Genomic DNA, 56,902 nt, shown 5'->3' on the forward strand with positions numbered 1-56,902 from the left:
TGGCACTGGCGTTGACCGTACCGGTCGCCGCCCAGCTCGCCTGCCAACCGGTGCTGTTCCTGCTCGCACCGCAGCTCACGCCCTACACGCTGCCCGCCAACCTCCTCGCCGAGCCGGCGGCGGCGCTGGTGAGCGTGCTGGGCCTGATCGTCTGCATCGCCGCCGTGGTCGCTCCGGGCCTCGCCGCCTGGCTGGCCTGGCTGCCGTGGCTTCCCTCCGCCTGGATCGCCGCGGTGGCCCGCTTCTTCGCTGCCGCCCCGGTCGCCGCCATCCCGGTTCCCGACGGCGTCGCCGCAGCCGTCGTGGCGGCGGTGGCCCTGCTCGTCGTGGCGGCCACCGCCTTCTGGGCGCCGGGCCGCCCGGGCCGAGCTCGCATCGGTGCGTTCGTCACCGTGCTGGGATTGGTGGTGACGGCCGGAGCCATTGCCGGCGGGCAGCTCGGCCGGTCCGCATCCGTTCCGCGCGACTGGCAGCTCGCGGCGTGCGACATCGGGCAGGGCGATGCCGTGCTCGTGCGGAGTGCCGACGAGGTCGCGCTGGTCGACGTGGGGCCCGAGCCCGAGGCGCTCGCGGAGTGCCTCGAGCGCCTCGGCATCAGCCGCATCGACCTGCTCGTGCTCACCCACTACGACCGCGACCACGTCGGTGGGCTCGACGCCGTGGTCGGCCGGGTCGACCGCGCCCTGGTCGGACCGCCCGACGGCGCCCGCGACGAACGGATGCTCGCCCGGCTGAGCGAGGCGGGCGCCGCCGTCATCCCGGCCCGCCGGGGGCTCACGGGCTCCCTCGGCCACGACCGCTACGACGTGCTCTGGCCCCGCCCCGACTCCCCGCTCCGGGGAAACGACGCCAGCGTCACCGTGATGTTCACCGGCACGATCCGGATGCTGTTCCTCGGCGACCTGGGCGAGCTCGCCCAGCGCGGGGTCGACGCCATCTCGGCTGTCGCCCCGGTCGACATCGTGAAGGTCGCCCATCACGGCAGCGCCGACCAGAGCGAGGCGCTCTACGCCGAGGCGCGCGCCACCCTCGGCGTGGTGTCGGTGGGGGCGGACAACACGTACGGGCATCCGACCGACGCGCTCCTGGGCATCCTCGGGCGCACGGGCACCCGGGTTTTGCGCACCGACCTCGCGGGGCTCGTCGTGGTGGCGGGCACGCCGGGCGCGCTCACCGTCTGGACGGAGCGCGCGGTGCCGCCGTGATCGCGTGGGCCCGAGGCCCGGCGCCGGGGCCGGGGGACAGGGGTCGGTCGCGGCGCCGGGGTCGGACGTCTTCGTTAGGCTGGAGGCGATCGGGAAGAGGTGGTCATGGCCGTCGCACGCGGAAGCCGCTCGTCGTCAAAGACGGCAGCGAAGCCCAGCGCGAAAGTGGCGATCCCCCAGCTCGAATGGAACCAGATTCGCCCCGCTCCCGTCGTGCTGGTGTCGGGCACCGAGTCGTTCCTGGCCGAGCGGGCCATCCGTCAGCTCCGCGACCTGGTGAAGGCCGAAGATCCGAGCCTGGAGATCTCCGACATCGAGGCGTCGTCGTACGGTCCGGGGGAGCTGCTGTCGCTCGCGAGCCCGTCGCTGTTCGGCGAGCCCCGGCTCATCCGCATCAGTGGGGTCGAGAAGTGCACCGACGCCCTCATCGACGACGTCATCTCGTATCTCGCGTATCCGGCCGACGACACCTACCTCGTGCTTCGGCACGGCGGCGGGGTGCGCGGCAAGAAGCTCCTCGAAGCCGTCCGCGCGGCAGCGGGGGTGGCGATCGAGGTCGTCTGCGTCGAACTCAAACGCGACTCCGACAAGTACGAGTTCGCGTCGGCGGAGTTCCGGGCGGCGGGCAAGAGGGTGTCGCCCGGGGCGATCAGGGCGCTCGTCTCCGCCTTCAGCGACGACCTGGCCGAGCTCTCGGCGGCCTGCGCGCAGCTGGCCTCCGACTCGGCCGAGGAGATCACCGAGGTCACCGTCGAGCGCTACTACGCCGGGCGTGTGGAGACGAACGCCTTCGCCGTCGCCGACTCGGCGATCGGGGGCGCCTACGGCGATTCGCTGGCGCTGCTGCGTCACGCTCTGGCCTCGGGGGCCGATCCGGTCCCGATCGTGGCGGCCTTCGCGATGAAGCTCCGCACCATGGCGAAGGTGCTCGGCACCCGCGGCGGCTCGGGGCAGCTGGCCGGTCAGCTCGGCATGGCGCCCTGGCAGATCGATCGCGCCCGCCGCGACCTCTCGGGCTGGACGGGGGAGGGCCTCGGCCGGAGCATCCAGGTGCTCGCCGAGACCGACGAGAGCATCAAGGGGGCCGGGCGCGACCCGGTCTTCGCCCTCGAGCACATGGTGAGCGTCATCTCGTCCCGCGGCACCCTCTGACCTGCGGCGACGAGGCAGACGCTCACCCCGCCCCCGGCCACACGAGAAAGGGCCCCGCCGAAGCGGGGCCCTACTCAGCGTGAGACGACGCTCGAAGCGAATGGCTCAGAGCGACGCGACCTGCTTGGCGATGGCCGACTTGCGGTTCGCCGCCTGGTTCTTGTGGATGACGCCCTTCGAGGCGGCCTTGTCGAGCTTCTTGGCGGCGGTGACCAGGGCCGAGGCGGCCTTGTCCTTGTCGCCGGCCACGACGGCCTCGCGGGTGGCGCGGATGGCGGTCTTGAGCTCGCTCTTGACGGCCTTGTTGCGCTCCTGGGCCTTCTTGTTGGTGCCGATGCGCTTGATCTGCGACTTGATGTTTGCCACGGAAATAACCTCTGTATCTGTTCGGATGAGTGCGGTGCGATTGGTCCGCTGCGGCCGGGCCGCGGATGGAGCCACTCGCTGTTCGCACCCAACTGATCGCGCGGATGCGTAAGCCAACAGGCAACATTACCAGGTGGATCCCGCCCAGACAATCTGAGCGCACGCGGTACCGTTGAACCCTATGCCACGCCTCGCCGCCCACACCGACACCGTCCCGCAATCGGGCATCCGTCGCCTCTTCGAACTGGCCCACTCGATCGACGACGTGATCTACCTCGTGGTGGGCGAACCCGACGTGGCGGTCGACCCCGCGACCCTCGAGGTGGGGGCCGCCGCCTGGCAGGCCGACGACACCGACTACACCCCCAACGGCGGCATCACCGAGCTGCGCGAGGCCATCGTGGCCACGGTGGCCGAACAGAACGGCATCGTCACCGACCTCGAACGCGTGTGGGTCACCGCCGGCGCCACACAGGGGCTCTACCTCGCCATGTCGTTGCTGCTCGACCCGGGCGACGAGGTGCTGGTGCCCGACCCCGGCTACACCACCTTCACGATGAACGCGCACCTCGTCTCGGCCGTGCCCGTGCCGTACCCGCTCCGCCCCGCGGCGGGCTTCACCCCCGACCTCGACGAGCTCGACCGCCTCGTCACCTCCCGCACCCGCGTGCTCATCGTGAACTCGCCGTCGAACCCCCTTGGCGCCGTGTTCGACCGCGAGACCCTCACGGCCCTGCTCGACTTCGCCGAGCGCCACGACCTCTGGGTGATCAGCGACGAGGTCTACGAGCGCTTCACCTACGGTGTCGAGCACATCAGCCTCGCCGCCCTCGCGCCCTCGGCCACCGACCGCGTGCTCACCGTGTTCTCGGCGTCGAAGACCTTCGCCCTCACCGGTGCCCGCGTGGGCTGGCTGCTCACGCCGCCCGGCTTCGCTCCGCTGCTCCGCGCGGCCCAGGAGGCCATGATCAGCTGCGTCAACACGCCCGCCCAGCGTGCGGTCACGGCGGCCCTCACGGGGTCGCAGCAACCGGTGACGGATGCGGCCGCCCACTACCGCGCCAACCTCGACGCCGCGGTCGCCCTGCTCACCGAGCGCGGCATCCACCACCTCGCACCCACGGGCGCGTTCTACCTCTGGGTCGACGTCTCCCACGCCAGCGCCGGCGACGTCGCCTCCTGGGCCGAGCGATTCCTGATCGAGCAGCGCGTCGCCGTAGCCCCGGGGAGCGCGTTCGGCCGAACCGGCGAGGGCTGGATCCGCCTCTGTGCCGCCGCCTCCACCGCCGACCTCCTCGAGGGCATCCGACGCCTCCCCGCGCCGTCCGAAGCCCCTGGTCCGGTCACAGTCCCCGTCGCCGGGGCCCCCGCGGCCGCCGCCACCGCCGCAGGTTCCTGACGTGCGCCTCGCGGTCATCGGTGCCGGAGCCGTCGGCGGCGTCATAGCCGCCCTGGCCGACCGCGCCGGCCACGACGTCTCGCTCACGGCTCGCGGTGCCCAGCTCGACGCGATCGTCGCCGAGGGGCTGCACCTCTCGGGGCACTGGGGTGAGCATCGGGCCCGGCCCCGCGCATCCGCTCTGCTGGCCGTCGATCGTGGGGCGCCGTACGACCTCGCCCTGCTGACCGTGAAAGCCCAGGATGCCGCGGCGGCACTCTCGGCGAACGCCGCCGCCCTCGAAGGCGTCCCGCTCGTGGTCGTGCAGAACGGACTCGGCGGCGCCGCCGCGGCGGCGGCCCACCTGCCGGCCACCCCGGTCGTGGGTGCGCTGGCCCTGTTCGCCGCGTCGTACCTCTCCCCGGGCGAGGTCTCGATCACGACCCCGGCCACCACCTACCTCGGCCTGCCGACGACTCCCGGCCTCGACCCACGGTCCGGGGCCGCCGCCCGCGCTGCTCTCGACCTCGCCAGCGCCACCCTCGCGCCGCTGCTGCCGATCGCCACCACCGCGAACTTCGAGGGCGCGCAGTGGACGAAGCTGATCGTCAACCAGATCAACGCCCTCCCCGCCATCACCGGCCTGCCGGTGCAGGAGACGATCGCCGATCCGCGGCTGCGCGCCGTGCTCACCTCGAGCATGCGCGAGGCGGTCGCCGTGGCCCGGGCCGCAGGCGTGCGCTTCGAGCCGCTCCTCGGCCTCAGCGACCCGCTCCTGCGCGCCTTCCAGCTCGCCCCGCACCCTCTGGCCCGGCTGCTGCCGCGCCTGATGGCCAGACGGATGGGACCGACCCCGAACCCGGGGTCGACTCTGCAGAGCATCCGCCGGGGTCAGCTCACCGAGATCGACCATCTCAACGGCGCCGTCGTGGCTGCCGCCCGCACCCTCGGCCGCCAGGCCCCCGTGAACGCGTCCCTCGCCGCCCTCGTGCACCGCGTCGAGCGCGAGGGCCACTTCCTCGCCCCCGCCGACGTGGCATCCACCGTGGCCACCCTCCCGCGCTGACCCCCGCGCTGCCGGCCCGCCGAGCCGTCGCAAACCGCCCTCGATCGGCGACGAGAGGGCGATCTGCGACGGTTCGATGACGGGGGTGCCGCAGAGGGAGGGGGGGAGGGGCTAGCGCACGTAGGAGCCTGAGCGCAGTTCCTCCACGAGCGACGGCCCGTTCGGCTCCCAGCCGAGGTCGATGCGCGCCGCCGCTCCCGTGGCCTGCTGGTCGAGCAGCAGTGCGTCCGCGAACGCGTCGCCGAGGCGCTCCCGTGCAGCGGCATCCGTCGTCGCCGTCACCCGGCCGTCGAGCCCGGCCGCCGCTGAGGCCGCCTCGCCCAGCTCGCGCACGGTCGGGTTCTGCCCGCTCGCGCCGATGTAGTACGAGCCGGCCGAGGCCAGGTCGTAGGCGAGAACGTACAGCTCGGCGAGGTCGTCGACGAACACCGTCGTCCAGTGCTGCTCGCCCGAGCCGATGAGCTCGAGCGCCGCGGAGCCGGAGTCCGCGGACGAGCTGCGCGGCGCATCCGCCACCAGGTTCGGGATGCCCTTGCCATGGCCGAACACGATGCCGGGCGCGATGATCGTGGTCTTCACGCCCTGTGCCGAGCGCACCCGGGCCTCGACCGGCAGGCGCCACGAGGTGAGCGCCGGCGGGTCGAACGGCGTCGACTCGGTGAGGTCGGCACCGTTGCCGAAGATCCAGATGCCGCCGGTGTGCACGTACGGCTTGTCGCTGCCCTCGAGGCCGGCGAACACGGCGGTCACGAACGCGTCGTCGGCGGGAGCGCTCGACTCGTCGCCGGGGGAGGCGAGGTGGATGACGCCGTCGCTCTCCAGAGCCAGATGCGTCACCACATCCCGGTCGGTGATCTCGCCGAGCACGGCACGTGCCCCGGCGGCCTCGACCGCGTCGGCCGAGGCGGAGGACCGCACGAGGGCGACGACGTCGCGCCCCTGCTCGCGGAGGGTACGGAGGACTGCGGAACCGATGAAACCGGTCGCGCCGGTGAGAAGAATAGCCATACGACGATTCAACCCAACCGGGCCCCGGGCATTCCACCGTGTTTCGCCGTGAGTCGCCCCCCAGCACGGCATGGCAGAATGGGGCGTCCCGACGATCAAGAGGAATGCGTGAGCCCCAAAGCCCTGAAGGCCCTCCAGCCGGCCTCCACCGACCCCGCATTCATCCGCAACTTCTGCATCATCGCGCACATCGACCACGGCAAGTCCACCCTCGCCGACCGGATGCTGGGCATCACCGGCGTCGTGAGCGACCGCGACATGCGCTCGCAGTACCTCGACCGCATGGACATCGAGCGCGAGCGTGGCATCACCATCAAGAGCCAGGCCGTGCGCATGCCCTGGGAGCTCGACGGCCAGACCTACGCGCTCAATATGATCGACACCCCGGGCCACGTCGACTTCAGCTACGAGGTCAGCCGCTCCCTCGCCGCCTGCGAGGGAGCCATCCTGCTGGTCGACGCCGCGCAGGGCATCGAGGCCCAGACGCTCGCGAACCTCTACCTCGCCCTCGAGAACGACCTCACCATCATCCCGGTGCTGAACAAGATCGACCTGCCGGCCGCCGACCCCGAGAAGTACGCCGCCGAGCTGGCGAGCCTCATCGGCGGCGCCCCGGCCGACGTGCTGCGCGTCTCGGGTAAGACGGGCCTCGGCGTCGAGGCGCTGCTCGACCGCGTCACGCAGCTCATCCCCGCTCCGGTGGGCGATCCGGATGCCGCGGCCCGCGCCATGATCTTCGACTCCGTCTACGACGCCTACCGCGGCGTGGTCACCTACGTGCGCATGATCGACGGAAAGCTCAGCCCGCGCGAGCGCATCCAGATGATGTCCACCCGCGCCACCCACGAGATCCTCGAGATCGGCGTCTCCAGCCCCGAGCCCGCGCCCAGTCAGGGCCTCGGTGTCGGCGAGGTGGGCTACCTCATCACCGGTGTGAAAGACGTGCGCCAGTCGAAGGTGGGCGACACCGTCACCACGGCCCACAAGCCGGCGACGGATGCGCTGCCCGGCTACACCGAGCCCCTCCCGATGGTCTTCAGCGGCCTGTACCCCATCGACGGCAGCGACTACCCGGTGCTCCGGGAGGCGCTCGACAAGCTCAAGCTCAGCGACGCCGCGCTCGTCTACGAGCCCGAGACCTCGGTGGCGCTCGGCTTCGGCTTCCGCTGCGGATTCCTGGGCCTACTGCACCTTGAGATCATCACCGAGCGGCTCGAGCGCGAGTTCAACCTCGACCTCATCGCCACCGCCCCCAGCGTGATCTACGAGGTCACCACCGAAGACAAGAAGACCGTCACGGTCACCAACCCGAGCGAGTTCCCGGGCGGCAAGATCCTGAACGTCAAGGAGCCCGTGGTGAACGCGGCCATCCTGGCGCCGAAGGACTACGTGGGCACCATCATGGAGCTCTGCCAGGGCCGCCGCGGCATCCTGCAGGGCATGGACTACCTCGGCGAGGACCGGGTGGAGATCAAGTACACGATGCCGCTCGGCGAGATCGTGTTCGACTTCTTCGACCAGCTCAAGTCGAAGACGGCGGGCTACGCCAGCCTCGACTACGAGCCCTCTGGCGAGCAGGAGGCCGACCTCGTGAAGGTCGACATCCTGCTGCAGGGCGAGCAGGTCGACGCGTTCAGCGCCATCGTGCATCGCGACAAGGCCTACGCCTACGGCGTGCTGATGACCGGGCGGCTGCGCGAGCTCATCCCGCGCCAGCAGTTCGAGGTGCCCATCCAGGCGGCCATCGGGGCGCGCATCATCGCCCGCGAGTCCATCCGCGCCATGCGCAAAGACGTCCTCGCCAAGTGCTACGGCGGTGACATCAGCCGCAAGCGCAAGCTGCTCGAGAAGCAGAAGGAGGGCAAGAAGCGCATGAAGATGGTGGGCCGCGTCGAGGTGCCGCAGGAGGCCTTCATCGCCGCCCTCTCCGGCGACGTCGAGAAGAAGGAGAAGAAGTAGCCGTGTCGGCCACTCTTCCCTCGCCCGCCGAGGCGGTGTCGGAGCAGCCCCTGAGCTACGCCGCCGTCGGAGCCACGCAGGCGCCCGACCTGATGTACTTCCCGCCGCGCGGCTTCCGGCCCATGCAGGCCAGGGCCCGGCTCGGCAGTGGCGAGGCCCGCTTCGAGAAGGCCTCGGCCCGCCTGATGGCCTGGGGCGTGCAGCGCGGAGCCGGCATCACGGTGGGCGACGTGGCCCTGCCCGCTCCGACGGGCGGCGACTACGCCGGGCTCCGCTACGACGAGACCGGCCGGCCTCTCGGTCCGCGCTCGTCGACCCCTGAGCAGGCCTACGGCGAAGACGGCACGCCGCTCGTCTCCGCCGGCGCCACGGCCGTGCTCACCATCTCCACGTTCGGGCTCAAGGTGCACGCGCCCATCCGCGTGGTGTACCTCGTCGACGAGCCCGGCCGCCGGGGCTTCGCCTACGGCACCCTGCCCGGGCATCCCGAGTCGGGCGAGGAGAGCTTCGTGGTCGAGCACCTCTCCGACGACTCGGTGTGGATCGTCATCCGCGCGTTCTCGCGCCCCAGCACCTGGTTCTACCGGCTCGGGATGCCTGTGCTCCGGTTCATGCAGTGGCGGTACACCAAGCGGTACCTCCGTTCGCTGATGCCGAGCATGTCCGGCTCGGCCCCTCGGTCCGGCTCAGCCGCCCGGCGCTGACGCGTGCCCTCCGCGCTCCCGCTCGGCGACCCGGCGCCCGCCGACGGTCTGCTGCCGCCGCCTGTCTCCCGCGCATCCGGAACCGCCCACCGCGACTTCGGTCTCTACGTGCACGTGCCGTTCTGCCGGGTGCGCTGCGGCTACTGCGACTTCAACACGTACACGTCCACCGAGCTGCGCGGTGTCAAGCAAGCCGATTACTGGCAGCAGGCCATCGCCGAGATGGGCTTCGGAGCGCGGGTGCTCGAGGCCTCGGGGTACGCGGCCCGTCCGGTGTCGACGGTCTTCTTCGGCGGCGGTACCCCCACGCTGCTGCCCGCCGAGCAGCTGGCCGGCATGCTGTCGGCGGCGCGGGACACCTGGGGCTTCGCCCCCGATGCCGAGATCACCACCGAGGCCAATCCCGACTCCGTCGACGCCGCCTACCTGCAGACGCTCGCCGACGCGGGCTTCACCCGGGTGAGCTTCGGCATGCAGTCGGCGGTGCCGAGCGTGCTGGCCACGCTGGAGCGCACCCACGACCCCGCGCGGGTTCCCGAGGTGGTGCGCTGGGCGAAGGATGCGGGGCTGCAGGTGAGCCTCGACCTCATCTACGGCACGCCCGGCGAGACCCTCGACGACTGGCAGCGGTCGCTCGACGCCGTGGTGGCGGAGCGACCCGACCACGTCTCGGCCTACGCGCTGATCGTCGAGGACGGCACGAAGCTCGCGCGCCAGATCCGCTCGGGCGTCGTGGCGCAGCCCTCGGACGATCTGCAGGCCGACATGTACGAGCGAGCGGATGCGGTGCTCGCCTCCGCGGGCTACGACTGGTACGAGGTGAGCAACTTCTCCACCGACCCCGCCACACGCTCGCGTCACAACCTCGGCTACTGGGTGGGGCACGACTGGTGGGGCATCGGCCCCGGGTCGCACAGCTACGTGGGCGACACCCGGTGGTGGAACGTGAAGCACCCGGCGGCGTACGCGCAGCGGATGGCGGCGGGGGAGTCGCCGGCCGCGGGCCGCGAGACCATCGACGAGGCCACGCACGAGCTGGAGCGCATCCTGCTGCTCACCCGGGTGCGCGGAGCACTGCGGGTCGACTCGCTCGCCCCGGAACCCCGGCGTGAGGTGGCCTCGCTCATCGCCGACGGCTTCGTCGACGGCCGCTCGGCCCTCGGGGGCGAGCTCACCCTCACCCTGAAGGGCCGTCTCCTGGCCGACGCCGTGGTGCGCCGCCTCACCTGAGGCCCCCTCCCTCTCGCCGAGTTGTGCCAAATCGCCCCCTCGCGGGCCGCGAAGGGGCGATTTGGCGCAACTCGGCGGGGGCTGTGGAGAACTTCTGCACCCGCGGGCAGGTTCGGGCACCATGTGCGGATGCGTCGTCGAAGTGAACTGCCGCCGGAGCTCGCCTCCGTTCCGTTCAGCGTGGCCGAGGGGCGCGGCGCCGGGCTCGGCGCGAAGCGCCTGCTCGCGGCCGACCTCGAGCGGCCCTTCCACGGCGTGCGGGCCCGCGAGGGCTCGGTCGACTCGGTGCTCGAGCGGTGCCGCGCCTACGCCGTGCGCCTGCGGCCAGGCGACTTCTTCACCCACACCACGGCCGCCGTGCTGTGGGGGTGCCCGCTGCCGAGTCGCTTCGAGCGAACGGATGCCGCCCTGCACGTCTCCACCCTGGCTCCCCGCCGGGCTCCGGCCGGCCGCGGGGTAGTCGGGCACCGTCTCGATCCCGACTCCGTGCGAGTGGTCGAACGGCATGGCTTTCCGGTGTCCGACCCGGCGGGTACCTGGTGCGACCTGGCCGACATCCTGGTGAGCAGTCACCGGGCGAGCGGCGAGTTCCGCGGTCTCGACGACCTGGTCGCGGCCGGAGACCACTTCGTGCTGACTCCGCGACACGTCGCCCAGGCCGACGGGCGCCCCTACGTCGACGTCGACGGCCTGGCCGCCAGGGTGCACGCGGGATTCCGCCGTCGCGGGGTGGCAGCGGCGCGAGTGGCGCTGCCGATGCTTCGCGACGGCGCCGAGTCGCGACCCGAGACGCTCGTGCGCCTGGCGATCGCGCGGCGGCGCCTTCCCGAACCGGTGCTGAACGAACCTGTGTTCGACGCAAGAGGTCGCTTCATCGGCCGGGCCGACCTGCAGTTTCCCGGGTTCAGGGTGATCGTCGAGTACGACGGCGAGCAACACCGTCTGGACGACTCGCAGTACGCTCGCGACGAACGGCGTATCGAGGAGTTCCAGCACGCGGGTCAGCTCGTCGTCCGCATCCGCAAGGAGGCCCTCGCCACCCTTCCCGCTGAGGTGTCGCGGGTGGAGCGCGCCCTGTACTCCCGGGGCTGGCGCCCCCGTTGAGGTACGCCAAAATGCCCCCTCAGGAATTCTGAGGGGGCATTTCGGTGAAACTCGGCGAGGCCGGAGTTACTTGATGAAGCGGAAGTTGAAGGGGTAGCGGTAGGTGCCGCCGCCGTTCACCTTCACGCCCGCGACGATCGCGAACACGACGCCTGCGATCTGAGCGGCCCAGGCGAGGAAGTAGAACAGGAAGCCGATGAAGATGAAGGCAGTGATGGTGCCGACGATGTAGAGGCCCACCACGAAGATCGCCACCGTGATCTGGAAGTTCAGCGACTCCTTGCCCTCCTGGTTGGTGAGGGGGCCGCGGTCTTTGAAGACCAGCCAGATGATCAGCGGCGGAAGGAAGCCGAGGATGCCGCCGAGCTGGGCGAGGAACGCCCACTGCTTGTCGTCGGCCTGCGACAGCGGTGCGCCGGCGACGGGCTGCTGGTAGCCAGCGGGCTGCTGGTAGTTCGAGCCGGGCGGCGGAGCCTGGTAGCCGGGCGGCGGGGCCTGGTACCCGGGCGGGGGAGCCTGGTAGCCGGGCGGCGGCGTGGGCTGACCCGAGGGCGGCGTCGGCTGGCCTGAGGCCGGATCGTTCGGCGTTGCGTTGGGGTCGGTCATGTCTCGCGCCTTTCAGACGGATGTTCTGGGGGTGGTACGCAAGCCAAGATAGCGGCAGGGGTAAGCCCAAGCAATGATTTTCGCTCACTGTGTCACGAACCCGCCTCAGCCCAGGCGCGATATGATTGGCACTCAGGCAGGTTGAGTGCCAACCTGCGGAGCACGCGCAGCGAGAGGTGAGGTGGATCGATGGTCTCCGAACGCAGCCTCGAAGTGCTCCGCGTGATCGTGCAGGACTACGTGGCCTCCCGCGAGCCGGTGGGCTCGAAGAGCATCGCCGAACGCCACTCCTTCGGTGTCTCCGCCGCCACCATCCGCAACGACATGGCGTTGCTGGAGGAGGAGGAGCTGATCGCGGCACCGCACACCTCGAGCGGTCGCATCCCCACCGACAAGGGCTACCGCCTGTTCGTCGACCATCTCTCCGAGATGCGTCCGCTCACCTCGGCCCAGCGTCACGCGATCGAGGCCTTCCTCGACTCCTCGGTCGACGTCGACGACGTGCTCGCGCGCACCGTGCGGCTGCTCTCGCAGCTCACCCATCAGGTCGCGCTCGTGCAGTACCCGCTGCGCTCGCAGGCGCGCGTGCGTCACATCGAGGTGGTGGCGCTCGCACCGCGCAAGCTCATGACGGTGATCATCACCGACAGCGGCCACGTGGAGCAGCGCATCGTCGATGTGCCGGGCGATGTCGACGACGAGTTGATCGGGCAGTTGCGCCAGCGCTTCAACGAGGCCGCGGGGGGCCGCGGGCTGATCGAGGCGGCGGGCGTGCTCGACGCGGTGGCCGACCGCTTCCCGGCCGCGCAGGCGGCGACGGCATCCGTGGTGGCCGCCACGCTGAAGGAGCAGGTCTCCGCCAACCGGCAGGAGAAACTCCTCATCGCCGGTGCGGCCAACCTCGTGCGTACCGAGGGCGACTTCCACGGCAGCATCCTCCCCGTGCTCGAGGCGGTGGAGGAGCAGGTGGTGCTGCTGCGTCTGTTCAGCGAGCTCGAGGCCGACCAGCGCGGCCTCGTGGTCTCGATCGGCCGCGAGAACGAATCGTTCGGGCTGGGCGAGACGTCGATTCTCGCGAGCGGCTACACGGGCATCGGCAGCGCCGTGTCGCGGCTCGGGGTTCTCGGCCCCACCCGCATGGACTACTCCAGCAACATCTCCGCGGTGCGGGCGGTGGCGCGCTACCTCTCCCGCACGCTGGGCGAGACCGGCAGCGCGAGCTGACCCGCGGCCGGCCGCGGCATCCGATTTTCATCTTTTCGATTCGAAGCGACAGAAGCGACAACGAAGGAGAAGCCCCTGGTGGCTGACCACTACGACGTGCTGGGCGTCTCGCGTGAGGCGACGCCCGAAGAGATCAAGAAGGCCTATCGCCGGCTCGCGCGCGAGCTGCACCCCGACGTGAACCCGAGCCCGGAGGCCCAGGAGACGTTCAAGCAGGTCACCCACGCCTACGACGTGCTGAGCGACCCTGGCCAGCGCCGCGACTACGACCGTGGCCCGCAGCAGGGCTTCGGTGGCGGAGGCGGACAGAACTTCGGCGGCTTCGGCGACATCTTCGAGACCTTCTTCGGCGGGCAGGGCGGCGGCAGCCGCGGCCCGAAGTCGCGCGCCGAGCGGGGCCAGGATGCTTTGCTGCGCGTGGAGGTCGACCTCGGCGAGGTGATCTTCGGCACGCACCGCGACATCGAGGTCGACACCGCCGTGCTCTGCGAGACCTGCACCGGGTCGTGCTGCGCGCCGGGAACCGCTCCCGTCACGTGCGACATCTGCCACGGCTCGGGGTCGATCCAGCGCACCGTCCGGTCGCTGCTCGGCAACGTCGTGACCAGCGCACCCTGCGGCACCTGCCGCGGCTACGGCACCGTCATGCCGAACCCGTGCCCCACCTGCCAGGGTCAGGGCCGCGTGCGCGCCCGCCGCACCCTGCCGGTCGACATCCCCGCGGGTGTCGACACCGGGCTGCGCCTGCAGCTGCCCGGCCAGGGCGAGGTCGGCCCCGCCGGCGGCCCGCAGGGCGACGTGTACCTCGAGATGAAGGTGCGTCACCACGACGTGTTCTCGCGCAACGACGACGATCTGCTCTGCACCCTCGAGGTGCAGATGTGGGATGCGGTGCTCGGCACCACCACCACGGTCAAGGCGCTCGACGGAGACATCGAGCTCGAGCTCAAGCCCGGCATCCAGAGCGCCGAGGTGCTCACGGTGAAGGGCCGGGGCGTGACGCACCTGCGGGGCAACGGCCGGGGCGACCTGCGGGTCGGCATCCAGGTGGTCACCCCCACGAAGCTCGACCACAAGCAGAAGGAGCTGATGAAGCAGCTCGCCGCCGCCCACAAGTATCCGGAGCCCTCGCTGGGGCAGTTCCAGCAGGGGCTGTTCGCGAAGCTCCGCGACCGCTTCCTGAACGTCTGAGCCGACGATGAGCTCCCTCTTCCTGCTCGAGGAACTGTCGGTGGTGCCGCACGAGATCGGCGACGTGGTCACCATCACGGGCGACGAGGCGCGGCATGCCGCGACGGTGAATCGGATGCGCGTCGGCGAGCACACCGCGATCGGCGACGGGCGGGGCCTGGTCGTGCAGGGCGTGGTGGTGCGGGCGGAGGCCAAGGAGCTCGAGCTCGCCGTGGAGCGCGTGCAGCGGCATCCGGAACCGTCTCCCCGTATCGTGCTGGTGCAGGCGCTCGCGAAGGGCGACCGCGACGAGCTCGCGGTGCAGTCGGCCACCGAGCTCGGGGTGTCGGGCGTCGTGCCGTGGCAGGCCGAGCGCTCGGTGTCGCGCTGGGTGGGCCCGAAGGCGGTCAAGGGCCGGGACCGGTGGGCCGCCATCGTGCGCGAGGCGGCGAAGCAGTCCATCCGGCCGTTCGTGCCCCACGTCGACGACCTGGTCGAGGTGACCGAGCTCATCCGCGACGGGGTGGCCGGCGGCTGCCGCATCGTCGTGCTCGAGCCGAGTGCCGAGGTGCGGCTGAGCTCGTTGCGGTTCGATGCCGACGACACCCGGGGCGTCCTGCTCGTGGTGGGCCCGGAGGGTGGCATCTCGCCCCGCGAGCTCGAGCAGCTGAGCGAGGCCGGTGCCGAGGTGGTGCGGCTCGGCGACGAGGTGCTCCGCACCTCCACCGCCGGCCCCGCCGCCGTGGCGGTGCTGAACGTGCTGCTCGGACGCTGGTAGCGAAACCCGCTCACGGCCCGTCGTCCCGCCCTCCTCACCGACGGTGGTCGAACCTACAATGGAGCCATGACCACCGAATCCCCGTCGCCGTCGATCTTCTCCCGCATCATCGCGCGCGAGATCCCGGCGAGCATCGTGCGCGAGACCGATCGGGTGATCGCGTTCGACGATGTCGCGCCGAAGGCTCCCGTGCACGTGCTGGTGGTGCCCAAGACCGAGCGGTACCGCGACGTGGTGGAGCTCGCCGCGGGCGACCCCGGCCTTCTGGCCGAGGTGGTCGAGGTGGCGAGGTCGATCGCCGAGGAGCGCGCCGACGGCGAGTTCCGTCTCGTGTTCAACACCGGTGAGAACGCCGGCCAGACCGTCTTCCATGTGCACGCCCACGTTCTCGCGGGCGGGCTGAAAGAGTAATTTGACCCCCACGAACCCTGCTTCCCCGGCCTCCGGCCCTCTCGGCGAGGCGAAGCTGCACGTCGACGGCATCGAGATGGTGCGACTGCTCGGCCCGCAAGACCGCCTGCTCACCACCGTGGAGCGCCAGTTCCCTCTGGTCTCGGTGCTGGTGCGCGGCAACGACATCACCCTCTCGGGCGACGCCACCCAGGTCGAGGCGGCCCGCCGACTCGTCGAGGAGCTGCTGCTGATGGTGCGTCAGGGCCACGACCTCACGCCCACCGAGGTGTCGTCGTCGGCGCGCATCCTCGAGAGCGACCGTGGCTCGAGCCCGGCCGAACTGCTCAGCCAGGCGATCGTCACCGCCCGCGGCAAGAGCGTGCGCCCGAAGACGCTGGGCCAGAAGGAGTACGTCGACTCGATCGACGAGAACACGGTCGTGTTCGGCATCGGTCCTGCCGGCACCGGCAAGACCTACCTCGCCATGGCGAAGGCCGTGCAGGCGCTGCAGCGCAAAGAGGTCGAGCGCATCATCCTCACCCGTCCGGCCGTCGAGGCGGGGGAGCGGCTCGGCTATCTGCCCGGCACGCTCACCGACAAGATCGACCCGTATCTGCGCCCGCTCTACGACGCGCTGAACGAGATGATGGACCCGGAGGTCGTGCCGAAGCTGCTCGCCATGGGCACCATCGAGGTGGCGCCGCTGGCCTACATGCGCGGCCGCACCCTGAACAACTCCTTCATCGTGCTCGACGAGGCGCAGAACACCACTCCCGAGCAGATGAAGATGTTCCTCACCCGCCTGGGCTTCGGCTCGAAGATGGTGGTCACGGGCGACATCACCCAGGTCGACCTGCCCGTGGGCACGAGCGGCCTGCAGGTCGTGAGCCGCATCCTCGACCGCATCGACGACATCCACTTCGCCACGCTCACCAGCGCCGACGTGGTGCGGCACACCCTGGTGGGCCAGATCGTCGACGCCTACACGAAGTACGACCAGGTGCAGCTGGCGCGCCAGCAGGGGCACGAGACGGGCACCGAGCGGGATCGCCGCTACAACAACGGAAAGCGGTAGGGACAGCCGGTGTCGATAGAGGTCAACAACGAGTCGTCGGTCGAGGTCGACGAGACGGCCCTGCTGCGGCTCGCGAGCTTCGCCCTCGACTTCCTGCACGTGCATCCGGATGCGGAGCTCGCGATCGTGCTGGTCGACGAGGCCGCCATGGAGCAACTGCACGTGCAGTGGATGGACGAGCCCGGCCCCACCGACGTGCTCAGCTTCCCGATGGACGAGCTGCGACCCGGTACCGAAGACGCGCCCACCCCGGCGGGCCTCCTCGGCGACGTGGTGCTCTGCCCGCAGGTGGCGGAGTCGCAGGCGCAGACCGCGGGCCACTCGACGCTGGAGGAGCTGCTGCTGCTCACCGCCCACGGCATCCTGCACCTGCTCGGCTTCGATCACGCCGACGCCGAAGAGGAGCGTGAGATGTTCGGCATCCAGCGCGACATCCTGGTGGGCTACGCGATGAGCGAGCGCCGCCGCCGGGTATGACGATCACCCTCTTCCTCCTGGCCGCCGTGGTGCTGGTCGCCCTGGGCGGCCTGTTCGCGTCGATCGACTCGGCGATGACGTCGCTCTCCCGCGGCGACCTGCTCGATCTCGCCGAGCGCTACCGGGCGAAGAGGTCGCTGCGGGCCATCGCGAACGACGTGGGCGCCCACCTGAACGCGGCGAACTTCGCCCGCGTGGTGTCGGAGACCACCGCGGCGGTGCTCGTGACGGTGGCGTTCGCGTTCACCATCGACGAGCTCTGGCTCGCTCTCGTGCTCTCGGCGGTGGTGATGATCGTGGTCTCGTTCGTGCTGGTGGGTTCGAGCCCGCGCAGCGTCGGCCGCGTGCATCCGCGCGTGGTGGTGCGGTACGGAGCGGTGCCGGTGCATCTCGTGCGCGTGGTGCTCGGCCCGATCGCGAACCTCCTGGTCGCCATCGGCGACCGCGTCACGCCGGCGCGGGCGCGCTCGGCCGGCTTCGCCTCGGAGGAGCAGCTGCTCAGCATGGTCGACGAGGCCACCGAGCTCGACGTGCTCGAGGAGGACGACCGCGAGCTCATCCACTCCATCCTGGAGTTCAACGACACCGTGGTGCGCGAGGTGATGGTGCCGCGAACCGACATGGTCACCATCGACGACGACGCCACCGTGGGGCACGGCCTCGGGCTCTTCCTCAGCAAGGGCGTCTCCCGCATCCCCGTGGTCGTCGACGACGACGTCGACGAGATCGCCGGCGTGCTGCACCTGCGCGACGTGGCGCGCGTGAGCTACGAGCGTCCCACCCTGGTCGACACGATGCCGGTGCGCGAGCTCGCGCGTCAGCCGCTGTTCATCCCGGAGTCGAAGAAGGTCGACGACACCCTGCGCCAGATGCAGACCGAGTCGAACCACCTCGCCATGGTCGTCGACGAGTACGGCGGCATCGCCGGGCTCGTGACCCTCGAAGACCTGATCGAGGAGCTCGTCGGCGACATCTCCGACGAGTACGACCGCGACGTGGTGGAGGTCGAGCCCACCGACGACGACGGGTACCGCGTGAGCGCCCGCCTGCCGGTCGACGAGCTCGGCGAGCTGTTCGACCTCGAGCTCGACGACGACGACGTCGACTCCGTGGGCGGACTGCTCACCAAGGCCCTCGGCCGCCTGCCCGAGGCGGGGTCCACCGCCGAGGTGCCCGGCCTCGTACTCACCGCCGACCGCATCGACGGCCGCCGCAAGCGCGTGGTGACGGTGCTCGTGCATCGCTCGACCACCGAGGCGCCCCCCACACGATCCACCCCCATCGAGGAGAACGCATGACCGACAACGACGCCGCCGGCCCCGCCGGCACCTCAGGCCCCGACGACTTCCGGGCCGGGTTCGTCACCTTCGTCGGCCGGCCGAACGTGGGCAAGTCGACGCTCACGAACGCCCTGGTGGGCGAGAAGGTCGCCATCACGAGCCCCAAGCCGCAGACCACCCGGCAGACCATCCGGGGCATCGTGCACGACCCGGCCGGCCAGCTCATCCTGGTCGACACCCCCGGGATGCACCGGCCCCGCACCCTGCTGGGCGAGCGCCTGAACTCGTTGGTGCAGTCCACCCTGGGAGACGTCGACGTGATCGGCTTCTGCCTGCCGGCCGACGAGAAGCTCGGCCCGGGCGACCGTTTCATCAACGAGCAGCTCGACCAGTACCCCAAGGCCAAGAAGGTCGCCATCGTCACGAAGATCGACTCGGCGTCGAAGCAGCAGGTGGGCGAGCAGCTGCTGGCCGTCTCGGAGCTGCGCGACTGGGAGACCGTCATCCCCGTGTCGGCGACCAGCCGCATCCAGCTCGACGTGCTGTCGAGCGAGCTCATCCGGTTGCTGCCCCGCTCGGAGCGGCTCTACCCCGACGACCAGTACACCGACGAGGGGCTGGAGAGCCGCATCTCCGAGCTCATCCGCGAGGCGGCCCTGGAGGGTGTGCGCGACGAGCTGCCGCACTCCATCGCGGTGACGATCGACGACATGCAGGAGCGCGACGACCGCGATCTGCTCGAGATCTACGCCAACCTGTTCGTCGAGCGCGACAGCCAGAAGGGCATCATCATCGGCCCGAAGGGGTCGCGGCTCGGCGAGGTGGGCGCCCGCGCCCGTGCCGAGATCGAGCCGCTGGTGGGCAAGCAGGTGTACCTCAACATCCGGGTCAAGGTGGCCAAGGACTGGCAGCGCGACCCGAAGCTCCTCGGTCGGCTCGGCTTCTGAGCCGGCATCCTGAACCCGTGCCTGATCGCCCGAGCGCCGCGAACCGATACCCTGTAGACGTGTCTTTCGCTTCGAACCCGTTCGGCCAGGTGCTGGTCGCCATGGTCACCCCGTTCACCGCCGACGGCGAGGTCGACTGGCCAGGCGTCGAGAAGCTCATCGACGACCTCATCGTGGGCGGGGCCGACGGCATCGTCGTCTCGGGCACCACGGGTGAGACGTCGACCCTCACCGACCCGGAGAAGATCCGGCTCGTCGAGGTGGGCAAAGACGTGGCCGCGGGCCGCGCCAAGATCATCACAGGCGGCGGCTCGAACGAGACCGCGCACGCCATGCAGCTCGCCCGGCAGAGCGAGAAGGCGGGGGCCGACGGCAACCTCGTCGTCACGCCGTACTACAACAAGCCCACCCAGGCGGGCATCCTCACGCACTTCCGCATGATCGCGGATGCGACGGACCTACCGGTCATCCTGTACGACATCCCCGGCCGCACCGGTGTGCCCATCACGTACGACACCATCCTGCGCCTGGCGAAGCACCCGAACATCCTGGCCGTCAAAGACGCCAAGGGCGACTTCAGCGAGGTGAGCCGCGTGCTCAACCAGACCGGGCTGCTCTACTTCTCGGGCGACGACGCGAACGTGCTGCCGCACATGGCGATCGGCGCCGCGGGCCTCATCGGGGTCACGGCCAACATCGCGCCTGCCCCTTACCGCGTGATCGTCGACGCCGTGAACGCGGGCGACCTCGCCACCGCCACGAGGGCGCACCAGGCGCTCGAGCCGCTCGTGCGTGCCGTGATGACGCACGTTCCCGGCACGGTCGCCGCCAAATACATCCTGCACGGGCTCGGCCGAATCTCCAGCCCGCGCGTCCGCCTGCCCCTCGTGGGGCCCGAGGAATGGGAGGCCGCGCAGATCGAGAGCGAGATCGATCTCGTGCGCGACATCCCGGGCCTGGACCTCGGCAACTTCCGCCCCGACCGCAACGCGGCCGCCGGCGGAGCCCTGCCGAAGGTGGCGGGCACCACCCGCTGACGCGGGCCTCATCCGCTCCGGCGGGTGCACAAGCCACTAGGCGCGCACGAAGCGCGAACCTCATTGAGAAGAAGAACAAGGAGGGCCCATGCAGAGCCCCATCACCACTCCTCCCATCCTGCCCGCCGGCACGCTGCGCGTCACCCCCGTGGGCGGCCTCGGCGAGATCGGCCGCAACATGACGGTCTACGAGTTCGAGGGCAAGCTCCTCGTCGTCGACTGCGGCGTGCTGTTCCCGGAAGAGAACCAGCCGGGCGTCGACCTGATCCTGCCCGACTTCAGCATCGTGCGCGACCGTCTCGCCGACGTGATCGGCATCGTGCTCACGCACGGCCACGAAGACCACATCGGCGCCGTGCCCTACCTGCTGAAGCTGCGCGAAGACATCCCGCTGATCGGCTCGGCCCTCACGCTCGCCCTCGTCGAGGCGAAGCTCAAGGAGCACCGCATCAAGCCCTACACGCTCGACGTGGCCGAGGGCCAGATCGAGAACCTCGGGCCGTTCGAGTGCGAGTTCGTGGCCGTGAACCACTCGATCCCGGATGCGCTGGCCGTCGCCATCAAGACCCCCGCCGGCGTCGTGCTGCACACGGGCGACTTCAAGATGGACCAGCTGCCGCTTGACGGCCGCCTCACCGACCTGCGCGCCTTCGCCCGCCTCGGCGAGCAGGGCGTCGACCTCTTCCTCCCCGACTCCACCAACGCCGACGTGCCGGGATTCACGCCCACCGAGCGCGAGATCGGCCCGGTGCTCGAGTCGATCATCGAGCGCGCTCCCCGTCGCGTGATCGTGGCCAGCTTCTCCAGCCACGTGCACCGCGTGCAGCAGGTCCTGGATGCGGCAGCCGCGAACGGCCGCCGGGTCGCGCTGCTGGGTCGCTCGATGGTACGCAACATGACCATCGCCGCCGAACTCGGCTACCTCAAGGTGCCCGAGGGCGTCCTGGTCGACTTCAAGAAGGCCGGAGACATCCCCGACGACAAGATCGTCTACATGTCCACCGGGTCGCAGGGCGAGCCGATGGCCGTCCTCTCGCGCATGGTCAACAACGAGCACCAGATCGAGGTGGGCCCTGGTGACACCGTCATCCTCGCCTCGAGCCTCATCCCCGGCAACGAGAACGCCGTGTACCGCATCATCAACGGCCTCACCAAGCTCGGCGCCAACGTCGTGCACAAGGCCAACGCCAAGGTGCACGTCTCGGGTCACGCGGCCGCGGGCGAGCTGCTCTACTGCTACAACATCCTGAAGCCGAAGAACGTGCTCCCCGTGCACGGCGAGTACCGTCACCTGGTGGCGAACCAGAAGCTCGCCATCGAGTCGGGCGTGCCCCGCGAGAACACGATCATCGCGGAGGACGGCACGGTCATCGACCTGAAGGACGGCGTGGCCACGGTTGTCGGCCAGCACGACCTCGGCTTCGTCTACGTCGACGGCTCGTCGGTGGGCGAGATCACCGACGCCGATCTGAAAGACCGCCGCATCCTGGGCGAGGAGGGCTTCATCTCCATCGTCGTGGTGGTGGAGGCCCAGACCGGCCGCATCGTGGTGGGCCCCGACATCCACGCGAAGGGCTTCGCCGAAGACGCGAGCGTGTTCGACGCCGTCAAGCCCAAGATCAGCGCCGCCCTCGCGGAGGCCGCGCAGAACGGCGTGCGCGATTCGCACGCCCTGCAGCAGGTCGTGCGCCGCACGGTCGGCCGCTGGGTGAACTCGAGCCTGCGCCGCCGCCCGATGATCGTGCCGCTCGTCATCGAGGCGTAACCGGCGTCGATTTCACAACACCCGTGGCCGGTGACCGGCCGATGCCATCGGCCACGGGTAGCGTGAAACCATGGCCACCAGTAGTAAGTCGACGCCGCGCAAACCGGCGTCCACCACGCGCGGGTCGGCCGCGACGCCTCGCAAGACGCCCACCCGTGCGGCCGCGTCGAAGACCGCCGCGCAGAAGACCGTGAAGTACCCGGTCATGCAGGAGGAGCAGGGGCCGAACCCGCTCACCCGGCTGTGGCTCGCTCTCGCGCACGTCACCGGCGGCGCGGCCCGGGCTTTCGGGCCCGAGAAGCTGGCCAAGGAGGAGCGCCGAGACGGCCTTCCGTTCTTCTTCTTCGTGCTCGCCGTGTCGGGTGCGATCGTGGAGTGGTTCCTCGCCTCCAACGCGGTGGCGGTGTCGATCAACGCGTGGACGTTCGGCGGCCTGTTCGGCCGTGTCTCCTACGCGCTGCCCGTCATCCTGCTGCTGTTGGCTCTGTGGCTGTTCCGGCATCCGAACTCGGTGCACGACAACGGCCGCATCGGCATCGGCCTCGCCGTGTTCCTGGTGTCGGTGTCGGGCCTCTGCCACATCTTCAGTCAGGCGCCCGACCCGTCGCAGGGCATGGACGTGCTGGCCCTCGCCGGTGGCGTGATCGGCTGGATCGCCGCCGCCCCGCTCGCGGCCCTGATCACGCCCGCGGGCTCGGCAGCCGTGCTCATCGTGTTCCTGGCGCTGTCGCTGTTCATCATCACCAAGACGCCCCCGAACCGCATCGGCCGGCGCCTGCGCGAGCTCTACGCCTACCTCTTCGGCGAGCCCGCACCCGAGGAGCAGGCACAGGCCGGTGAGACCGCACCCGTGGCCGCCAAGCGCAACCGCCGAGGCAAAGCGGCCGACGACGATGTGAACATGCTCGACCTCGACGCGACGCCCGAGGAGTCGGGAGCCCTGCCCTGGTGGCGCCGCAACTCCAGCGGTCGCGAGGAAGACCCGGAGTCGGCCGCTCCGCCGCTCTCGCCGCGCATCGAAGACCGCACCCCGGCGCCCGAGGAGCCGTTCGCGATCGCGGCCGAGTTCGACAGTGCGCGGTTCGACGGCACGAATTCGGACAGCACCGAGAACTTCGGCAACGATCTGCTGCACGACATCGAGGCGGCCGAGCAGGCCATCAAGCGCGTGACGGGCGAGGTGCTGCCGGGCCGCCTGCAGACCACGGGTCTCCTCGACGACGAATCCACCGAGGCGCTGCCCGCCTTCGCCACCCCGATCCCGGATGCCCCGGTCGACATCACCGGCACCGGCGAGGTCGAGGGGCTCACCCCTGCCCCCGCCTCCGACCCGGCGAACTACCGTCTGCCGTCGGTGTCGAACCTCTCCGTGGGCGAGCCGTCGAAGGCCCGCTCGGCCGTGAACGACGACATCGTGCGGGCGATCACGGATGTCCTGAGCCAGTTCTCGGTCGACGCGTCGGTGACGGGCTTCTCCCGTGGCCCCACCGTCACCCGGTACGAGATCGAGCTGGGACCGGGCGTCAAGGTCGAGCGGGTCACCGCGCTGTCGAAGAACCTGTCGTACGCGGTCGCCTCGAACGAGGTGCGCATCCTGTCGCCCATCCCGGGCCGAAGCGCCATCGGCATCGAGATCCCGAACACCGACCGCGAGGTGGTGTCGCTCGGCGACGTGCTGCGGTCGCAGAAGGCCATGACCGACCCGCACCCGATGACCATCGGCGTGGGCAAAGACGTCGAGGGCAAGTTCGTGCTCGCCAACCTCGCGAAGATGCCCCACCTCCTGGTGGCCGGTTCGACCGGCTCGGGCAAGTCGAGCTTCATCAACTCGATGGTCACGAGTGTGCTCATGCGCGCCAAGCCCAGCGAGGTGCGGATGGTGCTGATCGACCCGAAGCGCGTCGAGCTCACGGCCTACCAGGGCGTGCCCCACCTGATCACCCCCATCATCACCAACCCCAAGAAGGCGGCCGAGGCGCTGTCGTGGGTGGTGAAGGAGATGGACATGCGGTACGACGACCTCGAGAGCTTCGGGTTCCGTCACATCGACGACTTCAACCGCGCCGTCATCGCCGGCGAGATCCAGCTGCCGCCGGCCTCGCAGCGCGTGCTGAAGCCCTACCCCTACCTCCTCGTCGTGGTCGATGAGCTCGCCGACCTCATGATGGTCGCTCCCCGCGACGTCGAGGACTCGATCGTGCGCATCACCCAGCTCGCCCGCGCCTCCGGCATCCACCTGGTGCTCGCCACGCAGCGGCCCTCGGTCGACGTGGTGACCGGCCTGATCAAAGCCAACGTGCCCTCGCGGCTCGCCTTCGCGGTGACGAGCGTCACCGACTCCCGCGTCATCCTCGACCAGCCGGGCGCCGACAAGCTGATCGGCGGCGGAGACGCGCTCTTCCTGCCGATGGGGTCGTCGAAGTCCATCCGGGTGCAGGGCGCCTGGGTCACGGAGAACGAGATCGCCAAGGTGGTCGAGCACGTCACCCGACAGGCGCGCCCCGAGTACCGCGACGACGTCGCCGTGGTGGCCGAGAAGAAGCAGATCGACGCCGACATCGGAGACGATCTCGAGCTGCTGCTCGCGGCCGCCGAACTCGTCGTGAACACCCAGTTCGGCTCCACCTCGATGCTCCAGCGCAAGCTCAAGGTGGGCTTCGCCAAGGCGGGCCGCCTGATGGACCTGCTGGAGTCGCGTGAGATCGTGGGCCCTTCCGAGGGCTCGAAGGCGCGAGACGTGCTCGTCACGGCCGAGCAGCTGCCCGAGGTGCTGGCCATGATCCGCGGCGGCTCGTCGGCGGGGGCATCGGCGGCGTCGGCTGCCGCGGCCGCCACGACCTCTGCGGCGGCATCGTCGGCGCCCGGACTGGTGGGCGACCGCTACGGCTCCGATGCGGTGTCGGCGTCGCTCGACCAGTACCCTGAGGTCGAGGGCGACACCGACGAAGACGCCTGGGGACTGACCGGCAGGGAGTAACACGTGAGCAGCACCGAGCACACGAACGGCGCGGTGTCGAAGCCGAGCAACTGGAACCTGCCGAACGCGATCACGATCGTGCGCATCCTGCTCGCCCCGGTGTTCTTCGTGATGCTGCTGGCGGATGGCGGCGCCGACGGGTGGTTGCGCTGGGCGGCCGCCGTGCTGTTCATCCTCGCCATCGCCACCGACGGCATCGACGGCCACATCGCGCGCAGCCGCAACCTCGTCACCGACCTGGGCAAGCTGCTCGACCCGATCGCCGACAAGGTGCTCACCGGGGCCGCGCTGGTCGGATTGTCCATCCTGAACGAGCTGCCGTGGTGGGTCACGATCGTCATCCTCGTGCGCGAGGTGGGCATCACGGTCTGGCGCTTCGTGCAACTCTCCGACCGCGTCATCCCGGCATCGCGGGGCGGCAAACTGAAGACCCTGGTGCAGTCGGTGGCCATCTCGCTCGCCCTGCTGCCGTTCCCGACCCTGTTCGGCGACTGGGTGAACTGGGTGAACGCGGTGCTCATGGCACTCGCGGTCATCCTCACCGTGGTGACCGGAATCGACTACCTGGTCCAGGCCTGGCGGCTCAACCGGGCGCCCAAGAGCACAGCGTGACCGGTTCGACCTTCGAGGCCGCGGAGCGGATCGTGTCCGTGCTGTCGGCGCGTCAGCTCACCATCGGTGTCGCCGAGTCGCTCACCGGCGGGCTTCTGACCGCGGCGCTGGTGGAGGTTCCCGGCGCATCCGCGGTGCTCCGCGGGGGAGTGGTGGCCTACGACACCGCCGTCAAGCACAGCCTGCTGCAGGTCGACGCCGAGGTGCTCGCGGCCCACGGCCCCGTGCATCCGGATGTCGCGATGCAGATGGCGGTGGGGGTGCGCCGAGCGCTGGCCGTCGACGGCGTGGAACCCGGGGTCGGCATCGCCACCACCGGCGTCGCGGGTCCCGGGCCGCAGGACGGGCACCCGGCCGGAACGGCCTTCATCGGGCTGGCCGTTGGCCGCGACGTGCGGAGCATCGAGCTCGCCGTCGAGGGCGATCGAGCCGCCGTCCGGGCCGCTGTGACCGCCCGCGCACTCGCCCTCCTGGAGGAGTTCCTGTGAGCTTGCCGGGCCGGTGGGCACCGGGAATGCACCGCGTTTCGATCTCGTTACATCTGAAGTCATTCACAAGATATGTCCAGTCCCCGTCGTCTAGAGTTTCTGCTACGAACCACCGAAAAGGGCGGTTCGAGTGCCACTCGACAACACCGTGACTGAACGCAAGGAGGGTCCAGTGATTCTAGTTCGTCAAGAAATCGGCGACGTGCTTCGGGACTTCCGCCTGCAGAAGGGCCGCACCCTTCGTCAAGTGGCAAGTAAGGCGAGCGTCGCGCTCGGCTACCTGAGCGAGGTCGAGCGTGGTCAGAAAGAGGCCTCGAGCGAGATCCTCGCCTCGGTGGCCGACGCACTCGACACGCCCATCTCGGTGATCATGCGCGAAGTCGGAGACCGGCTCGCCATCGTCGAGGGCATCGATCCCATTCCCGACACGGTTCCCGACGAGTTCGTCGCCGGCTTCGACGCCGACCTCGTCGCCCGCTGAGGGTGCGCCTGAGCGAGTTCCGTCAGGCTGTCGCCGACGAGTTCGGAGACGCCTACGGCCAGGTGGTCACACGTGACCTCAACCTGGTCGACCTGGGTGATCGCACGCCCGAACAGGCCCTGAGGGCCGGCATCGCCCCGCGAGAGGTGTGGATCGCGGTCTGCCGGGCGGCCGACGTGCCCGAGTCGCGTCGCCACGGTGCCGGGTTGCCGGCCCAGCCCAGGAACTGACGCCGGCCCCGGCGCTGAAGCCGGCTGTGAAGAGCCCCGGATCCGTCCGGGGCTCTTCGTCGTTCCCACCCCGATTCCGGATGCCGAAGTCGTCGACACGCCGACTTCGGGTCTCGAACATATCTTCGGGAGTGCGTAGTGTTCTGCACAGCGGGAGCATCGAAGACGTTCTCCACAGATGAGCACCGGCCACGACTGATGTCGGGGGTGGTGCCTACCGTGGGAACTGTTCGATGAACTCCTGAACGCCTTGTCGTTGCCCGGCCGGAAGATCGGACACACGACAGCCTGTGGGCACACCATCGCGAGCACGGAGCACCGCTCCGGCCGCACGACCGAAAGAAGCCGAAATGCCGTCAGACGCCAACCGCGAAAAAGCACTCGAGACCGCTCTCGCCCAGATCGACCGGCAATTCGGCAAGGGGTCGGTGATGCGCCTCGGCAGCGACGACCGGGCCCCGGTCGAGGTCGTCCCCACCGGCTCAATCGCCTTGGATGTCGCGCTCGGCATCGGCGGACTTCCGCGCGGCCGCATCGTCGAGATCTACGGGCCGGAGTCGTCGGGTAAGACCACGCTCACCCTGCACGCCATCGCCAACGCCCAGCGGGCCGGCGGTATCGCGGCCTTCATCGACGCCGAGCACGCGCTCGACCCGGAGTACGCCAAGAAGCTCGGGGTCGACATCGACTCGCTGCTGGTCTCCCAGCCCGACACGGGGGAGCAGGCGCTCGAGATCGCCGACATGCTCGTGCGCTCGGGCTCGATCGACCTCATCGTCATCGACTCCGTGGCGGCCCTGGTGCCCCGCGCCGAGATCGAGGGCGAGATGGGTGACTCCCACGTGGGTCTGCAGGCCCGCCTCATGTCTCAGGCGCTGCGAAAGCTCACGGGTGGCCTGAACCAGACGAACACCACCATGATCTTCATCAACCAGCTGCGTGAGAAGATCGGCGTCTTCTTCGGCAGCCCGGAGACCACGGCCGGCGGTAAGGCGCTCAAGTTCTACGCCTCCGTGCGGCTCGACATCCGCCGCATCGAGACCTTGAAAGAGGGCACCGAAGCCGTCGGCAACCGCACCCGTGTGAAGGTCGTGAAGAACAAGATGGCGCCGCCGTTCAAGCAGGCCGAGTTCGACATCCTGTACGGCGTCGGCATCTCCCGCGAGGGCAGCCTGATCGACTTCGGAGTGGAGCACGAGATCGTGCGCAAGTCGGGGGCGTGGTACACCTACGACGGAGATCAGCTCGGGCAGGGCAAGGAGAACTCGCGTCGCTTCCTGAAGGAGAACCCCGACATCGCACTCGAGATCGAGAACAAGATCCTGGCGAAGCTGGGCGTCGGCGAAGTCGGTGCTGCTGCGGCAGCGGCTGCCGCCGCCGCGGCGCCCAACGTCGAGCCCATCGCCCCGAAGCTGGCCGCCGGCCGCAAGGGTGCGTAGTCGCGCGATGAACGACATCATCAGCCTCGATGCCGCGCGACGGGAGCGCTCGAGCCGCTCGAGCCATCCCTCGCGCGGCTCGAGGGCTGGTGCGGCTGCGTCTGGTGTCGACGACGACGACTTCGACGACGAGCCCGAACTCAGCGATGAGGAGCGGCTCGCGCGCGTCAGCGACACGGTAGTGCGTGCGCTCGGCCGCCGGCAGCTGTCGGCGGGCGAGACGCGGGAGCTGCTGATGGCGCAGGGTGCAGCGCCGGAGGAAGCCGACGAGCTCGTAGCCCGCTACGAAGAACTCGGCTACCTCGACGACGCAGCCCTCGCCGAGGCTTTGGTCGAGAAGCTGTCGGAGCGCAACCACAAGAGCCGCGGAGTCATCTCCCGGGAGCTCTCGGCCCGCAAGATCCCGGCCGAGCTCATCTCGGTCGCGCTCGAGAACCTCGACGACGATCACGAGTTCTCCCTCGCGCTGGAGGCGGCTACCAAGCGGGTCAGTCAGCTCTCGGCCTACGACGAGCAGACTGTCGAGCGTCGGCTGATGGGCTTCCTGAGCCGGCGTGGTTTCAGCTCCGGGGTGGTGCGCGAGGCGACGCGGCGGGCCATGAGTACCCGCAAGACCTTCGGCGGCCCGCGCTTCCGCTGAGCGCGATGAGGAGCGGTGCCGCGTTCGTTCGTAGACTGGAGCGATCATGAGCACCGTCAGTGAAGCCCCCACCCTCATCGCGACGTCGCCCGCGGCGCGCACCCTCGAGGGGCGAGCCCGCACCTACGAGGTGCGCACGTTCGGCTGCCAGATGAACGTGCACGACTCGGAGCGCCTGAGCGGGTCGCTGGAGGCGGCGGGCTACGTGAAGGCCGACGGCTCCGAGCCCGACATCGTGGTCATCAACACCTGCGCCGTGCGCGAGAACGCCGACAACAAGCTCTACGGCAACCTCGGTCAGCTCGCCTCGGTGAAGCGGCGCCACGAAGGTATGCAGATCGCCGTGGGCGGCTGCCTGGCCCAGAAAGACAAGAACGTCATCCTGGAGAAGGCACCGTGGGTCGACGTGGTGTTCGGCACCCACAACATGGGGGCGTTGCCGAAGCTCCTTGAGCGCGCCCGTCACAACGATGCGGCCGAGATCGAGATCCTCGAGTCGCTCGAGACGTTCCCCTCCACGCTGCCCACCAAGCGAGACTCCACCTACAGCGGTTGGGTGTCGATCTCGGTCGGCTGCAACAACACCTGCACCTTCTGCATCGTGCCGGCACTCCGCGGCAAGGAGCGCGACCGGCGGCCCGGCGAGGTGCTCGCCGAGATCCAAGCGTTGGTCGACGACGGGGCCATCGAGGTGACCCTGCTCGGCCAGAACGTCAATTCCTACGGGGTGGAGTTCGGCGACCGCCTCGCGTTCGGAAAGCTGCTGCGCGCGGCAGGCACCATCCCGGGGCTTGAGCGCATCCGGTTCACCAGCCCGCACCCGGCCGCGTTCACCGACGACGTGATCGATGCCATGGCCGAGACGCCCGCGGTGATGCCGCAGCTGCACATGCCGCTGCAGTCGGGCTCGGATCGCATCCTGCGCGCGATGCGCCGCTCCTACCGCTCGTCGAAATTCCTCGGCATCCTCGACCGGGTGCGCGCGAAGATGCCGGATGCGGCCATCTCGACCGACATCATCGTGGGCTTCCCCGGCGAGACGGAAGAGGACTTCCTCGAGACGATGCGCGTGGTCGAGGAGGCCCGCTTCGCGTCGGCGTTCACGTTCCAGTACTCCATCCGGCCCGGTACTCCGGCGGCCACGATGCCCGACCAGGTGCCGCACGCGGTCGTGCAGGAGCGCTACGAGCGGCTCGCCGCCCTGCAGGACCGCATCTCGCTGGAGGAGAACCAGAAGATGGTCGGCCGCCGGGTGGATCTCATCGTGGCGAACGGCGAGGGCCGTAAAGACACCGCCACGAACCGGCTCAGCGGTCGGGCGGAAGACAGCCGCCTCGTGCACTTCGAGGTGCCGGCCGGATCCGCTCGTCCGCGGCCGGGTGACGTGGTCTCGGTCACCGTCACGCAGGCCGCTCCCTTCCACCTCATCGCCGACACCGACGGTGCGCCGCTCGAGGTGCGCCGCACCCGGGCGGGGGATGCCTGGGATCGGGCGGAGGCCGAGTCGTGCGGTGTGCCCACGGGTGCCTCCGCGACATCCGGAGCCGCCAGCGGCTCGCCCCGGCCGGTCTCGTTGGGTCTGCCGAGCCTGCGCATCGGTAGCCCGGCTGCGCCGAGGGCTCAGGACCACGGTGTCGCCGCGGTTCCGATCTACAGCGCCACCGACGATCTGCGCGGGTAGCGGCGCATGGACGACGCGTCGCCCTCGCTGATCGCGGTGGTCGGGGCGACCGGTACCGGCAAGTCCGACCTGTCGCTCACCCTGGCCGAACGCATCGAGCGCGCCGGCGGGTTCGCCGAGGTGGTCAACGCCGACGCCATGCAGCTCTACCGCGGGATGGACATCGGCACGGCCAAGCTCGCGCCCGCCGAGCGCCGCGGGGTGCCGCACCACCTGTTCGACGTGCTGGCCGTCACCGACGAGGCCTCCGTCGCCGCCTATCAGCGCGACGCCCGGGCTGCGGTGGACGACATCCTGGCCCGCGGCGGCACCGCCCTGCTGGTGGGAGGGTCGGGCCTGTATGTGTCGTCGGTTCTGTTCGACTTCCAGTTCCCGGCGCGCGACGAAGCCGTGCGGGCCCGCCTGGAGGGCGAGCTCGAGTCGACCGGAGTCCGTTCGCTGTACGACCGGCTGAAGGCCATCGATCCCGCGGCGGCCGAGTCGATCGGCCAGTTCAACGGCCGCCGGCTCGTGCGCGCGCTCGAAGTGGTGGAGCTCACCGGCGAGCCGGTCTCCGGCACCCTGCCCGACGAGCCGGTGCGCTGGCGACCGTCGGCGGTGGTGCGGCTCGGTGTCGACCGGGCGCGGCTCGTCGAGCGTCTCGACGCTCGGGTCGAGCGCATGTGGGCTGCCGGCCTGGTTCAGGAGGTGGCGTCGCTCGTGCCGCTCGGGCTCCGCGACGGGGTCACGGCCTCGCGGGCCATCGGCTACGCGCAAGCGCTCGCGCAGCTCGACGGCACCGCCGACGAGGGTCAGGCTGTGGCCGAGGCCCAAGCCCTCACCCGCCGCTACGCCCGACGGCAGGTGAGCTGGTTCAAGCGGTACCCGGGGGCGCTCGACGTCGACGCCCTGGATTCCGAGGCCCTCGACGCCGTGGCGTCATCCGTTCTCCGTCAGCGAGACCTCGACGGAGCGGGGGCCTAGATGGTGCAGACTGGAGCGATGCCGGCCGAGTTGCACTTCACCAAGGGTCAGGGCACCGGGAACGACTTCGTGCTGTTCTCCGATCCCGACGGCGAGATCGACCTCGCACCCGCCCAGATCGCCGCCATCTGCGATCGCCGCTTCGGCGTGGGAGCAGACGGGGTCATCCGCGCGGTGCGCTCGGCGAGCCTGCCCGCCGGGGCGGCCGCACTCGCCGAAGACCCGGCGGCCGAGTGGTTCATGGACTACCACAACGCCGACGGGTCGCTCTCCGAGATGTGCGGCAACGGCATCCGCGTCTATGCCCGCTACCTCATGGCCAACGGCCTGGCCGAGCTCGCCCCTGGCGAGACCCTCGTCATCGGTACCCGGGCCGGGGTGCGCGACGTGCAGCTGAACGCCCTGGGGTTCCAGGTCGACCTCGGCCGTTGGCAGCTCGATGGCGGCGAGCCCCTCGTGCGGGCGAAGAACCTGCAGGTGGCCCGCCCCGGGCTCGGCATCAACGTGGGCAACCCGCACGTGGTGGTGGCCCTCGCCGACGACGCCGAACTCGAACAGGCCGACCTCGGCTTCATCCCGCACCTCGAACCCGCTCCGGTCGATGGCGCGAACGTTGAGTTCGTGGTGCCGAGCGACCCGCTGGTGCGCGACGCCGTCGGCCACATCCGGATGCGGGTCCACGAGCGCGGCAGCGGTGAGACGCTCTCCTGCGGCACCGGTGCAGCCGCCGCCGCCCTCGCCACCCGGCACTGGGCCGGTCGCGGGGCACCGAACGCGTGGCGCGTCACCGTGCCCGGGGGAGTGGTGGGCGTACGGATGTTCCCCACCGAGGACGGCGAGCACGTGTCGCTGTCGGGGCCCGCAGAGCTCGTGTACGAGGGCGATCTGTCGATCGCCTGAGCCTCAGCCCCGCTTGTGCGCCCGCAGCACCCGGAAGGCCTTGCTGGTGGTGGCCCGCTGCACGGAGAGGTCGTCGAACTCGGCGTCCATCCACCGCTGCAGGGAGTCGGAGCCGAGGTTCTTCTGCACCACCATCCACGCGTCGGTGTCGGGCTCGAGTCGCGGCAGCCACTGCTGGAGCATCGAGTGCAGCTCGGCCTTGCCCACCCGGATGGGCGGATTCGACCACATGGTCATGAATGTCACGTCGTCGGGAACATCCTCCGGTCGACAGGCGTTGATATTATCGAGACCCATCATGTGACTATTCCGACGAACCAGATCCAGAGCACGCTCGTTCACGTCGACGGCCCAGACCGTCGCGCGAGGTGACTCCAGCGCCAGCGTGAGCGCGATCGGCCCCCAACCGCACCCGAGATCCAAGAGATTCCCGCCGGGTGGAGGAGTGGGCACGTTCGCCAGCAGCACCTGAGTGCCCACGTCGATGCGATCGGGGCTGAAGATGCCCGACGCCGTCACGAGACGGTGTTCCGCCCCGGCCAGGGTCACCGTCAGCTCGCGGAGCGAGAGCTCCCCCGCGGGCTGCGCAGAGAAGTAATGCTCGCCATCCATAGAGGGAATCTAGCAAACAAGGAGACTAGTCTTGACGCCAATGTCAGACCACCAGAACGCAGAGCCCACCACCGAGCCCACCTCCACGAGCGACGACGCCGTGGCCCGGGTGCTGGCGCGAGCCGAGCAGCGTTCGAGCGGCTACCGGTTGTTCGAACAGGGTGCCGCGCAGGCCATCCAGCGGTCCGAGACCACCGGTGAACGGTCGGATGCGGGCTACGACGGCGACCAGTTCGATCGTGAAGACCGGCAGTCGCTCCGGCGCGTGGCCGGGCTCTCCACCGAGCTCGAAGACGTCACCGAGGTCGAGTACCGGCAGTTGCGGCTCGAGAACGTCGTGATCATCGGCGTCTACTCGCAGGGAACGCTCGCCGACGCCGAGAACTCGTTGCACGAGCTCGCGGCGCTGGCCGAGACCGCGGGAGCCGTCGTGCTCGACGGCCTTCTGCAGCGACGGCCGCATCCCGACCCCAGCACCTACTTCGGCAAGGGCAAGGCCGAAGAACTGCGCGCCATCGTGCAGTCGCTCGGCGCCGACACGGTCATCGCCGACACCGAGCTCGCCCCGAGCCAGCGCCGCGCCCTGGAAGACGTGGTGAAGGTGAAGGTCATCGACCGCACCGCCGTCATCCTCGACATCTTCAGCCAGCACGCCAAGAGCCGGGAGGGCAAGGCCCAGGTCGAGCTCGCGCAGCTGGAATACCTGCTGCCGCGACTGCGCGGCTGGGGTGACTCCATGTCGCGTCAGGCCGGTGGCCAGGTGGGCGGCGCGGGTGCCGGAATGGGCTCGCGCGGGCCGGGTGAGACGAAGATCGAGCTCGATCGTCGCCGCATCCACACCCGCATGGCGAAGCTGCGCAAGCAGATCAAGGAGATGAAGCCGGCCCGCGACGCCAAGCGCGCCAACCGCAAGCGCAACGCGGTGCCGAGCGTCGCGATCGCGGGCTACACCAACGCGGGCAAGTCGTCGCTGCTGAACCGCATCACGAGTGCCGGCGTGCTGGTGGAGAACTCGCTGTTCGCCACGCTCGACGCCACCGTGCGCAAGAACGTCACGGCCGACGGCCGCCCCTACACCCTCGCCGACACGGTGGGCTTCGTTCGGGCGCTGCCGCATCAGCTGGTCGAGGCTTTCCGCTCGACGCTCGAAGAGGTCGCCGATTCGGATGTCGTGGTGCACGTGGTCGACGGTTCCCACCCCGACCCCGCGTCGCAGATCACCACGGTGCGCGATGTCATGGGCGAGGCGGGTGCGCGCGGCATCCCCGAGATCGTCGTGTTCAACAAGTCCGATCTCGTGGCCGACGACGACCGTCTGGTGCTGCGCGGCCTCGAGCCGAACGCGGTGTTCGTGTCGGCGCGAACCGGTGAGGGCATCCCCGAGCTGCTCGCGAAGATCGACGCCATCATCCCGCAGCCGAGCGTGCAGGTCGACCTGCTCGTGCCGTACGAAAGGGGCGACGTGGTCACCATGCTGCACGAGAAGAACACCGTGCTGAGCACGGAGTACGAAGAGGGCGGCACGCACGTGAAGGCCCTCGTGAACCCCGAGTTCGAAGAGCGCCTCACCGAGTTCTCGCGGTAACGCGCCCGCACCACAGACGTCGGAGCCCGTCCGGATGGCATAGCCACCGGGCGGGCTCCGACGTTCTGCCGTCACATACCGTCACGCACCCGGCGTGCACGACGTTCGCTGAATAGAGTCATCCCATCAGTGGCCGCACCGCGCGGCTCATGGTGCGACAGCCGAGCCCGGCACCCGCCCCGCGAATCGCCCATGCGCGCGATCGAACGGAGGGAGTGACGGTGACCGGGTTCTCATTCGAGCTGTTCCCACCGAGGTCGGAGGCGGCCTCTCTCGCCGTGCGCGACACCGTGCGCGAGCTCGCGGCCGTGGGCCCGGAGTTCATCTCGGTCACCTACGGGGCCAACGGCTCCAGCCGCGACTCCTCGCTCGAACTGCTGCGGCACATCCACCGCACGACACCCGTGCGGGCGCTGGCGCATCTCACCTGCGTCGGCTCGTCGCACGCGGAGGCGACCGTCGTAATCCGGGAGTTCATCGAGGCCGGCGTGACGAGCTTCCTCGCGTTGCGCGGCGACCCGCCGCTCGGCGTGCCCGAAGACGAGATCGTGCTCGGCGACCTCGGCAGTGCGAGCGAGCTGGTGCAGCTCATCCACCGGGTGCAGGCCGAACGGATGCCCTACACCGAGGCCGCGTTGCCGGGACTGCCGGGGGCCCGCCGCGTCGACGAAGGGCGGCAGAGGCTCCAGGTGTCGGTGGCCGCCTTCCCGAACGGGCATCCCCGCAACCGCGCCGGCTTCGACGACGTCGACGCCCTGCTGGCGAAGCAGGTCGCCGGGGCCGACTTCGCCATCACCCAGCTCTTCTTCGACGCCGACGACTACCTCGGCTTCGTGGCGCGTGCGCGCGACGCCGGCGTGACGATGCCCATCATCCCGGGCATCATGCCGGTCACCAGCGCGGCCCGCCTGCGCCGGGTGGCCGAGCTCTCGGGCGAGCGCATCCCCACCGATCTGCTCGACTCCCTCGACCGCGCCACGAACGACGCCGACCGGCTGCGGGTGGGAGTCGAGCACGCCTCGCGTCTCGCCCGGGCCGTGCTGGCCGGCGGTGCCCCGTCGCTTCACCTCTACACGTTCAACCGCCATGAGGCCGCCCTCGGCGTGCTCCGCGAGTGCGGCCTCGTCTCACCCTCGATCAAGGAATACGCATGACGAATCAGTCCTCCTTCCCCGCCGGAACGATCCTCGGCTACCCGCGCATCGGCCGACGCCGTCAACTCAAGAAGGCCGTCGAGGCGTTCTGGGCCGGCTCGATCAGCGCCGAAGAGCTCGAGCAGGCGGCCGCCGGGCTGCGCTCGGCCACCCGCGCCCGGCTGGTCGAGCTGGGGCTCGGCCAGAGCGACTCCTCCATTCCGGAGAGCTTCTCGTTCTACGACCAGGTGCTCGACGCCGCGGTGACCGTGGGGGCCGTGCCCACCCGCTTCGCCGACCTGGTGGGCGACGACGGCCGGCTCGACCTGGCGGGCTACTTCACCGTCGCGCGCGGCGAGGGGGCGAGGGCACCACTGGAGATGACCAAGTGGTTCGACACCAACTACCACTACCTCGTGCCCGAGATCGGCCCCGAGACCGACTTCTCGCTGGCGAGCGATCGGCTGCTGGAGGAGTTCCTCGAGGCCAAGGCCGAGGGCTACCTCACCCGCCCGGCCATCGTCGGCCCCGTCACGTTCCTGCTGCTCAGCAAGCCGAGTGACGACGCCCCCGAGGGCTTCCGGCCCATCGATCGCCTCGACGACCTGCTCCCCGTCTACGCCGAGCTGCTCGCGAAGCTGGCGGATGCCGGAGCCGAGTGGGTGCAGCTGGACGAGTCGGGTCTCGTCAGCGAGAGCATCGACATCGACCGTGCCGTCTCGCTCGAGGCCACGCGGCGGGCCTACGAGGTGCTGACCGCGGGGGAGCGGCCGGCCATCTTCGTCTCCGCGGCCTACAACAGCCTCGACGACGCCCTGCCGGTGCTCGTCGACTCGGGGGTCGAGGCGATCGGCCTCGACCTCGTGCGCGGTTCGCTGCCCACCCAGGTCGAACACCTCGGCGAGACCGTGCTGGTGGGCGGAGTCGTCGACGGCCACAACATCTGGCGAGGCGACCTGGCGGCGGCGTTCGACAAGCTCGAAGCGCTCGGCGCCCTCACCGTCAACGTGTCGGTGTCGTCGTCGACGTCGCTGTTCCACCTGCCGCACGACGTCGCCGACGAGTCCAAGCTCGACGAGCGCCTGAAGTCGTGGCTCGCCTTCGCCGATCAGAAGGTGCAGCAGATCGCCACGCTGGCACACGGGTTGAGCGGAGGGCGCGTGGCCATCCAGACCGAGCTCGACGCGGCATCCGAGGCCCTCGCCGACCGGCTCGCCGCCCCCGGGGTGCGCGACGGCGACGTGCGACTCCGTGAGGCCGCCCTCACCGGGGACGACTTCGAGCGCGAGGCATATGCCGAACGCCTCGAGGCGCAGGAGGCCGCCCTCGCGCTGCCGTTCCTGCCCACCACGACCATCGGCTCGTTCCCGCAGACCGGTGACATCCGTCGCGCCCGCGCCCGCTTCGTGAAGGGGGAGCTGAGCGCCGAGGACTACACCGAGCAGATGCGGGCCGAGATCCGCCGCGTGGTGGAGCTGCAGGAGGAGATCGGGCTCGACGTGCTCGTGCACGGTGAGCCGGAGCGGAACGACATGGTGCAGTACTTCGCCGAGAACCTCGACGGTTTCGCGGTGACCGAGAACGGCTGGGTGCAGTCGTACGGCAGCCGGTGTACGCGCCCGTCGATCCTCTGGGGCGACGTCTCGCGGCCGGCGCCGATCACGGTGGACTGGTCGGTGTACACGCAGTCGCTCACCGCGAAGCCGGTGAAGGGCATGCTCACGGGCCCGGTCACCATCCTCGCCTGGTCGTTCGTGCGCGACGACCAGCCGCTCGGCGAGACCGCCCGCCAGGTGGCCTTCGCGCTGCGCGACGAGATCGCCGACCTCGAAGCCGCGGGCATCGGCATCGTGCAGGTCGACGAGCCCGCCCTGCGCGAGCTGCTCCCGCTGAAGGCGCGTGACCAGGAGGCCTACCTCGACTGGTCGGTGGGGTCGTTCAAGCTCGCCACCGCCGGGGTGCGTCCGGCCACGCAGATCCACACCCACCTCTGCTACTCCGAGTTCGGGGTGGTGATCGACGCGATCCGCAAGCTCGACGCCGACGTCACGTCGATCGAGGCGGCGCGCTCGCGCATGGACGTCGTGCACGACATCGAGTCCAGCGGTTTCGACCACGGAGTGGGCCCGGGCGTCTACGACATCCACTCGCCGCGCGTGCCGAGTGTCGACGAGGTCACCGAACTGCTCGAGAAGGCGCTCGGCTCCATCCCGGAGCGGCAGGTGTGGGTGAACCCCGACTGCGGTCTCAAGACCCGCGGCTACGACGAGACCGTCGACTCGCTCAAGAATGTGATCGAGGCCACCCGTCGCGTTCGCGCGAAGGTCTCCGCCTAGCCCCGCCCCATGGCCTCGGCCTCCGTCGAGTTGCGCCAAAATGCCCCCATTCCGCGAGGGAGGGGGAAGGTTTGGGACGCAGGGGGAGAAGGACGGCGGCCCGGAGCACCGCCACCACTTTGCCGAGCACGGTGGCGTAGTCGCCGAGGATGGGTTCGAAGTTGCTGTTTCGGGGCAGCAGCCAGGTGTGTCCGTCGCGCTGGCGGAAGACCTTCACCGTGGCCTCCTCGTCGAGCATGGCGGCCACGATGTCGCCGTTCTCGGCAGTGTTCTGCTGCCGGATGACCACCCAGTCGCCGTCGCAGATGGCGGCGTCGATCATCGACTCGCCCACCACCTTGAGCATGAAGAGGTCGCCGTTGCCCACGAGCTGGCGGGGGAGCGGGAACACCTCGTCGACCTGCTGCTCCGCCGTGATCGGGATGCCCGCGGCGATGCGGCCCACCAGCGGCACGAGGGTGGCGTCTCCCACGGGCGGAGCAGAGTCGGCGTCGGGCGACGGTGCGTCGTCGAGCGCCGGCATGTCGATGAGCACCTCCATCGCGCGGGGCCGGTTCGGGTCGCGCCGCAGATAGCCGGAGAGCTCGAGCTGGTTGAGCTGATGGGTGACGCTGGAGAGCGACGCGAGGCCCACGGCGTCGCCGATCTCGCGCATGCTCGGCGGGTAGCCACGGGCGAGCACGGAGCGCTGGATGACGTCGAGGATGGCGAGCTGCTTGTCGCTGAGGCTCTTGCGCCGCCTGGTGCGGCCCGAGTCGTTCGCCACGTCTACCTGCGCTCTCTCACCGATGTCGGTGGTTGGTGATGTGATTCAGCTGTCGATCGAAACTGTATCCGAGAACTGCTCGAAAACGCATCTGTGTTCGAGTGTGTCGGGGTATTCCGTCGAGATCACGACTTGACGGCATCCACATTCGAATATAGATTCGGAACATAACTTCGCACCGGCGGTCCCGGCCGACCGTCGGTGCGAAATCCTCAGGAGGAATCATGAGCATCGCAACCGCGAACGTGAGCACCACCCCCACCACCCGCCTGCGCATCACGGCGCGCGGCCGAAAGGTCCTCGCGGCCCTCGTCGCAGCGCCCATCGTCGCCGCCCTCGGTGTCGCGGCCCTCGCCGCGGGTGGTTCGGCGGTCGCCACGAGCTCCTCGGTCACCACCGAGTTCGATTACCTGACGGTTCAGGCCGGCCAGTCGCTGTGGAGCATCGCGGAGTCGATCGCTCCCCAGTCCGACCCGCGCGACGTCATCGCCGAGATCCGCAGCCTCAACCAGCTGAGCACCTCCTCGGTGCAGCCGGGCCAGCGCATCGCGGTCCCCATCGACCTCGCTGAGTAGGGATCGCCCCGTCGGTAGAATTCGACGGTGACTTCTCTCGACGATCTGCCCATCCGCGATGATCTGCGGGGCCTGGAGCCCTACGGGGCACCGCACCTGCACCTGCCGGTCGAGCTGAACGTCAACGAGAATACCCATCCCATCCCTGAAGACGTGGCTCGCGACATCATCGAGTCCATCGCCCGCGAGCTCATCACGGTCAACCGCTACCCCGACCGCGAGTTCACGGCGCTGCGTGAATCGCTCGCCGCCTACCTCGTGGGCACCGAGCCCTCGGCGTCGCTCACCGCGGCGAACATCTGGGCCGCGAACGGGTCGAACGAGATCCTCCAGCAGATCCTGATGGCCTTCGGCGGCCCGGGCCGCTCCGTGCTGGGGTTCCCGCCCACGTACTCGATGCACTCGATCATCGCCGCCGGCACGGGCACCCGCTGGATCGCGGGGGAGCGCGACGACGCCTTCCTCATCTCGCCCGAGACCGCGGTGAGCTGGATCGAGCGCACCGATCCCGACATCGTGTTCTTCTGTGCCCCCAACAACCCCACCGGAACGCCGCTCGGCCTCGACACCATCGTGGCGGCGTACGACGCCTTCGACGGCATCGTGGTGGTCGACGAGGCCTACGCCGAGTTCGCGCCGGCCGGCGAGCCCACCGCGTTGTCGCTGCTCGAGGGCCGCCCCCGCCTCATCGTCTCCCGCACCATGAGCAAGGCATTCGCCTTCGCCGGCGCGCGCGTGGGCTACCTGGCGGCCGATCCGGCGGTGACGGATGCGCTGCGGCTCGTGCGCCTGCCGTACCACCTCTCCGCCCTCACCCAGGCGGCCGCGGTGGCCGCCCTGTCGCACGCCCCCGCGATGCTCGCCATGGTCGACGACATCAAGGCCCAGCGCGACCGCATGGTCGACGGGTTGACGGAGCTCGGCTACCAGCCCTGGCCCACCACGGCGAACTTCGTGCTCTTCGGGGGCGTCGACGACCCGGAGTGGCTCTGGCAGCAGCTGCTCGACCGGGGCATCATCATCCGCAACCTCAGCATCCCCGGCCACCTCCGGGTGAGCGCGGGCACCGCCGCCGAGACGACGGCGTTCCTCGACGCGATGCGAGAGCTCACCACGGCAAGGGCGTGACCGGCGGCCGGTAGGATCGAGGGCATGACCGCACCCCGCACCGCCCGCCTGCAGCGCGAGACGAGCGAGTCGTCGATCGAGCTCTCGCTCGACCTCGACGGCACCGGCGTCGCCGACATCCAGACGTCGGTGCCGTTCTACGACCACCTGCTCACGGCGTTCGCGAAGCACTCCCTCACCGACCTCACGGTGCGCGCGCGGGGCGACATCGAGATCGACGTGCACCACACGGTCGAAGACATCGGGATCGTGCTCGGTCAGGCCATCCGCCAGGCGCTGGGCGACAAGTCGGGCATCACACGATTCGGCGATGCGCTCGTGCCTCTCGACGAGGCGCTCGTTCAGGCCGTGGTCGACATCTCGGGCCGTCCTTTCCTCGTGCACACCGGCGAGCCGGCCGGCTTCGAGTTCCACCTCATCGGCGGGCACTTCACCGGCTCCATGGTGCGGCACGTCTTCGAGGCCATCGCCTTCAACGCGGGCCTCACCGTGCACGTCACGGTGCTCGGCGGCCGCGATCCGCACCACATCGCCGAGGCCGAGTTCAAAGCCTTCGCGCGCGCCTTCCGTCAGGCGAAGGCCCTCGACCCGCTCGTTTCCGGCATCCCCTCCACCAAGGGTGCACTGTGACCCGTCCGGGCGTGGTGGTGCTCGACTACGGCAGCGGCAACATCCACTCCGCGGCCAAGGCCCTCGAGCGCGCCGGCGCCGACGTCACCGTCACGGCCGATCGCACGGCCGCGATGGAGGCCGACGGTCTCCTCGTTCCCGGGGTCGGCGCCTTCCGCGCCGTGATGGATCAGCTCACCGCGGTTCGCGGGGGAGAGGTGATCGACCGACGGCTCGCCGGAGGCCGGCCGGTGCTCGGCATCTGCGTGGGCATGCAGGTGATGTTCGCCGACGGCATCGAGCGCGGGGTCGACACCGAGGGCCTCGGCGAGTGGCCGGGCGTGATCGAGCCCCTGAAGGCCCCGGTCGTGCCCCACATGGGGTGGAACACGGTCGACGCCCCCCAGGATTCGGTGCTCTTCGACGGCATCCGTGACGAGCGCTTCTACTTCGTGCACTCCTATGCGGCGCAGGACTGGCAGATCGATCCCGACGGCCGGCGCCGCCCCGCGCGGGTCACCTGGGCCGATCACGGCGGCCGGTTCATCGCGGCGGTCGAGAACGGGCCGTTGTCGGCCACCCAGTTCCACCCCGAGAAGTCCGGCGAAGCCGGCATCCGGTTGCTGCAGAACTGGATCGGCTCGCTGCGAGCCTGAGAACGACGGATGCGCGGGCCGGGTTTCGCCCTGCGCCCCGCGAGTCGCTACGATCGCGAGGGGCATCGGCCCCCTCCATCAGCAAGGACAGGTAATGAGCGAGTTCAACAAGGCACCGGCTCTGGTGCTCCTGCCCGCCGTCGACGTGGCCGGCGGCAAGGCCGTGCGGCTCACGCAGGGCGAGGCCGGCACGGAGACCTTCCACGGCGACCCGGTCGACGCGGCCGCCGACTGGATCTCGCAGGGCGCCGAGTGGATCCACCTCGTCGACCTCGACGCCGCCTTCGGGCGCGGCAGCAACCTCGGCGTGATCAAGAAGGTCATCCGCCAGGCCAAGGGCGTGAACGTCGAGGTGTCGGGCGGCATCCGTGACGACGCGAGCCTCGAGACGGCCCTGGAGTCCGGCGCCAAGCGCATCAACCTCGGCACGGCCGCGCTGGAGAACCCCGAGTGGGCCGCCAGCGTGATCGCGCAGTACGGCGACGCGGTGGCGGTGGGCCTCGACGTGCGCGGCACCACGCTCGCGGCCCGCGGCTGGACGCAGGACGGCGGCGACCTCTGGCACGTGATGGAGCGCCTCGAAGAGGCGGGCTGCGCGCGCTACGTGGTCACCGACGTCACGAAAGACGGCACGCTCAAGGGCCCCAACGTCGAACTGCTGCGCCAGGTGATGGAGCGCACCTCCCGCCCGGTGATCGCCTCGGGCGGCATCTCGAGCCTCGACGATCTGATCGAGCTGCGCGAGCTCGTGCCGCTCGGCCTCGAGGGCGCCATCGTGGGCCGCGCGCTCTACTCGGGCGCGTTCACGCTGGCCGAGGCGCTGGACGTGGCTTCTGACTGATCGCGGCCCCGTCGACGACGGCGGCCGTGCGCTGCCGTCGCACCTCGCCGACTCCGCGGGCCAGCCCTGGGAGGGGCGTCACTTCGAGCCGCACGGCCACGAAGACGACGACGGAGCCGCGCCCCCGGCACTGCTGGCCGCCCTCGAGGCGTTCCATGCCGCGGCGGCGGGCGCTGAAGACGGCGGCGGGCCGGCCGATCCCGTCCCGGTGGTCGAGGCGCTCCGCGGCGCGCGCCTCCTCGTGCCGCTCGTGGCCCATGCCGGCGACGAAGGGGTCACTGACGCCGGGCTCCGCGTCGACAAGACGCAGGAGCTCTCCCTGGTCACGGTCGGCGGCCCCGACGGCCGCACCGTGCTGCCGGCCTTCACCTCGGTGGCGGCGCTGTCGGCCTGGAATCCGCGGGCCCGCCCCATCCCCGTCGAGGCCAGGCGCATCGCGCTGGCGGCCGCAGCGGAGGGCACCGAGCTGATCGTGCTCGACCCGGGTTCCCCCACGGAGTTCGTGCTGCGCCGCCCCGCGGTCTGGGCGGTCGCCCGGGACACCACCTGGCTGCCGGCCGTCACCGACCCCGACGTGGTCGCGGCCTTCGAGCACACCGTCGAGGCAGAACCAGCGGTGGCGGCCGTGCGCCTCGTGGCGGGCGACCCCGGCTATCGGATGCGCGGCCACGACGTCGTGGTGCTGCTCGCCCTGCTCCCCGGGCTCGATCAGGCGGCCCTCTCCGCGCTCACCGGCCGGCTTCAGGAACGCTGGGCCGAGCATCCCGTGATCGCGGAGCGCGTGGACTCGCTCGGAGTGCGGGTGACCGCCGTCGGGTGACCGCCGGTGCCAGCGCCGGTGGCGGCCGCCGCCGTCAGTTGACGGGGCCGGTGTACTTCTCGCCCGGACCCTCGCCGATGGCGTCGGGCACGGCCGAGGCTTCGCGGAACGCGAGCTGCAGCGAGCGGAGCCCGTCGCGCAGGCTCCGGGCGTGCTGGTCGCCGAGGAACGGGGCCGAGGCGGTGACGAGCCCGGCGAGGGCGGTGATGAGCTTGCGGGCCTCGTCGAGGTCGAGCTCCACGTCGGGGTCGTCGGCCAGGCCGCACTTCACCGCGGCCGCGCTCATCAGGTGCACGGCGGTGGTGGTGATCACCTCGACGGCGGGCACCTCCGCGATGTCGCGGATGGCATCCGAGTTGTCGTCGAGGTGGTGGGAGTCGCTCATGCCGAGGGGTCCTTACTGGTGAGGGTGGGGCCGCGGATGGCCGGGCTGTCGCAGCAGAGCAGACTCTGCTAGAGTGTCCGAGGCTCTGAGGTCATCGGCCTCAGTACGAAAGTGGAGAATCTCCCACCCGCGCATACCGCTTCATCAGGTTACCGGGTCAGCACACCCCTTCCGCTCCGGCGGGAAGACAGGGTGTGACGTGCCGTGATGCGAATGAGAATTCGCCCGCGCGCGTGGTTCCTCAGCTTTCGTCCACACACGAAACTAAGGAGTAACGCATCAGCGATCCCCGTACCAACGACCGTATCCGAGTCCCCGAGGTGCGCCTCGTGGGCCCCGGTGGCGAGCAGGTCGGCGTCGTCAGCATCGACGTCGCGCTCCGGCTTGCCCAGGAGGCAGACCTCGACCTCGTCGAGGTGGCACCCAACTCCAAGCCCCCGGTCGCGAAGATCATGGACTACGGAAAGTTCAAGTACGAAGCCGCGCAGAAGGCGAAGGAAGCCCGCCGCAACCAGGCGAACACCATCCTCAAGGAGGTGCGCTTCCGTCTGAAGATCGACGTGCACGACTACGAGACCAAGCGCAAGCGCGCCGAGGGCTTCCTGAAGGCCGGCGACAAGGTGAAGGCGATGATCCTCTTCCGCGGTCGCGAGCAGTCGCGCCCCGATCAGGGCGTGCGTCTGCTGCAGCGCTTCGCGGAAGACGTGGCCGAGTTCGGCACCGTCGAGTCGACCCCCACCATCGATGGCCGCAACATGGTCATGGTGATCGGCCCGCTGAAGAACAAGTCCGAGGCCAAGGCCGAGCAGAACGCCAAGCGCGACGCATCCCGGGCCCGCAACCACGACGACGCCCCCACCGACGAGACCTCGTCGGCCGAGGCCCCCGAAACCACTCCCGCCGCACCTGCGGCCGAGTAGCCAGACCGAACACACAAGGAGAACCATGCCCAAGCAGAAGACCCATTCCGGGGCGAAGAAGCGTTTCAAGGTCACCGGCAGCGGCAAGATCATGAAGCAGCAGGCCGGGATGCGCCACAACCTGGAGGTCAAGGCCCCGGGGCGCAAGGCTCGCCTGAACAAAGACCAGGTGCTGTCCAAGGCCGACACCAAGGTCGCCAAGAAGCTTCTCGGCCTGTAGCCCCCGCTACCGCCGAACGAGACCAGAAGGAAGAGAACAATGGCAAGAGTGAAGAGGGCCGTCAACGCCCACAAGAAGCGTCGGGTCATCCTCGAGCGCGCCGAGGGCTACCGCGGTCAGCGGTCGCGCCTGTACCGCAAGGCCAAGGAGCAGGTCACCCACTCCCTGGTCTACTCCTACCGTGACCGCCGTGCGCGCAAGGGTGACTTCCGTCGCCTCTGGATCCAGCGCATCAACGCTGCGTCGCGTGCCAACGGCCTCACCTACAACCGCCTCATCCAGGGCCTGGCCCTGGCCGGCATCGAGGTCGACCGTCGCATCCTGGCCGAGCTCGCCGTGAACGAGCCCGCCACGTTCGCCGCGATCGTGCAGAGCGCCAAGGCTGCTCTTCCCGCCGACACCTCGGCTCCGAAGACCGCCGCCTAGGCCTCACCGCCCCGGCAGCACCCACAACAGAAAAGAGTCCCGCCGCATGCTCGACAATCCGCGATCTCCGCGCGTTCGGGCCGTGGCGAAACTCGCCAAGAAGGGAGCCCGGTCTGAGACCGGGCTCTTCCTCTTGGAGGGTCCGCAGTCGGTGGGCGAGGCGCTCACCTTCGAGCCGGGCCTCATCGCCGACCTCTTCGCCACGCCCACGGCCCTCGAGCGGTACCCCGACCTCGCCCGCCGCGCCTCCGATGCGGGCATCGAGGTCGAGTTCGTCACCGAGCAGGTGCTCGACGCCATGGCCGACACGGTCACCCCGCAGGGGTTCGTGGCGGTCTGCCGCCAGTTCCCCACCGCCGTGAAAGACATCTTCGCGGCAGGTCCCCGTCTCATCGCCGTGCTCGAAGAGGTGCGTGATCCCGGCAACGCCGGCACCATCATCCGGGCGGCGGATGCGGCGGGAGCCGACGCGGTCATCCTCACCGGGCGCTCGGTCGACCTCTACAACCCCAAGGTGGTGCGCTCCACCACCGGGTCGCTCTTCCACCTCCCGGTGGCCGTGGAGGCCACCCTCGACGACGTACTGAGCCGGGCCCGTGAGGCGGGCCTGCAGGCCCTCGCGGCCGACATCAAGGGCGACGACCTGCTCGACGTTCGAACGGCCGGCCTGCTCGCCAAGCCCACCGCGTGGATCTTCGGGAACGAGGCTCGGGGCCTCACCGACGAGACCCTCACGGCAGTCGACCGGGCCGTGTCGCTGCCCATCTACGGGCAGGCCGAGTCGCTGAATCTGGCGACCGCCGCATCCGTCTGTCTCTACGAGAGCGCGTTCGCCCTGCGCTCCTGAGCGTGTTTCGCTTCGGTTACAAAACCTCACTCTTCATTGCACCCCCCTGAACGGGTGTGGTTGGGTGATCCGCATGAGCTCCGCCGATACCCCTGTTCGAGTGTCACCGGAGTCCGGACCTCTCGTCGTCATCGACCACGTCGACAAGCACTTCGGCGAGCTGCACGTTCTGAAAGACATCTCCACCACCGTCGCGCGCGGCGAGGTCGTGGTGGTGATCGGGCCCTCCGGCTCCGGCAAGTCCACGTTCTGCCGGGCGATCAACCGCCTCGAGACCATCGACTCCGGCACCATTACGATCGACGGAACCGTGCTGCCGAGCGAGGGCCGGGAGCTGGCCACGCTCCGCGCCGACGTGGGCATGGTGTTCCAGTCGTTCAACCTCTTCGCCCACAAGACCGTGCTGGAGAACGTGACGCTGGCGCCGATGAAGGTGCGCGGTCTCTCCGGGAAAGACGCCGAGGCGCGCGCCATGCAGCTGCTCGAGCGCGTGGGTGTGGCGAACCAGGCCAAGAAGATGCCCGCCCAGCTCTCCGGCGGCCAGCAGCAGCGCGTGGCCATCGCCCGGTCGCTGGCCATGGAGCCCAAGCTCATCCTGCTCGACGAGCCCACCAGCGCGCTCGATCCCGAGATGATCAACGAGGTGCTCGACGTGATGGTCGGCCTCGCGAAAGAGGGCATGACGATGATCGTCGTGACCCACGAGATGGGCTTCGCCCGCAAGGCGGCCGACCGGGTGCTCTTCATGGCCGACGGTCGCATCGAAGAAGAGGCCGCACCCGAGGAGTTCTTCGGCAACCCGCAGTCCCCGCGGGCCAAGGACTTCCTCTCCAAGATCCTCGCCCACTAGGGCACCATTCCTCGCCCACCAGGCGGGCACCATCCCCGCGCACCTGCCGCGGGGCACACAGCACACGAGAGGTACGACCAATGAAGCACACGAAGCTATCGTTCTTCGCACTCGCCGCAGCGACCGCACTGGTCCTCGCCGGTTGCGCGGGGTCAGACGACTCCGCCGGTTCCGATGACAGCCCGGAGCCGGCCCCCACGTTCGCCGCCGGCTCCACCATGGAGAAGCTGTCGAGCGCCGATTCGATCACCATCGGCACCAAGTTCGACCAGCCGCTGTTCGGCCTCGTCGGCCCCGACGGCACGCCGGAGGGCTTCGACGTCGAGATCGGCAAGATCATCGCCGGCAAGCTCGGCATCGACGACGACAAGATCAAGTGGGTCGAGACGGTCTCGGCGAACCGCGAGCCGTTCATCCAGAACGGCCAGGTCGACATCGTGGTGGCGACCTACACCATCAACGACAAGCGCAAAGAGGTCATCTCGTTCGCGGGGCCGTACTACCAGGCCGGTCAGAGCATCCTGACCCTCGCCGACAACGACGACATCAAGGGTGAAGACGACCTGGTCGGCGCGAAGGTCTGCTCGGTCACCGGCTCGACCCCGGCGGCCAACCTCGAGGCCCTCGGTGCCGACGTGGTGCTCACCGACACCTACACGAACTGCCTCGAGCCGCTGCGCACGGGCCAGGTGGTCGCGGTGTCGACGGACAACGTCATCCTCGCGGGGCTCGCGGCCCAGAACGAGGGCGAGTTCAAGGTGGTCGGCGAACCGTTCACCGAGGAGCCCTACGGCATCGGCCTCGCGAAGGACGACACCGAGTTCCGCACCTTCATCAACGACGTGCTCGAGGAGTCCTACGCCGACGGCTCCTACGAGGAGGCCTGGAACGAGACGGCCGGCGAGATCCTGCCGTTCGTCGCGCCGCCCGCGGTCGACCGCTACTGATCCGGATGCGGGGAGCCGCCACCGCGGCTCCCCGACTCCCGGGTCCCACGCCCTGCCCCAGAACCCCGACCCCGTCCCCGACAGAGAGGAGTGCCCATGAACGTCGTCATCGACAACCTGCCGGCCTACCTCGAGGGCTTCGGCCAGACGCTCTCGCTGCTCGTCATCTCGGGGCTCGCCGCCCTCGTGGTGGGCACCGTGGTCGCGGCCATGCGCATCTCGCCCATCCCGTCGCTGAGCGGGGTCGCCGCCGTGTACACCGAGCTGCTGCGCAACACGCCGCTCACGCTCGTGCTGTTCTTCTGCGCGATCATCCTGCCCTACCTCGGTTCCGAGCTGCCGTACTTCTGGTGCGCCATCATCGGGCTCACCGCCTACACCTCGCCGTTCGTCGCCGAGGCCCTGCGCTCGGGCATCAACGGCGTGCCGGTGGGCCAGGCGGAGGCGGCTCGCAGCCTCGGTCTCGGCTTCGGCCAGACCGTCGGGGTCATCATCTTCCCCCAGGCCTTCCGCATGGTCATCCCACCGCTGATCAACGTGCTGATCGCCCTCACCAAGAACACCTCGGTGGCGGGCGCCTTCTTCGTGGCGGAGCTCTTCGGTGTCGGCCGCACCCTCGCCAACGCGAACGGCAACGCCGTGGTGGCCGTGCTGCTGGCCGTCGCCACCTTCTACCTCGTCATCACCATCCCGCTCGGCATCCTGGCCGGGCGGCTCGAGAAGAGATTCGCGGTGCAGCGATGAGCGCTTCCGTCTTGTTCGACGCGCCGGGGCCCCGCGCCCGGCGCCGGTCCCGGATCGCCTCCGTGGTGGTGGTGCTCATCGTCGCGGCCGGCCTGGCCTGGATCGTGTTCACCCTCGCCCAGCCCAGGGAGTCCGGTGGAATCACCCTTCCTGGCTTCTTCGACTGGAGCCGGTGGGAGAAGCTCGTCACCGACCCCGAATTCTGGGGCGCCCTCGGCCGGGGTGTCCTCGGCACCCTCCAGGCGGCGGCCGTCGCCGCGGTCGGGGCGATCGCGATCGGGGTGCTGTTCGCGCTGCTGCGAACCTCTCCGCTCGCCGTCGTGCGCATCCCGACCACGATCGTGCTCGAGTTCTTCCGCGGCATGCCGGTGCTCCTGATGATGCTCTTCATCCTGCTGGTGGCCTCGACCGGAGCGTTCTGGGCCGTCGTGATCGCGCTCGCCGTCTACAACGGCGCCCTGATCGGCGAGGCGCTGCGGGCCGGGATCGTCTCGCTGCCGAGAGGCCAGCGCGAGGCGGGGCTGAGCCTCGGCCTCACCCGGTTGCAGACCAAGCTGCAGATCGAGTTCCCGCAGGCCTTCCGGCAGATGCTGCCGATCATCGTGGCTCAGCTCGTGGTGCTGCTGAAAGACACCAGCCTCGGGTACATCGTGGGTTACAACGAGCTCATCCGCACCACCATGAACAACCTCTCGAGCTTCTACGGCAACCGGTTCCTGTTCACCCTGTTCCTGATCACCCTCGTGATCTACCTCGCCATCAACCTCACGCTCTCGTGGGTGGCACGTCGCCTCGCACGGCGTCGGGGCGGCAAGGCAGCGGTCGTGCTGCTCACCGGCGCGGAGCAGGGTGGCGCCGCGATGCCCGGCCCGCTGGCCGCCACCGGAGGCAACCCCGAGAACGCGGCGACGGAGTAGCGCCCGGCCGCGTAAACTTGTGACTCGTGTCTGAACCCATCGCCATCACCGAGCAGGCGGTGAGCGACGCGGTCGATGCGGCGCTCGCGGCCCTCGAGTCCGCCACCGATTCCGCCGCCCTCCGCGCCGTGCGCGCTCAGCACGCCGGGGAGGCCTCCACCCTCTCGGCGCTGAACGCCCAGATCAAGTCGCTCCCCGGTGACCAGAAGGCCGCGGCCGGCAAGCTCGTCGGGCAGGCCAGGGCCCGCGTGAACCAGGCGATCGCCGCGCGCGAGACCGAGGTCGTCGCCCTCGAGGAGGAACGTCGGCTGGCCACCGAGACGGTGGACGTCACGGCTTTGCCCGCGCGCCGGCGCATCGGCGCGCGGCATCCGCTCTCTCTTCTGCAGGATCGCATCGCCGACATCTTCGTGGGCATGGGCTGGGAGGTCGCGGAAGGCCCCGAGGTCGAGAGCGAGTGGTTCAACTTCGACGCCCTGAACTTCGACGCCGACCACCCGGCCCGCGCGATGCAGGACACCTTCTTCATCGACCCGCCCGAGTCGCACCTGGTGCTGCGCACCCACACCTCCCCGGTGCAGGTGCGCTCGCTGCTGGAGCGCGAGCTGCCCGTGTACGTCATCGCCCCCGGGCGCGTGTACCGCACCGACGAGCTCGACGCCACGCACACCCCGGTGTTCAGCCAGGTCGAGGGCATCGCCATCGACAAGGGGCTCACCATGGCGCACCTGCGCGGCACCCTCGAGCACTTCGCACGGCAGATGTTCGGCGAGGGCGCGAAGATCCGCCTGCGCCCCAACTACTTCCCGTTCACCGAGCCCAGCGCGGAGATGGACGTCTGGCAGCCCAATGCCAAGGGCGGCGCGCGCTGGGTGGAGTGGGGCGGCTGCGGCATGGTGAACCCGAACGTGCTGCGGTCGGCGGGCATCGACCCCGACGAGTACTCGGGCTTCGCGTTCGGCATGGGTATCGAGCGCACCCTGCAGTTCCGCAACGATCTCAACGACATGCGCGACATGGTGGAGGGCGACATCCGCTTCTCCCAGCAGTTCGGAATGGTGGTCTAGTCATGCGGGTACCTCTTTCCTGGCTGGCCGAGTACGTCGACCTGCCCGCCGGCACGTCGATCGCCGACGTCCACGCCGCCCTCGTGAAGGTCGGGCTCGAAGAGGAGGGGTCGCACGACTTCGACCTCCAGGGCCCGATCGTGGTGGGCGAGGTGCTCTCGTTCGAGCCCGAGCCGCAGTCCAACGGCAAGACCATCCGGTGGTGCCAGGTGCGAGTGGCGCCCGAGGGCCAGGCAGCGGCCGACGGGGGTGCGGATGTGCGCGGCATCGTCTGCGGCGCCGGCAACTTCTTCGCCGGCGACAAGGTGGTCGTCACGCTGCCCGGCGCGGTGCTGCCCGGGGGCTTCGCCATCGCCGCCCGCAAGACCTACGGTCACGTCTCCGACGGCATGATCGCCTCGGCCCGCGAACTCGGCCTGGGCGAGGATCACGACGGCATCCTCCGGCTCTCGACCCTCGGGCTCGACCCCGAGGTGGGTACCGACGCACTGGCTCTGCTGAGCCTCGACGACTCGGCGGTCGAGGTGAACGTCACCCCCGACCGCGGCTACGCCTTCTCCGTGCGCGGCATCGCCCGGGAGTACTCCCACTCGACGGGTGCGGCCTTCCGCGACCCGGTCGACCGCGTCACCGCGGCGGCCACGAGCGGGTTCCCGGTCGCCATCCACGACGAGGCGCCCATCCGCGGCCGCGTGGGCGCCACCGTGTTCGTCACTCGCGTGGTGCGCGGCGTCGACCCGACCCGGCCGAGCCCCGCCTGGCTGGTGTCGCGGCTGAAGCTCGCCGGCATCCGCTCGATCTCACTCGTGGTCGACATCACCAACTACGTCATGCTCGAGTTCGGCCAGCCCATCCACGGCTACGACCTGGATGCGCTGCAGGGCGGTCTCGTGGTGCGCCGGGCGGCCGCGGGCGAGTCCCTCGAGACCCTCGACGGGCAGACCCGCGCGCTGCACCCCGAAGACCTCGTGATCGCCGACGACCGTGGCGCCATCGGCCTGGCCGGGGTGATGGGCGGCGCGTCGACCGAGATCGGCGACGGCACCACGAACGTGCTGATCGAGGCGGCCAACTTCGACCCGGTGTCGATCGCCCGCACGGCCCGCCGGCACAAGCTTCCGAGCGAGGCCTCCCGGCGGTTCGAGCGCGGTGTCGACCCCTCGGTGGCCCAGCCCGCCGCCGCCCGCGTGGTGGAGCTGCTGGAGACCCTCGCCGGTGGCACGGCCGACGGCCTGGGATCGGTGCACGAGGAGCACCCCGCGCCCGGAGCCATCCTGCTTCCGTTCGGCTACGTGCAGCGGCTGGTGGGCGTCGACTTCACCAGCGACGAGACCGCGCGCTCGCTGGCCGAGATCGGGGCCTCGGTCGAGGAGACCTCAGCCGGTTTCGTGGTGACCCCGCCCACCTGGCGGCCCGACATCACCGACAAGGCCTCACTCGCCGAGGAGGTCGCCCGCATCGTCGGGTACGACCGCATCCCGTCGATCCTGCCGGTCGCGCCTCCCGGCCGCGGGCTCACCGTGTCGCAGCTCACGCGCCGGCGCACCGCCGACGTGCTCGCGGCCGGAGGCCTCACCGAGGTGCTCGCCTACCCCTTCATCGGCGAGACCATGAACCGCGCGTTCGGCAGCCCGCTCGACGAGCCGGTCGCGGCCGTGCGGGTGGCCAACCCGCTCGACTCCGAGGCGGCGCTGCTGCGCACCTCGCTCGTGCCCGGCCTTCTCGACATCGCCCGCCGCAACCTCTCGCGCGGTCTCACCGACCTCGCCCTGTTCGAGATCGGCCTCGTGTTCGTGCCCGAGTCCGGCCGCGAGTACGGCCAGGCCGAGTTGCCGGCCGGAGCGCGCCTTCCCGACACCGGTGAACTCGCCACGCTCGAGGCCGGCATCCCGCCGCAGCCCCGGCACGTGGGCGTGCTGGTGCTCGGCAACGCCGTCGACAAGCAGCCGGGGCAGCCGCCCGTGCCCGCCGGCATCGCCGACGTGCTCGACGTGGTGCGCCTGCTCGAGTCGGCGCTCGCGGTCGACCTGCGGGTGGCCGCCGGCACCCACAAATCGATGCACCCGGGCCGCACGGCCGAGCTGTTCGTCAGCGACGGCGGCGGCGAGCGGAGCGTGGGCTTCGCGGGCGAACTGCTGCCCGCGCTCACCCACGAGCTCGACCTGCCGCGTGTGGTGGCGGTGGCCGAGCTCGACCTCGACGCGCTGATGGCGGTCGCCGGATCGACCATCGAGGTGTCGGCCATCTCGGGGTACCCGGCCGCCACCCAGGACCTGTCGCTCGTCGTCGACGCGGCGGTTCCGGCCGACGACGTGCGTCGTGCGGTGGCCGAGGGCGCGGGCGATCTGCTGGAGAGCATCCGGCTGGTCGACGACTACCGCGGCTCGGGACTGCCCGAGGCCGCGAAGTCGCTCACGTTCGCCCTGCGCTTCCGGGCTCCCGATCGCACCCTCACCGCGGGGGAGGCGAGCGAGGCTAAGCTCGCCGGTGCCGCCGTGGCCGGGGAGCGCTTCGGCGCGACCGTGCGGGAGTGAGGGGCTCCGGCGAGCGGCTAGGTTGGATTCATGGTCTATACAGTTGCGATCGCGGGTGCCTCGGGATACGCCGGTGGTGAGCTGCTCCGGCTGCTCGCCGCGCATCCCGAGTTCCAGGTGCGCACGGTCACCGCGAACAAGAACGCCGGCCAGCGCCTGATCGACGTGCAGCCCCACCTCCGCTCCTATGCCGACCTGGTGCTGCAGCCGACCGAGGCCGGCGTGCTCGCAGGCCACGACATCGTCTTCCTCGCCCTGCCGCACGGCCACTCGGGCGCCATCGCGGCCGAACTCGGTGACGGCAGCCTCGTGGTCGACTGCGGTGCCGATCACCGGCTCACCGACGAGAACGCCTGGCTGGAGTTCTACAAGTCCGACTACCACGGCTCCTGGCCCTACGGGCTGCCCGAGCTGGTGCGGGCCGACGGTGGCAAGCAGCGGGCCTTGCTCGTGGGGGCGAAGCGCATCTCGGTGCCCGGCTGCAACGTCACGGCCGTGAGCCTCGCACTCGCTCCGGGCCTGCGCGCAGGGGTCATCCAGCCGGCCGACCTCGGAGCGGTCCTCGCCGTCGGCCCCTCGGGTGCCGGCAAGACCCTGCGCACCGATCTGCTGGCGAGCGAGCTGCTCGGCTCGGCCCACGCCTACGGGGTGGGCGGGGTGCACCGTCATGTGCCCGAGATCGTGCAGAACCTCGAGATCGCGTCGGGCCAGCAGGTCTCCGTCTCGTTCACGCCGATGCTGGTGCCCATGTCGCGCGGCATCATCGCCACCTCCACGGCCCGGCTGCAGCCGGGAGTGAGCCCGAACGACGTGCGTTCGGCCTGGGAGCTGGCCTACAACGACGAGCCGTTCGTGCACCTGCTGCCGGAGGGCTCCTTCCCCCGGGTGTCCGACGTGATCGGCTCCAACTCCGCCCTGATCGGGCTGGCGGTGGATGAGGCGGCCGAGCGCGTGGTCACCGTCACCGTGCTCGACAACCTGGTCAAGGGCACCGCCGGTGCCGCGATCCAGTCCACCAACATCGCCCTGGGCCTGCCCGAGAACATCGGCCTGCCCGTGAACGGAGTCGCGCCGTGAGCGTCACCCGCCCCGCCGGCTTCACCGCCTCAGGCGTCGCCGCCGGCCTCAAGTCCACCGGGGCACGCGACCTGGCGCTCGTCGTGAACCAGGGTCCGCTGCTGAACGCGGCCACGGTGTTCACGTCGAACCGCGCCAAGGCCAACCCGGTCATCTGGTCGGAGCAGGTCATCCGTGACGGCCGGGTGGCCGCCGTGGTGCTCAACTCGGGCGGGGCCAACTGCTTCACGGGGGCGTTCGGGTTCCAGACCACGCACGCCACCGCCGAGGCGGTCGCCGAAGCGCTCCAGGTGTCGGCGGGCGACGTGCTCGTCTGCTCGACCGGCCTCATCGGCGTGGGTGACCAGACGTTCCGCGACGCGATCGTCGACAACGTGCCCGTCGCGGCAGGAGAACTGTCTGACGAGGGCGGCCACGACGCCGCTCTCGCCATCATGACCACCGATTCGAGGGCGAAGGAGGCCGTGGCCGTCTCGCCGGCGGGCTGGTCGCTCGGCGGCATGGCCAAGGGCGCCGGGATGCTCGCGCCGGGCCTCGCCACGATGCTCGTCGTCATCACCACGGATGCGGCGCTCGACCCGGCTCCGCTGGACCGCGCGCTCCGGGCCGCAACCCGGGTCACCTTCGACCGCCTCGACTCCGACGGCTGCATGTCCACCAACGACACCGTCGCGCTGTTGGCCTCCGGAGCCTCCGGTGTCGAGGCCGACGAGGTCGAGTTCACCGCCCTGCTCACCGAGCTCTGCCGAGACCTCGCCCTTCAGCTGCAGGCCGACGCCGAGGGCGCCAGCCATGACATCGCCATCGAGGTGGTGAACGCCGCCAGCGAGGACGACGCGGTCGTGGTGGGCCGCGCCGTCTCGCGCAGCAACCTGCTGAAGGCCGCGATCTTCGGCAACGACCCCAACTGGGGCCGGGTGCTCGCAGCTCTCGGCACCACCGACGCCGTCTTCGACCCCTACGCCATCGACGTGTCGATGAACGGCGTGATGGTGTGCCGCCGCGGCGAGCCGGGCGAGCCCCGGGAGCTCGTCGACCTCACCCCGCGGGCGACCACCATCCTCATCGACCTCAAGTCGGGCGACGCCACGGCCACCATCTTCACCAACGACCTCACGCACGACTACGTGCACGAGAACAGCGCGTACGCCAGCTGATGGCCGAGTACATCGCACCCTCCGCCGCCGACGCCGAGCTGGCCCACGTCAAGGCGAACACGCTGATCGAGTCGCTGCCCTGGCTCAAGCGCTACAACGGTGAGATCATCGTGGTGAAGTTCGGCGGCAACGCCATGGTCGATCCCGACCTGCAGCGCACCTTCGCCGAGGACATGGTCTACCTCCGGTACGCCGGCATCCGGCCGGTGGTGGTGCACGGCGGAGGCCCGCAGATCTCCCGCATGCTCGAACGGCTCGGCATCCGGAGCGAGTTCCGGGGTGGCTACCGGGTCACCAGCCCTGAGGCGATGGACGTGGTGCGCATGGTGCTCACCGGCCAGATCAGCCGCGACATCGTCAGCCACATCAACGAGCACGGTCCGCTCGCGGCGGCACTCTCGGGTGAGGATGCAGGCCTCTTCGAGGGCCGTAAGCGCGGCGTCGAGATCGACGGCGAGATGGTCGACCTCGGGCTCGTGGGCGACGTCATCGGGGTCAACCCCGAGGCTGTGCTCACCCAGCTCGACGCCGGACGCATCCCGGTGGTGTCGTCGATCGCGCCCGACGTCGACGAGCCCGGTCAGGTGCTGAACGTGAACGCCGATGCCGCCGCCTCCGCGCTCGCGGTGGCCCTGGGGGCCGCGAAGCTCGTCATCCTCACCGACGTCGCGGGCCTCTACAGCGACTGGCCCAACCGCGACTCCCTCGTCTCGGCGATCGTTAGCGCCGAACTGCGCGCCCTGCTGCCCGCTCTCGAGTCGGGCATGATCCCGAAGATGTCGGCCTGCCTCGAAGCCGTCGACGGGGGAGTGCCGAAAGCCGCCATCATCGACGGCCGCGCGCCCCACTCCATCCTGCTCGAGGTGTTCACCCGAAGCGGCATCGGCACCCAGGTGGTGTCGTCGCTCGACGACGAGCCGGCTCCCGCGGTCCTCTGACGCCGCGAACTCCGAACCCGAACACCCGTACCCGAACCCGAACCCGGAAGGCCCGCCCCTTGTCCTCCTCCCCGTGGAAGAACCGCTTCGACGCCTCGCTCATGCGCACGATGGGCATGCCGCTCCGCTCCCTGGTGCGTGGCGAGGGCGCCTGGGTGTGGGACGACGAGGGCAACCGCTATCTCGACTTCCTCGCCGGCATCGCGGTGAACTCGCTCGGTCACGCGCATCCGGTGTTCGTCGAGGCCGTCAGTCGGCAAGCAGCCACCCTCGCCCACGTGTCGAACTACTTCTCCACGCCGCCCCAGCTCGAGCTGGCCGAGCGGCTCAAGCGCATCACGGGGGCGGGGGATGCGGGTCGGGCGTACTTCTGCAATTCCGGCGCCGAGGCCAACGAGGCCGCGTTCAAGCTCGCCCGCCTCAACTCGGGCCCCACCCGCCGCCGCATCGTGGCGCTCGAGAACGCCTTCCACGGCC

General features: G+C 70.0%; 56 protein-coding genes and 1 pseudogene (2 of these 57 only partly in view). 51 read left to right on the top strand and 6 right to left on the bottom strand.

Annotated elements, in window-relative coordinates:
* Together ACEXOR_RS05350 and holA are read left to right on the top strand one after the other, a co-directional pair.
* On the top strand, positions 1–1,205 hold the 3' portion of the coding sequence (locus ACEXOR_RS05350; RefSeq protein WP_374848365.1) for a ComEC/Rec2 family competence protein. It extends 1,204 nt beyond the left edge of the window; the window shows 1,205 of its 2,409 coding nt (coding positions 1,205–2,409); its start codon lies off the left edge, out of view; it ends in the stop codon at positions 1,203–1,205.
* A gap of 105 nt (positions 1,206–1,310) precedes the next feature.
* On the top strand, positions 1,311–2,357 hold the full coding sequence (gene holA, locus ACEXOR_RS05355; RefSeq protein WP_374848366.1) for a DNA polymerase III subunit delta: 1,047 nt from the start codon (positions 1,311–1,313) through the stop codon (positions 2,355–2,357).
* A 105-nt stretch (positions 2,358–2,462) separates the two neighbouring features.
* On the opposite strand, the gene rpsT is transcribed toward holA, so the two are convergent.
* The gene (rpsT, locus tag ACEXOR_RS05360) at positions 2,463–2,723 is read right to left on the bottom strand and encodes a 30S ribosomal protein S20 (protein WP_374848367.1); all 261 of its coding nucleotides are present in this window, start codon (positions 2,721–2,723) and stop codon (positions 2,463–2,465) included.
* Positions 2,724–2,904: 181 nt separating this feature from the next.
* Between rpsT and ACEXOR_RS05365 the strand changes: the two genes are divergently transcribed.
* Positions 2,905–4,122, top strand: a complete 1,218-nt coding sequence (locus ACEXOR_RS05365) for a pyridoxal phosphate-dependent aminotransferase (RefSeq protein ID WP_374848369.1) — start codon at positions 2,905–2,907, stop codon at positions 4,120–4,122.
* Between the two features lies 1 nt (position 4,123).
* Positions 4,124–5,167 (top strand): ketopantoate reductase family protein, encoded by a 1,044-nt coding sequence (locus tag ACEXOR_RS05370; protein ID WP_374848370.1) that lies wholly within the window; start codon positions 4,124–4,126, stop codon positions 5,165–5,167.
* A 111-nt stretch (positions 5,168–5,278) separates the two neighbouring features.
* Here ACEXOR_RS05370 and ACEXOR_RS05375 read toward each other — a convergent pair whose 3' ends face one another.
* A complete protein-coding gene (locus tag ACEXOR_RS05375) occupies positions 5,279–6,175 on the bottom strand; it encodes an NAD-dependent epimerase/dehydratase family protein (RefSeq protein WP_374848371.1) in 897 nt (298 codons plus the stop codon).
* A gap of 108 nt (positions 6,176–6,283) precedes the next feature.
* Here ACEXOR_RS05375 and lepA point away from each other — a divergent pair, with 108 nt between their 5' ends.
* The 4 genes from lepA to ACEXOR_RS05395 all read left to right on the top strand — a co-directional run bounded on the left by lepA (position 6,284) and on the right by ACEXOR_RS05395 (position 11,172).
* Positions 6,284–8,134: a translation elongation factor 4 gene (gene lepA, locus ACEXOR_RS05380; protein WP_374848373.1), complete on the top strand. Its 1,851-nt coding sequence runs from the start codon at positions 6,284–6,286 to the stop codon at positions 8,132–8,134.
* Positions 8,135–8,136: 2 nt separating this feature from the next.
* On the top strand, positions 8,137–8,838 hold the full coding sequence (locus tag ACEXOR_RS05385; protein ID WP_374848374.1) for a DUF1990 domain-containing protein: 702 nt from the start codon (positions 8,137–8,139) through the stop codon (positions 8,836–8,838).
* Between the two features lie 3 nt (positions 8,839–8,841).
* On the top strand, positions 8,842–10,068 hold the full coding sequence (gene hemW, locus ACEXOR_RS05390) for a radical SAM family heme chaperone HemW (protein ID WP_374848375.1): 1,227 nt from the start codon (positions 8,842–8,844) through the stop codon (positions 10,066–10,068).
* Between the two features lie 129 nt (positions 10,069–10,197).
* Complete coding sequence (locus tag ACEXOR_RS05395) at positions 10,198–11,172, top strand: putative endonuclease domain-containing protein (protein ID WP_374848376.1); 975 nt, start codon at positions 10,198–10,200, stop codon at positions 11,170–11,172.
* A 66-nt stretch (positions 11,173–11,238) separates the two neighbouring features.
* Here the strand turns inward: ACEXOR_RS05395 and ACEXOR_RS05400 are convergent, their stop codons facing one another.
* The gene (locus tag ACEXOR_RS05400) at positions 11,239–11,778 is read right to left on the bottom strand and encodes a DUF4870 domain-containing protein (protein ID WP_374848377.1); all 540 of its coding nucleotides are present in this window, start codon (positions 11,776–11,778) and stop codon (positions 11,239–11,241) included.
* Between the two features lie 189 nt (positions 11,779–11,967).
* Here ACEXOR_RS05400 and hrcA point away from each other — a divergent pair, with 189 nt between their 5' ends.
* The 20 genes from hrcA to dapF all read left to right on the top strand — a co-directional run bounded on the left by hrcA (position 11,968) and on the right by dapF (position 32,335).
* Positions 11,968–13,002, top strand: a complete 1,035-nt coding sequence (gene hrcA / locus ACEXOR_RS05405) for a heat-inducible transcriptional repressor HrcA (RefSeq protein WP_374848378.1) — start codon at positions 11,968–11,970, stop codon at positions 13,000–13,002.
* Between the two features lie 78 nt (positions 13,003–13,080).
* Positions 13,081–14,193, top strand: a complete 1,113-nt coding sequence (gene dnaJ / locus ACEXOR_RS05410) for a molecular chaperone DnaJ (protein WP_374848380.1) — start codon at positions 13,081–13,083, stop codon at positions 14,191–14,193.
* A gap of 7 nt (positions 14,194–14,200) precedes the next feature.
* The gene (locus ACEXOR_RS05415; protein WP_374848381.1) at positions 14,201–14,950 is read left to right on the top strand and encodes a 16S rRNA (uracil(1498)-N(3))-methyltransferase; all 750 of its coding nucleotides are present in this window, start codon (positions 14,201–14,203) and stop codon (positions 14,948–14,950) included.
* 66 nt (positions 14,951–15,016) lie between these two features.
* Positions 15,017–15,361 (top strand): histidine triad nucleotide-binding protein, encoded by a 345-nt coding sequence (locus tag ACEXOR_RS05420; RefSeq protein ID WP_374848382.1) that lies wholly within the window; start codon positions 15,017–15,019, stop codon positions 15,359–15,361.
* A gap of 76 nt (positions 15,362–15,437) precedes the next feature.
* The gene (locus ACEXOR_RS05425; RefSeq protein ID WP_374848439.1) at positions 15,438–16,418 is read left to right on the top strand and encodes a PhoH family protein; all 981 of its coding nucleotides are present in this window, start codon (positions 15,438–15,440) and stop codon (positions 16,416–16,418) included.
* Between the two features lie 9 nt (positions 16,419–16,427).
* Positions 16,428–16,895 carry an rRNA maturation RNase YbeY gene (gene ybeY / locus ACEXOR_RS05430; protein ID WP_374848383.1) on the top strand — a complete coding sequence of 156 codons (468 nt, stop codon included), beginning with the start codon at positions 16,428–16,430 and terminating at the stop codon, positions 16,893–16,895.
* On the top strand, positions 16,892–18,193 hold the full coding sequence (locus ACEXOR_RS05435; protein WP_374848384.1) for a hemolysin family protein: 1,302 nt from the start codon (positions 16,892–16,894) through the stop codon (positions 18,191–18,193). The genes ybeY and ACEXOR_RS05435 overlap by 4 nt, the downstream gene beginning before the upstream one ends.
* Entirely contained in the window at positions 18,190–19,122 is a 933-nt protein-coding gene (era, locus tag ACEXOR_RS05440; protein ID WP_374848385.1) for a GTPase Era, read from the top strand. The genes ACEXOR_RS05435 and era overlap by 4 nt, the downstream gene beginning before the upstream one ends.
* 59 nt (positions 19,123–19,181) lie before the next feature.
* The gene (dapA, locus tag ACEXOR_RS05445; RefSeq protein WP_374848386.1) at positions 19,182–20,159 is read left to right on the top strand and encodes a 4-hydroxy-tetrahydrodipicolinate synthase; all 978 of its coding nucleotides are present in this window, start codon (positions 19,182–19,184) and stop codon (positions 20,157–20,159) included.
* 88 nt (positions 20,160–20,247) lie between these two features.
* Positions 20,248–21,924: a ribonuclease J gene (locus ACEXOR_RS05450; RefSeq protein WP_374848388.1), complete on the top strand. Its 1,677-nt coding sequence runs from the start codon at positions 20,248–20,250 to the stop codon at positions 21,922–21,924.
* Between the two features lie 70 nt (positions 21,925–21,994).
* Entirely contained in the window at positions 21,995–24,901 is a 2,907-nt protein-coding gene (locus ACEXOR_RS05455) for an FtsK/SpoIIIE family DNA translocase (RefSeq protein WP_374848389.1), read from the top strand.
* A gap of 3 nt (positions 24,902–24,904) precedes the next feature.
* Positions 24,905–25,513, top strand: coding sequence for a CDP-diacylglycerol--glycerol-3-phosphate 3-phosphatidyltransferase (pgsA, locus tag ACEXOR_RS05460; RefSeq protein WP_374848390.1), 609 nt, complete (start codon positions 24,905–24,907; stop codon positions 25,511–25,513).
* On the top strand, positions 25,510–26,001 hold the full coding sequence (locus ACEXOR_RS05465) for a CinA family protein (protein ID WP_374848391.1): 492 nt from the start codon (positions 25,510–25,512) through the stop codon (positions 25,999–26,001). Before pgsA ends, ACEXOR_RS05465 begins: the two co-directional genes overlap by 4 nt.
* Positions 26,002–26,173: 172 nt before the next feature.
* Positions 26,174–26,482 (top strand): helix-turn-helix domain-containing protein, encoded by a 309-nt coding sequence (locus tag ACEXOR_RS05470; RefSeq protein WP_374848440.1) that lies wholly within the window; start codon positions 26,174–26,176, stop codon positions 26,480–26,482.
* Between the two features lie 2 nt (positions 26,483–26,484).
* A complete protein-coding gene (locus tag ACEXOR_RS05475) occupies positions 26,485–26,712 on the top strand; it encodes a DUF3046 domain-containing protein (RefSeq protein ID WP_374848392.1) in 228 nt (75 codons plus the stop codon).
* 350 nt (positions 26,713–27,062) lie between these two features.
* Complete coding sequence (gene recA / locus ACEXOR_RS05480; protein ID WP_374848394.1) at positions 27,063–28,151, top strand: recombinase RecA; 1,089 nt, start codon at positions 27,063–27,065, stop codon at positions 28,149–28,151.
* Positions 28,152–28,158: 7 nt separating this feature from the next.
* Complete coding sequence (locus tag ACEXOR_RS05485) at positions 28,159–28,791, top strand: regulatory protein RecX (protein ID WP_374848395.1); 633 nt, start codon at positions 28,159–28,161, stop codon at positions 28,789–28,791.
* A 46-nt stretch (positions 28,792–28,837) separates the two neighbouring features.
* Positions 28,838–30,472: a tRNA (N6-isopentenyl adenosine(37)-C2)-methylthiotransferase MiaB gene (gene miaB, locus ACEXOR_RS05490; protein ID WP_374848396.1), complete on the top strand. Its 1,635-nt coding sequence runs from the start codon at positions 28,838–28,840 to the stop codon at positions 30,470–30,472.
* Positions 30,473–30,478: 6 nt separating this feature from the next.
* On the top strand, positions 30,479–31,435 hold the full coding sequence (miaA, locus tag ACEXOR_RS05495) for a tRNA (adenosine(37)-N6)-dimethylallyltransferase MiaA (RefSeq protein ID WP_374848397.1): 957 nt from the start codon (positions 30,479–30,481) through the stop codon (positions 31,433–31,435).
* Between the two features lie 18 nt (positions 31,436–31,453).
* A complete protein-coding gene (gene dapF / locus ACEXOR_RS05500; RefSeq protein ID WP_374848398.1) occupies positions 31,454–32,335 on the top strand; it encodes a diaminopimelate epimerase in 882 nt (293 codons plus the stop codon).
* Positions 32,336–32,338: 3 nt separating this feature from the next.
* Here the strand turns inward: dapF and ACEXOR_RS05505 are convergent, their stop codons facing one another.
* Positions 32,339–32,947, bottom strand: a complete 609-nt coding sequence (locus ACEXOR_RS05505; protein WP_374848399.1) for a class I SAM-dependent methyltransferase — start codon at positions 32,945–32,947, stop codon at positions 32,339–32,341.
* A 40-nt stretch (positions 32,948–32,987) separates the two neighbouring features.
* Here ACEXOR_RS05505 and hflX point away from each other — a divergent pair, with 40 nt between their 5' ends.
* From hflX to metE, 3 genes are all read left to right on the top strand, one after another.
* Complete coding sequence (gene hflX, locus ACEXOR_RS05510; RefSeq protein ID WP_374848400.1) at positions 32,988–34,532, top strand: GTPase HflX; 1,545 nt, start codon at positions 32,988–32,990, stop codon at positions 34,530–34,532.
* Positions 34,533–34,753: 221 nt separating this feature from the next.
* Positions 34,754–35,686, top strand: a complete 933-nt coding sequence (locus tag ACEXOR_RS05515) for a methylenetetrahydrofolate reductase (RefSeq protein WP_374848401.1) — start codon at positions 34,754–34,756, stop codon at positions 35,684–35,686.
* Positions 35,683–38,001 carry a 5-methyltetrahydropteroyltriglutamate--homocysteine S-methyltransferase gene (metE, locus tag ACEXOR_RS05520; RefSeq protein ID WP_374848402.1) on the top strand — a complete coding sequence of 773 codons (2,319 nt, stop codon included), beginning with the start codon at positions 35,683–35,685 and terminating at the stop codon, positions 37,999–38,001. The genes ACEXOR_RS05515 and metE overlap by 4 nt, the downstream gene beginning before the upstream one ends.
* 97 nt (positions 38,002–38,098) lie before the next feature.
* Here the strand turns inward: metE and lexA are convergent.
* Positions 38,099–38,767 (bottom strand): annotated as a pseudogene (lexA, locus tag ACEXOR_RS05525) (transcriptional repressor LexA); the annotation flags it as partial.
* Between the two features lie 224 nt (positions 38,768–38,991).
* Between lexA and ACEXOR_RS05530 the strand changes: the two are divergent.
* The 6 genes from ACEXOR_RS05530 (at position 38,992) to ACEXOR_RS05555 (ending at position 43,396) form a co-directional block, all read left to right on the top strand.
* Positions 38,992–39,342, top strand: a complete 351-nt coding sequence (locus ACEXOR_RS05530; protein WP_374848403.1) for a LysM peptidoglycan-binding domain-containing protein — start codon at positions 38,992–38,994, stop codon at positions 39,340–39,342.
* A 27-nt stretch (positions 39,343–39,369) separates the two neighbouring features.
* On the top strand, positions 39,370–40,470 hold the full coding sequence (locus ACEXOR_RS05535; protein WP_374848404.1) for a histidinol-phosphate transaminase: 1,101 nt from the start codon (positions 39,370–39,372) through the stop codon (positions 40,468–40,470).
* Between the two features lie 24 nt (positions 40,471–40,494).
* The gene (hisB, locus tag ACEXOR_RS05540; RefSeq protein ID WP_374848405.1) at positions 40,495–41,100 is read left to right on the top strand and encodes an imidazoleglycerol-phosphate dehydratase HisB; all 606 of its coding nucleotides are present in this window, start codon (positions 40,495–40,497) and stop codon (positions 41,098–41,100) included.
* On the top strand, positions 41,097–41,735 hold the full coding sequence (gene hisH / locus ACEXOR_RS05545; protein WP_374848406.1) for an imidazole glycerol phosphate synthase subunit HisH: 639 nt from the start codon (positions 41,097–41,099) through the stop codon (positions 41,733–41,735). Before hisB ends, hisH begins: the two co-directional genes overlap by 4 nt.
* 94 nt (positions 41,736–41,829) lie before the next feature.
* Complete coding sequence (gene priA, locus ACEXOR_RS05550) at positions 41,830–42,576, top strand: bifunctional 1-(5-phosphoribosyl)-5-((5-phosphoribosylamino)methylideneamino)imidazole-4-carboxamide isomerase/phosphoribosylanthranilate isomerase PriA (RefSeq protein WP_374848407.1); 747 nt, start codon at positions 41,830–41,832, stop codon at positions 42,574–42,576.
* A gap of 133 nt (positions 42,577–42,709) precedes the next feature.
* Entirely contained in the window at positions 42,710–43,396 is a 687-nt protein-coding gene (locus ACEXOR_RS05555; protein ID WP_374848441.1) for an SseB family protein, read from the top strand.
* Positions 43,397–43,430: 34 nt separating this feature from the next.
* On the opposite strand, the gene ACEXOR_RS05560 is transcribed toward ACEXOR_RS05555, so the two are convergent.
* A complete protein-coding gene (locus tag ACEXOR_RS05560) occupies positions 43,431–43,781 on the bottom strand; it encodes a DUF1844 domain-containing protein (protein ID WP_374848409.1) in 351 nt (116 codons plus the stop codon).
* A gap of 329 nt (positions 43,782–44,110) precedes the next feature.
* On the opposite strand from ACEXOR_RS05560, the gene infC reads away from it, so the two are divergent.
* The 14 genes from infC to ACEXOR_RS05630 form a co-directional block, all read left to right on the top strand.
* Entirely contained in the window at positions 44,111–44,701 is a 591-nt protein-coding gene (infC, locus tag ACEXOR_RS05565) for a translation initiation factor IF-3 (protein WP_374848410.1), read from the top strand.
* Between the two features lie 25 nt (positions 44,702–44,726).
* The gene (gene rpmI / locus ACEXOR_RS05570) at positions 44,727–44,921 is read left to right on the top strand and encodes a 50S ribosomal protein L35 (protein WP_173183874.1); all 195 of its coding nucleotides are present in this window, start codon (positions 44,727–44,729) and stop codon (positions 44,919–44,921) included.
* A 39-nt stretch (positions 44,922–44,960) separates the two neighbouring features.
* Positions 44,961–45,347: a 50S ribosomal protein L20 gene (gene rplT / locus ACEXOR_RS05575; protein ID WP_374848411.1), complete on the top strand. Its 387-nt coding sequence runs from the start codon at positions 44,961–44,963 to the stop codon at positions 45,345–45,347.
* Positions 45,348–45,393: 46 nt separating this feature from the next.
* Positions 45,394–46,194: a TrmH family RNA methyltransferase gene (locus ACEXOR_RS05580; protein ID WP_374848412.1), complete on the top strand. Its 801-nt coding sequence runs from the start codon at positions 45,394–45,396 to the stop codon at positions 46,192–46,194.
* A 73-nt stretch (positions 46,195–46,267) separates the two neighbouring features.
* Entirely contained in the window at positions 46,268–47,044 is a 777-nt protein-coding gene (locus ACEXOR_RS05585) for an amino acid ABC transporter ATP-binding protein (protein WP_374848413.1), read from the top strand.
* Positions 47,045–47,124: 80 nt separating this feature from the next.
* A complete protein-coding gene (locus ACEXOR_RS05590) occupies positions 47,125–47,991 on the top strand; it encodes a glutamate ABC transporter substrate-binding protein (RefSeq protein ID WP_374848414.1) in 867 nt (288 codons plus the stop codon).
* 96 nt (positions 47,992–48,087) lie between these two features.
* Entirely contained in the window at positions 48,088–48,735 is a 648-nt protein-coding gene (locus ACEXOR_RS05595) for an amino acid ABC transporter permease (protein WP_374848415.1), read from the top strand.
* Positions 48,732–49,652 carry an amino acid ABC transporter permease gene (locus tag ACEXOR_RS05600; protein WP_374848416.1) on the top strand — a complete coding sequence of 307 codons (921 nt, stop codon included), beginning with the start codon at positions 48,732–48,734 and terminating at the stop codon, positions 49,650–49,652. Before ACEXOR_RS05595 ends, ACEXOR_RS05600 begins: the two co-directional genes overlap by 4 nt.
* 26 nt (positions 49,653–49,678) lie before the next feature.
* On the top strand, positions 49,679–50,719 hold the full coding sequence (gene pheS / locus ACEXOR_RS05605; protein WP_374848418.1) for a phenylalanine--tRNA ligase subunit alpha: 1,041 nt from the start codon (positions 49,679–49,681) through the stop codon (positions 50,717–50,719).
* Positions 50,720–50,721: 2 nt separating this feature from the next.
* Positions 50,722–53,253, top strand: a complete 2,532-nt coding sequence (gene pheT / locus ACEXOR_RS05610) for a phenylalanine--tRNA ligase subunit beta (RefSeq protein WP_374848419.1) — start codon at positions 50,722–50,724, stop codon at positions 53,251–53,253.
* Positions 53,254–53,283: 30 nt separating this feature from the next.
* Positions 53,284–54,330 carry an N-acetyl-gamma-glutamyl-phosphate reductase gene (gene argC / locus ACEXOR_RS05615; protein WP_374848420.1) on the top strand — a complete coding sequence of 349 codons (1,047 nt, stop codon included), beginning with the start codon at positions 53,284–53,286 and terminating at the stop codon, positions 54,328–54,330.
* A complete protein-coding gene (gene argJ / locus ACEXOR_RS05620) occupies positions 54,327–55,487 on the top strand; it encodes a bifunctional glutamate N-acetyltransferase/amino-acid acetyltransferase ArgJ (RefSeq protein WP_374848421.1) in 1,161 nt (386 codons plus the stop codon). Before argC ends, argJ begins: the two co-directional genes overlap by 4 nt.
* Positions 55,487–56,425 carry an acetylglutamate kinase gene (argB, locus tag ACEXOR_RS05625; protein WP_374848422.1) on the top strand — a complete coding sequence of 313 codons (939 nt, stop codon included), beginning with the start codon at positions 55,487–55,489 and terminating at the stop codon, positions 56,423–56,425. The genes argJ and argB overlap by 1 nt, the downstream gene beginning before the upstream one ends.
* A gap of 59 nt (positions 56,426–56,484) precedes the next feature.
* Positions 56,485–56,902, top strand: the start of a protein-coding gene (locus tag ACEXOR_RS05630; protein ID WP_374848423.1) for an acetylornithine transaminase. Its footprint extends 773 nt past the window's final position; only the first 418 of its 1,191 coding nucleotides appear in the window; it begins with the start codon at positions 56,485–56,487; its stop codon lies beyond the right edge, outside the window.

The sequence above is a fragment of the Herbiconiux liangxiaofengii genome (assembly GCF_041927335.1).
GTDB classification, from domain to species: domain Bacteria; phylum Actinomycetota; class Actinomycetes; order Actinomycetales; family Microbacteriaceae; genus Herbiconiux; species Herbiconiux liangxiaofengii.

Coding starts and splice junctions, on each gene's coding strand:
- holA (WP_374848366.1), top strand. CDS start 1,311: ATGGCCGTCGCACGCGGAAGCCGCTCGTCGTCAAAGACGGCAGCGAAG.
- ACEXOR_RS05365 (WP_374848369.1), top strand. CDS start 2,905: ATGCCACGCCTCGCCGCCCACACCGACACCGTCCCGCAATCGGGCATC.
- ACEXOR_RS05375 (WP_374848371.1), bottom strand. CDS start 6,175: ATGGCTATTCTTCTCACCGGCGCGACCGGTTTCATCGGTTCCGCAGTC.
- ACEXOR_RS05395 (WP_374848376.1), top strand. CDS start 10,198: ATGCGTCGTCGAAGTGAACTGCCGCCGGAGCTCGCCTCCGTTCCGTTC.
- ACEXOR_RS05400 (WP_374848377.1), bottom strand. CDS start 11,778: ATGACCGACCCCAACGCAACGCCGAACGATCCGGCCTCAGGCCAGCCG.
- hrcA (WP_374848378.1), top strand. CDS start 11,968: ATGGTCTCCGAACGCAGCCTCGAAGTGCTCCGCGTGATCGTGCAGGAC.
- ACEXOR_RS05415 (WP_374848381.1), top strand. CDS start 14,201: ATGAGCTCCCTCTTCCTGCTCGAGGAACTGTCGGTGGTGCCGCACGAG.
- ACEXOR_RS05420 (WP_374848382.1), top strand. CDS start 15,017: ATGACCACCGAATCCCCGTCGCCGTCGATCTTCTCCCGCATCATCGCG.
- ACEXOR_RS05425 (WP_374848439.1), top strand. CDS start 15,438: ATGGTGCGACTGCTCGGCCCGCAAGACCGCCTGCTCACCACCGTGGAG.
- ACEXOR_RS05435 (WP_374848384.1), top strand. CDS start 16,892: ATGACGATCACCCTCTTCCTCCTGGCCGCCGTGGTGCTGGTCGCCCTG.
- era (WP_374848385.1), top strand. CDS start 18,190: ATGACCGACAACGACGCCGCCGGCCCCGCCGGCACCTCAGGCCCCGAC.
- ACEXOR_RS05450 (WP_374848388.1), top strand. CDS start 20,248: ATGCAGAGCCCCATCACCACTCCTCCCATCCTGCCCGCCGGCACGCTG.
- ACEXOR_RS05455 (WP_374848389.1), top strand. CDS start 21,995: ATGGCCACCAGTAGTAAGTCGACGCCGCGCAAACCGGCGTCCACCACG.
- recA (WP_374848394.1), top strand. CDS start 27,063: ATGCCGTCAGACGCCAACCGCGAAAAAGCACTCGAGACCGCTCTCGCC.
- ACEXOR_RS05485 (WP_374848395.1), top strand. CDS start 28,159: ATGAACGACATCATCAGCCTCGATGCCGCGCGACGGGAGCGCTCGAGC.
- miaB (WP_374848396.1), top strand. CDS start 28,838: ATGAGCACCGTCAGTGAAGCCCCCACCCTCATCGCGACGTCGCCCGCG.
- miaA (WP_374848397.1), top strand. CDS start 30,479: ATGGACGACGCGTCGCCCTCGCTGATCGCGGTGGTCGGGGCGACCGGT.
- dapF (WP_374848398.1), top strand. CDS start 31,454: ATGCCGGCCGAGTTGCACTTCACCAAGGGTCAGGGCACCGGGAACGAC.
- ACEXOR_RS05505 (WP_374848399.1), bottom strand. CDS start 32,947: ATGGATGGCGAGCATTACTTCTCTGCGCAGCCCGCGGGGGAGCTCTCG.
- hflX (WP_374848400.1), top strand. CDS start 32,988: ATGTCAGACCACCAGAACGCAGAGCCCACCACCGAGCCCACCTCCACG.
- metE (WP_374848402.1), top strand. CDS start 35,683: ATGACGAATCAGTCCTCCTTCCCCGCCGGAACGATCCTCGGCTACCCG.
- ACEXOR_RS05530 (WP_374848403.1), top strand. CDS start 38,992: ATGAGCATCGCAACCGCGAACGTGAGCACCACCCCCACCACCCGCCTG.
- hisB (WP_374848405.1), top strand. CDS start 40,495: ATGACCGCACCCCGCACCGCCCGCCTGCAGCGCGAGACGAGCGAGTCG.
- priA (WP_374848407.1), top strand. CDS start 41,830: ATGAGCGAGTTCAACAAGGCACCGGCTCTGGTGCTCCTGCCCGCCGTC.
- ACEXOR_RS05560 (WP_374848409.1), bottom strand. CDS start 43,781: ATGAGCGACTCCCACCACCTCGACGACAACTCGGATGCCATCCGCGAC.
- rpmI (WP_173183874.1), top strand. CDS start 44,727: ATGCCCAAGCAGAAGACCCATTCCGGGGCGAAGAAGCGTTTCAAGGTC.
- rplT (WP_374848411.1), top strand. CDS start 44,961: ATGGCAAGAGTGAAGAGGGCCGTCAACGCCCACAAGAAGCGTCGGGTC.
- ACEXOR_RS05580 (WP_374848412.1), top strand. CDS start 45,394: ATGCTCGACAATCCGCGATCTCCGCGCGTTCGGGCCGTGGCGAAACTC.
- ACEXOR_RS05585 (WP_374848413.1), top strand. CDS start 46,268: ATGAGCTCCGCCGATACCCCTGTTCGAGTGTCACCGGAGTCCGGACCT.
- ACEXOR_RS05590 (WP_374848414.1), top strand. CDS start 47,125: ATGAAGCACACGAAGCTATCGTTCTTCGCACTCGCCGCAGCGACCGCA.
- ACEXOR_RS05595 (WP_374848415.1), top strand. CDS start 48,088: ATGAACGTCGTCATCGACAACCTGCCGGCCTACCTCGAGGGCTTCGGC.
- ACEXOR_RS05600 (WP_374848416.1), top strand. CDS start 48,732: ATGAGCGCTTCCGTCTTGTTCGACGCGCCGGGGCCCCGCGCCCGGCGC.
- pheT (WP_374848419.1), top strand. CDS start 50,722: ATGCGGGTACCTCTTTCCTGGCTGGCCGAGTACGTCGACCTGCCCGCC.
- argC (WP_374848420.1), top strand. CDS start 53,284: ATGGTCTATACAGTTGCGATCGCGGGTGCCTCGGGATACGCCGGTGGT.
- argB (WP_374848422.1), top strand. CDS start 55,487: ATGGCCGAGTACATCGCACCCTCCGCCGCCGACGCCGAGCTGGCCCAC.